Genomic DNA, 57,671 nt, shown 5'->3' with positions numbered 1-57,671 from the left:
AATAGCCACAGTGCTGACGTCACCGAATCAAATAAAATGCACAGAGCGTCTACCATCCGATGCAATGTGCATTTTTTATTTCTGACAAAAGTTCCTAGTTCCTAATCGCCAGAAGGCGTAAAATTTGACGATTAGGAACTAGATTCTACTAGTAGCAAGACAATTAGGCGGTAGCATGACACAAGCAAATACAAACAATGCTTACGGTAAAGACATCGCAATGACTGTGATTGGCGCAGGCTCATACGGCACCTCTTTGGCGATCTCACTCGCTCGTAACGGCGCGAACGTTGTCCTTTGGGGACACGAGCCAGAGCACATGGCTCGCCTAGAAGCAGACCGAGCTAACCATGCCTTCTTACTAGGTGTTGATTTCCCTGAAAGCTTGATCATTGAATCGGATTTAGAAAAAGCCGTTCAAGCAAGCCGAGATTTGTTGGTTGTGGTTCCAAGCCATGTCTTTGGCATCGTGCTAAACAGCTGTAAACCATTCTTGCGCGAAGACTCTCGCATCTGTTGGGCAACCAAAGGGCTTGAACCTGAAACGGGGCGCCTGCTGAAAGACGTCGCTTATGACATTATCGGTGAAAACTACTCACTAGCAGTATTGTCTGGCCCAACGTTTGCGAAAGAGCTCGCAATGGGTATGCCGACTGCAATCTCTGTTGCGTCTCCAGATTCTGAATTTGTTGCGGATCTACAAGAAAAAATCCACTGTAGCAAAACCTTCCGCGTATACGCCAATAGTGACTTTATTGGTATGCAATTGGGCGGCGCTGTGAAAAACGTTATTGCGATTGGTGCAGGTATGTCTGATGGTATCGGTTTTGGCGCCAACGCCCGTACTGCATTAATTACTCGTGGCTTGGCTGAAATGAGTCGCCTTGGTGCTGCGCTGGGTGCACAGCCAGAAACCTTTATGGGCATGGCGGGTTTAGGCGATCTTGTCCTGACATGTACCGATAACCAATCACGTAACCGACGCTTTGGCTTGGCATTAGGCCAAGGTAAAGACGTTGATACGGCTCAAGAAGAAATTGGTCAAGTGGTTGAGGGTTACCGCAATACAAAAGAAGTATGGCTACTTTCTCAACGTATGGGTGTTGAGATGCCGATAGTTGATCAAATTTATCAAGTATTGTATCAAGGAAAAGATGCGCGCTTAGCAGCGCAAGATTTACTTGCTCGTGACAAAAAAGCCGAAGGAAAGTAGCAATCTACCGCCCTTTGCAGCTCATCTGAGAAAAATTGAAGTTGTCGGGTCACGGAAGAACCACTCTGGATATTGAGAATGAAACACTGCGAAAAACAAAAAGTCTGGAACAAAATTGTCTCAGAAGCCCGTGAAATGTCAGAACAAGAGCCTATGCTGGCGAGCTTCTATCATGCCACCATTATCAAGCATGAAAGTTTGTGTGCCGCTCTGAGTTATATTCTGGCTAATAAATTGAACACCGCTTCCATGCCAGCGATGGCTGTACGTGAAGTGGTTGAAGAAGCCTTTGCAGCTGATCCAACCATCACTGACGGCGCGGCTTGTGATATTTGTGCCACGGTCAATCGCGACCCTGCTGTTTCAATGTACTCAATGCCATTGCTGTACCTAAAAGGCTATCACGCACTGCAAGGCTACCGAGTAGCAAACTGGCTATGGAAGCAAGGTCGTCACGCTCTTGCGACTTACCTACAAAATCAGATTTCGGTAGCATGTCAGGTCGATATCCACCCTGCAGCGCGCATTGGTAGTGGCATCATGCTCGACCATGCAACAGGCATCGTGATTGGTGAAACTGCCGTGGTCGAAAACGACGTGTCTATACTGCAAGATGTCACCCTTGGTGGTACTGGTAAAGAATGCGGTGATCGTCACCCGAAAATTCGCGAGGGTGTGATGATCGGAGCTGGTGCAAAGATTCTTGGCAATATCGAAGTCGGTGAAGGCGCGAAAATCGGATCTTGCTCTGTGGTATTGCAAGCCGTGCCTCCTCACACAACGGTGGCTGGCGTGCCTGCAAAAATCGTCGGACGTCCAAAAACGGACAAACCCTCTCTCGATATGGATCAAGGCTTTAACGGCAAGTCGCAAAGCTTTATCCATGGAGATGGTATTTAATCGTCAACAAACCTTTTTGACAACAACGTGGTAGGTAACTCTCAAGTGCGAAAAAAAAATCACCCTGTTCTACGCTCGGCTATTTTATTAACTTGTGCTTTATCTGCCACTTATCCCATTACCTCCTCTGCTGTGAGTCAGCAAGAGCTCAAAGGCGTATCCAGTGAGATAAGCCGTCAGCGCAAATCGCTCTCTTCCCAAGAAAAGCAGCTCAATGAGTTACAGAAATCACTAAAAGATCAAGAGCTTGGTATTTCTAAGCTTGAGCGTGAAATACGACAAACCAAGTCTAACCTCGCACAAGCAGACAAAAACATAGAAAACCTGGAAGAGAAAATTGCCTTGCAAGAAGCACAGCGTCAAGAGCAAGAAGAAGAACTCAAACAGCTGCTGCAAACGTATTACGTAACCGAGCGAGCGAAGGCCAATGGTCACTTGTTAAATCAAGGTGTGGAAGAAGACCGCATGAGCCAATACTTCCAGCATTTAGCTAAAGCACGTGCTGAAGTGATTGATGCGATCACCAAAATAACCCAAGAATTAGCGCACAACAAAAACCAGCTCGAGCTAGAAAAAGAGCAAATCGAGACTCTGCTCAAGCAGCAATCCGAAAAACGTACAGCGCTAGCGAGTACACAATCCAAGCGTAAGCAAACCCTGAATAAAATTCAGAGCAGTATCAAGAATGACAAACGCTACTTAGCCGAGCTGCAACGCAACGAAACCCGTTTAAAAGCAGAGATCGCCAAAGCAGCGAAGCGTAATGCGGTGCCAATGGACGGACTCGGCAAACAGCGCGGTAAGCTGCCTTGGCCACTCAAAGGCAGTGTGTTACACAACTTTGGTACGCGACAAACCGGGCAGGTAAACTGGAAGGGCATGGTGTTGTCTGCCAACTATGGTCAACAAGTGAAAGCCGTTTATCCTGGTACTGTCGTATTTGCTGAGTATCTGCGCGGATACGGTTTGGTGGTACTGCTCGACCACGGAAAAGGTGACATGACCCTCTATGGTTACAACCAAGCGTTAACTAAAAAAGAAGGCGATCGAGTCACCGCCGGCGAAGTGATTGCTCTCGCGGGTGATACGGGTGGTCAAGACAGGCCATCGCTGTACTTTGAAATTCGTCGTAATAGTGAAGCGCAGAATCCGAAATCTTGGTTAAAACGCTGATTATCTGACTCATCGACTTATAATAAAAAAGGAGCCACTCGGCTCCTTTTTTGCATTCATATTTTGGAAAATGCTATGCGTAGTAGGTTTCTACCGCATCAATAAAAGCATGCACATCATCTTTGCTTAACGCGTTGATTCCTGCCGCCGCCTCTCGCCCCCCACCTGTCGGGAACTGACCACACACGGCCACGGCACCTTGTTTATTGTTTAACGGGGCACGAAGTGAAACCGTATAAGTCCCATCTGCATTTTCAGTAAGTACCGCATGCGCAGAGTCAGGGTTTTGGTTTGCCAGCGAGTTGCCATAAACACCACTGATTCGGCGTGATGCCGCCGTGTTTGGTAACTCAAACAACTTCAGCTTACCACTCTCATGCATGGCAGGCACTGCGAGAGCCGCCTCCATGTCTTGTTGGTAAACCGATTGCAATTGGTAGTATGGCGAGGCCTTATCTTCAATAGCTTCAAATGGCGACGTGTACTTCAGCAAAGCTCGGTACAGCTCCGCAGGATGAAAGTGTAAATCTTCGACCTTCGATCCGTAGCCGTTGTAGTTAATTAAAGTACCCAGCTCTTTTAGCTGCTCTTTCTGTTGCTGCGACAAGCCCGCGTTATTCGCTAACTCATCGGCTTTAGCAATCATGTTATCGCCATAAGCCGCCGTAATCGCCCAGTCATAAAAACGCCCATCAAGCAACTTATCGACAATCAACGCCGTGCACATGTTGGCATCGAGATCGATGTGCGCATCCAAATTACCATGCTGAGGAATGTCACCCGCTTTGTGATGGTCGGCGTAAAAGACGTGAGCGCCTTGAGCCAAAGCTTGCTCTAGACCTGCCATGTTCTTTTCCATCGAAATGTCTAACACAGTCAGCTCATCACCCGCTTGCACGTCTACTTTTTCCACCAGCTTGATGTCGCGCTTTACACCAGTTATTAACTGGGCATCGACAGGATCAGCCAAACGTAATTGCAGAAGAGCAATGATGCCATCAGCATCACCATTAAAAATGTCGTAATTCATGGGGCGATAGTTCCTTTATCGAGAATCTTATCCCTGCAAGGGTTTTTAGCGTATGGGACTATTGTGCGTGGCATATTTGACAAGTCAACTCGAGCCACGACTCGAAAATGAGAGTGACTCTCGAAATATTAAGCAGTTTGACGTTTAACTGTGTAGATTGCTAACCGCATCTTCTAATAACAGTAGCTGCTCTAAGCCCTGTTCAGTTGCTAATGGCTTAACGACATTAAGCATCTGCAACATCCCTTGCTTCACCATTTGCTCGGTAATGTTGGTTTTTGAAGCCATCGCGGATTGATACGCCAACCAACTACACGCAATCAAGTGCAATGTACATACCAATGACTTCAACTGTTGTTGATCGACATTCAACAGCTTCATCGTTACGAACTCTTGCATAATAGCAATGAGGTTCGCTTGCAGCTTCTCTTGCACATCGATGTACTGTTCGTGTAGCTGTTCATCTCGTGACAAGATTTCTGGTAAGTTTGCGTAGAAAAAGCGGTATTTCCACATCAAGGTAAAAATAGAGTCTAGGTAGCTCTTCAGCATAGTCAGGCTCTCTTGCGAACCTTGAATAGGGGTAAATCTTTCTAAAAGTTCTGCTGAATAAAGCGCAAAGATCTCACGAACGATTTCTTGCTTATTGCGGAAGTGGTAATACAGATTACCAGGGCTAATTTCGATGTGATCGGCAATGTGATTGGTGGTGATGTTTCGCTCACCATGTTGGTTGAACAACTCCAGTGCCGCGTAGACGATTTTGTCGCGCGTTTTCATTGTTATCGTGTTCCCTCTTCATTAACGAATCGAGTATAGCGACTTCACCAACCTAGGTCGATAGAGGCTCCAAATACGGTAACATAACAGACCAGTTAAGATGCCAGTTGAGTTGGCGACAAGGTCTAACCAAGAAGTTTGTCGCCCTACATACCCTTGCAACCACTCAATAACGGCGCTGAATAGCAAAATACCAATCGCCACCGCCCAACGTTGACGCCAACGCCACACGCAAAAGCAACCTAAAAACGCAAAGCCGCTATACGCCATAGCGTGCTGCATTTTGTCGAGATACGCAATATTGCCCCAGTCTTGCAGTTCACCTGAACTCAGAGATAAAAAAGCGATCAATATGGCGTAGCTAAAGATGACGAAACGTGCAGCCGTCAGGTTCATTGGACGTCCTTATGCAATTGGAAATGGAAAGGCCGTCACTTGATCAATGTGGTCACAGCCTAGCGCCAGCATGATCAAACGATCGATACCCAACGCGACCCCTGCACAATCTGGCAACCCTGCTTCCAGTGCAGAGATCAGATGATAATCGATCGGCTGTGGTTTTAAACCCATTTCGATACGCTTTGCGTTATCTTGTTCAAAGCGCGCTAATTGCTCTTTCGGGTTATCCAGTTCATGAAATCCGTTCGCCAGCTCTATCCCCTTAAAATACACTTCAAAACGATCCGCGACGCGATGATCTTGAGGATTGATTTTCGCAAGCGCCGCCTGTGATGCAGGGAAGTCGTACACAAAAGCCGGCACGTCCTGACCAATTTTGTTTTCTACTCCCACGCTAAATAGTAGTTGCAGCAGCGTATCGCGATCTTCTTCTGGCTCAGCAATGTCACTCAAACCCAGCTTGCTTGCCGCCGCTTTCAGCTCAGTCATCGAGCCTTCCAGTGGACACACACCCAACACATCAATGAAGGCTTGCTGATACGTCATGCGCTGCGCTGCGCCACACTTCAATACCAGCTGCAACAGGTCATCCATTTCATCCATCAATTTATGATGGTCAAAGCCAACGCGATACCACTCCAACATCGTGAATTCAGGGTTGTGGTAGCGACCATTCTCTTCATTACGAAATGCTTTGTTGATTTGATAAATACAACCGCTGCCCGCAGCCAAAAGGCGCTTCATATGGAATTCTGGGCTGGTCATAAAAAACAGCTTACTGCCATCGGCATAGCCTGGGCCAACAAACTCGGTTTGGAAAGTATGCAAATGGATGTCAGTCACGGTTGCGTGACTCATGGCTGGCGTATCGACTTCCATCACCTGTCGGTCAGCGAAGAATTGTCGAATCGACGCGATTAACGTCGCACGTTGACGAAGTTGGTCAATGGAAGCAGTAGGTTGCCAGTTGGTTTGCATAACAAGTCTCTCAAACTTTAATTCAGCGAGGAAAGTCTCATTCTACATGCTTTTTACTCTTCAAGAAGAGAGGAATATCCCTTCTTCTTTTTACTAATGTGCTCGCAAATTTGAGGCAAGCATTACTCGTGCCGCAGAACAAAAAACACTCAGTTAAAATCCTATTATCCATGCGGTTAATGTCACGCAACACGGGTTTAACATCCCTAATGTTAATGCTTGAGGACCAAAACCTCGATGCCGTGATAGCAGTCACATAACCTATAAATTCTATGCCCTTAAGTGCATTACCGAAGCAAAAACCCAATTACATCAATTTTTCTGCCATGTGGCTCATCTACACTAACCCTACTACTTTTGGGGAGTTCTTTTTAAAGAGCGCCTCGTAATGACAATAACAAGCGGATTTCCGCAATCACACACTGGAGGATAACTGTGCAAATTATCACCACAGATATCGCAGTCATCGGCGCAGGCGGCGCTGGTCTTCGTACTGCTATTGCAGCGGCTGAAGCAAACCCAGACTTAGAAGTCGCTCTGATTTCTAAAGTTTATCCAATGCGCTCCCACACGGTCGCTGCAGAGGGTGGCTCAGCAGCAGTTATCAAGGATGAAGATAGCTTAGACAACCACTTCAACGACACTGTTGGCGGTGGTGACTGGCTATGTGAACAGGATGTTGTTGAATACTTTGTAGAGAACGCGACTCGCGAAATGATCCAAATGGAGCAATGGGGTTGCCCATGGAGTCGTAAAGAGAACGGTGAAGTCAACGTACGCCGCTTTGGTGGTATGAAGGTTGAACGTACTTGGTTCGCTGCAGACAAAACTGGCTTCCACATGCTTCATACGCTATTCCAGACATCAATGAAGTACAGCAACATCAAACGTTTTGATGAGTACTTTGTGGTGGATCTGCTTGTTGATGAAGGCGAAGTTCAAGGTCTGATTGCTATTCACATGTCTGAAGGCGAGCTTGTTACTATCAAAGCAAAATCTGTTGTTCTAGCAACAGGTGGCGCGGGCCGTGTTTACCACTGTAACACCAACGGCGGTATCGTAACGGGCGATGGTATGGCAATGGCTTACCGTCACGGCGTTCCTCTACGTGATATGGAATTCGTTCAATACCACCCAACAGGTCTTCCTGGTACAGGTATCCTGATGACGGAAGGTTGTCGTGGTGAAGGCGGTATCATCGTTAACAAGAATGGCTACCGTTACCTACAAGATTACGGCATGGGCCCTGAAACTCCAGTTGGCCAACCGAAGAACAAATACATGGAACTGGGTCCTCGTGACAAAGTTTCTCAAGCTTTCTGGCACGAACAACAGAAAGGCAACACCATCAAACACCCACTGGGTGACGTGGTGCACCTAGACCTTCGCCACCTTGGTGAAGAGTACCTACAAGAACGTCTACCGTTCATCTGTGAGCTAGCAAAAGCTTATGTAAACGTGGACCCTGCAAAAGAGCCAATTCCAATTCGTCCAACCGTTCACTACACCATGGGTGGTATTGAAACGGACGGCGGTTGTGAAACTCGCATTAAAGGCCTATTCGCGGTGGGTGAATGTGCGTCTGTTGGTCTTCACGGTGCAAACCGTCTAGGTTCTAACTCACTGGCTGAGTTCGTGGTATTTGGCCGCGTAGCGGGTGAAAATGCAGTGAAACGCGCAGCAGAATTCAAAGGCTGGAACGACGCGGCAATTGACGCGCAAGTCAAAGCCGTTGAAGAGCGCATCGCGAAACTGATGAACCAAGAAGGCGACGAAAACTGGGCAGAAATACGCACAGAAATGGGCCACACCATGGAAGCGGGCTGTGGTATATACCGCCAAGAAGATTTGATGCAAGCGACTATCGACAAAATCACTGAGTTGAAAGAACGCTACAAACGCATCAGCATCAAAGACAAAGGTAAAGTGTTCAACACAGACCTTCTATACGCAATCGAAGTGGGTTACGGCCTAGAAGTCGCAGAAGCGATGGTTCACTCTGCGATTCTACGTAAAGAGTCGCGCGGCGCGCACCAACGTCTAGACGATGGTTGTACAGAGCGTGATGACGTGAACTTCCTAAAACACTCACTTGCTTTCTACAAGCCAGAGTCAGCACCAAGTATCGATTACAGCAATGTGACCATCACTAAGTCACAACCAAAAGCTCGTCTATACGGTGAAGCAGCAGAAAAAGCAGCGGCTGAAGAGAAGAACGCAGAGGAGCAAGCATAATGTCAGCAAATCGCATTCAAAAAGTAGACATCCTGCGTTACGACCCAGAAAAAGATGCAGAACCATACAAGCAAACATTCGAAGTCCCATTCGATGAAACCATGTCTGTACTTGACGCACTTGGTTACATCAAAGACCACCTAGACAAAGATCTGTCTTACCGTTGGTCTTGTCGTATGGCGATCTGTGGTTCTTGCGGCATCATGGTGAACAACGTACCGAAACTTGCTTGTAAGAGCTTCCTACGTGACTACCCAGACGGCGTGACTATCGAGCCTCTAGCGAACTTCCCAATCGAGAAAGACTTGATTGTTGATATGACGCCATTCATCGAGCGCCTAGAAGCAATCAAACCATACATCATTGGTAACGATCGTAAACCAGAAGACGGTACGAACTTGCAAACGCCAGAACAGATGGCGAAATACAAGCAATTCGCTGGCTGTATCAACTGTGGTCTATGCTATGCAGCATGTCCTCAGTTTGGTCTTAACCCAGAGTTCATCGGTCCTGCTGCACTAACGCTAGCCCACCGCTACAACCTAGACAGCCGTGACAACGGTAAAGATGAGCGCATGAAGCTTATCAACGGTGAAAACGGTGCTTGGGGTTGTACGTTTGTTGGTTACTGTTCTGAAGTTTGTCCGAAGAACGTTGACCCAGCAGCGGCTGTAAACCAAGGCAAAGTGGAGTCTTCTATGGACTTCGTGATTGCTATGTTGAAACCTGATGGTTCACCAAAGAAAGTGGAGGCATAAGGATGAGCAATCGTAAACCTTACGTTCGTGAAGTAAAACGCACTTGGTGGAAGAACCATCCTTTCTACCGCTTCTACATGCTACGTGAAGCGACGGTGCTTCCGTTAATTCTATTCACTCTGTTCCTAACTTTCGGTTTAGGTTGCTTGGTGAAAGGTCCTGAAGCATGGCAAGGTTGGTTAGCGTTCATGGCGAACCCAATCGTCGTCGCAATCAACATCGTTGCACTACTCGGTAGCCTATTCCACGCTCAAACTTTCTTCAGCATGATGCCACAAGTAATGCCAATTCGTTTGAAAGGCAAACCAGTGGACAAGAAGATCATCGTATTGACTCAGTGGGCCGCGGTTGCGTTCATCTCACTGATCGTTCTCATCGTGGTGTAAGGAGCTGAGCAATGAAACCGAATTATAGTGTAAACACATCACCAAAACGTTCTGATGAGCCAATCTGGTGGGGTCTGTTTGGCGCAGGCGGTACTTGGTTCGCGATGATCACGCCAATCACTGTTCTTGTGCTAGGTATCTTGGTACCACTAGGCGTGATTGACGCAGAAGCGATGAGCTACGAGCGTGTCTCTGCATTCGCAACCAGCATCATCGGTGCGCTATTCATCATTGGCACGCTAGCATTGCCAATGTGGCACGCAATGCACCGTGTACACCACGGCATGCACGACCTTAAATTCCACACTGGTGTGATTGGTAAAATTGCATGCTATGCATTTGCAGGCCTCATCACTGCACTAGCAGTTATCTTTATCTTCATGATTTAAGAGACTGACCAAAAAAGAAAAAGCTGGCTAAATGCCAGCTTTTTTATTGCTTTGGGTTACCTATGATCTTTTTGCTTTTTAAGCTTTTGACCACCCATGATCTTATTGCTGTGCGACCTTCTTTGTCTGGTCCATAAGACCCAGAGCACCAAAGCCAGTAATCACATCTAGGTTTGTTTTCAAGCCCGTTTCGTCACTTCCACCAATGTAATTTTGTGGCATCTGAACTTGGAAGTTTTGCAAATTGTTGTACAGCGAGTTCGCTACGTCTCGATTCAATTCTGCCAAGTAAACTTCACGGTTTGCTCCTAACGCCGCATACTTACCTTTTAGGACTTCAGATTCTGCGCGACCTTTCGCTAATATCGCTTTCGCTTCAAACTCAGCAGAAAGTGCGTTCGCTTTTTGAATCGCTAAGTTAGCCTCTGCGATAGCTAGCTCTTTCTCCTTCTCGACTTCAGCAAGTCGTTTGGTCTTTTCCACTTCAACGATTTCACGCTCTGCAATCTGACGTGCAACTTCCACTTCTTTTTGCTGAGCAATAATTGCGAGTTCTTTACCACGCTGGGCGTCTTGCACCTCACGTGTTCGTTGAATCTCTTTGCGTAACTGCTCGGTCTCTGCCTGTGCTTTCGACGTTTCTTGTTCCTGAATCGCGCGAATACGATCCGCCACTAAACGCTTTTTATCTGCCAATAGCTGATCTAATTGCTTTTCTGGCTGTGGGTCACCAATGGTCACCTGCGTCACTTGAATACCGTATTGTTGTAACGGATTGTCTTGACGAATTGGTTGCCCGGTTTTGTCTACGACAGGCACGGTTTTCCATACCAGTTGATTGGTGCGCTGTAATTGGTTCGGATTGGCTTGATTCGCCCCAACAGGCGCAAGATCCAACTCTTCCACTTCAACCTGACGTCGCTCTGTTAGATAAATCCCCTCTCGTAACTGATCGCCAAGTTTCGATTTGAACTGGTTCAAGCCACCTTGGAAAAACTCTTCACCCGTGTATTGGGTTGCGGTAATCACCGTTACGTTACGTGCGTTCTTTACAAGCAGCGCATCGATCAAGTTACTGTTGTTGCGGAACTCTTTGTGCATCTTCTTCACCGCTTCAGGGTCATTACTGAGCTTAAAGCGGAATGTTACGGGGATCTGACCAATATAGGTGTCGGCAAATCGAACCTGAATCGCATCAAGGCGTTGATAAAAATCTTCGCCCTTGCTGTTACCGAATGACACGGTGATCACTTGGTCATACTTGGTGATTTTGGACAGAAATGGCATGCGAAAATGAATGCCAGGTTCAGTAAACACATCCAACTCACCAGTAATATTATTCTGATGCACGTAGCTGTAACCCGCATCGGTCATCAGCACCGAGCTATTAATCGTTAAGCCTATTGCCAACAGCGGTACGCCAAATACGGCTGCTTTTAATCCTTTATGTAGTAACTGACGTCTTTCTTCCACCTTTAAACCCCTTCCTAAACCTCTGCTTTCCATTTTGTTCTCCTTTTTGGATTGTTACTGAGTTAAATCGATAAAAATCAGATTGCTATGCAACTCAGCGACAAGTACTAATGTATCAAAATGTTACATTAAGGAATAATCGACAGATTCATGGAATAAATAAGATTTTTACGAATAATACAAAATCATCAAAAATTTGCGGAGAATATCGATGTTTTACGCTGAGGGATTAAAAGAGAAGAATCACAGGCAATAAAAAAGGCCGCCGAAGCGACCTTTCTAACAATCATATAAAGTGCTTACTTCACACGACCTACGTATTCAGCAGTACGAGTATCTACGCGAATCACTTCACCAATTGAGATGAACAGAGGAACACGAACAACAGCGCCAGTTGATAGCGTCGCTGGTTTACCGCCAGTACCTTGAGTATCACCTTTCAGGCCTGGGTCTGTGTCTACAACTTCTAGCTCAACGAAGTTTGGTGGAGTAACAGTAATTGGGTTACCGTTCCAAAGAGTGATCATACAAGTGTTGTTTTCTACCAACCACTTAGCGTTTTCACCTACCGCTTTTGCATCCGCTGCGATCTGTTCAAACGTTTCACTGTTCATAAAGTGGTAGAATTCGCCGTCTGAATATAGATAATCTAGGTCGATATCCATTACGTCTGCCACTTCACAAGTGTCACCAGACTTGAATGTTTTCTCTAGCACTTTACCAGAAAGAAGTTTACGAATTTTAACACGGTTGAACGCTTGGCCTTTACCTGGTTTAACGTATTCGTTTTCCAGAATTACACAAGGCTCGTTATCAAGCATTAACTTAAGACCGCCTTTAAATTCATTGGTGCTAACTGTAGCCATTTTTTCCTCTTACATTCTTAGAGCTAAATTCAATGCCGCACATAATAACCCGAAAAGTCGAATCTGTTGAGCAAAACTGGCTCAAACAGTTGGCGAATGGGATCTCTGATCCTGCAAAATTGCTCGAAATACTGGAAATTGATCCTTCACCGTGGCAAGACGGGTTTGCCGCGCGCAAGCTGTTTGCACAGCGTGTACCGCAAAGTTTTGTCGATAGGATGGAGAAAGGCAACCCTAAAGACCCTCTTTTACGTCAGGTTTTACCACTGAGCGACGAATTTGAGGTGCATCCGGGTTACTCCAATGATCCATTGGAAGAGCAGGACAATGAAGTCCCTGGCCTGCTACACAAGTATCGCAACCGCGCCCTGATGATTGTCAAAGGTGGCTGCGCGGTAAATTGCCGTTACTGCTTTCGTCGTCACTTCCCTTATCAAGAGAACAAAAGCGGGAAACAAGCCTGGACCAAGTGCTTAGAGTACATGGCACAACAACCAGAGTTGAACGAAGTCATCTTCTCAGGTGGTGATCCATTAATGGCAAAAGACGATGAGATTCATTGGCTTTTAGAGCACATTGCTCACATTCCTCACATCAAACGTCTGCGTATTCATAGCCGTTTACCTGTGGTGATTCCAGCTCGAGTCACTGATGAACTATGCCAACTTCTGCAAGCATCAAGGTTACAAATCATCCTCGTCACTCACATCAACCATGCCAACGAAATCAATGACGAATTTGCTGAACAGATGTTCAAGCTCAAAAGAGCGGGCGTTACGCTTCTAAACCAAGGCGTTCTGCTGAAAGGCGTGAATGATTCGGTGGAAGCTCAAGTGGCGTTAAGTGAGGCCTTATTTGACGCGGGTATCTTGCCTTATTACCTCCACGTTCTTGATAAGGTGCAAGGCGCAGCGCACTACTTTATTTCGGACGAAGAAGCGAAAGCTATTATGCGCGGACTCATCACGCGTGTATCGGGTTATCTGGTACCAAAACTCACACGAGAAGTTGGTGGCAGGCCAAGTAAAACGCCGTTGGATTTGCATTTAGAATAAGCTCTGACACTCAATTAAATTTGTCGTCTAGATTGATTATTTTTGTTCGCTTTGCACGGTAAGTCTATGCATACTCCGCACTTTTGGAGGTCAAGATGCATACAGCATTCGAACAAATTTTCGATCTTGGCCCATTCAGTTGGCCTGCCCTACTATGCTGCGCCATTAATGGGCTCATGATCGGTATAGAGCGCCAAACTCGTGGTAAACCGGTTGGCATTCGCACAGCAATATTAATTATTTCAGGCACCTACCTGTTTATGTCGATGGCAGTGTCGTTATCGCCAAATACTCTTGATCAAGCACGAGTGCTTGGTCAGATCATTACTGGCGTCGGCTTCTTAGGCGCTGGCGTTATGATGACACTTGATGGAAAAATCCATGGCGTAACATCCGCGGCTGTAATATGGGTGCTAGCAGGTTTAGGTTTGATGATAGGTTTGGGTTATTTAACGCAGTCGGTGGTTATTACTCTCCTGACATTAACCGTGTTGTTAGGTGTGGATAAAGCAGAAAACCACATCAAAGCATTACGCCGCGGTGTTCATCAAAGAATTCAACAACGCAAAACTTCATCACGATTAATTAAATAGTTAACGCTCCGAGAAACTCGCTTCATCTCATCAGTAATTAAAGAGCCCTCGACGAACATCGAGGGCTTTCTGTATATAAAGATTCTGACTTTCTCAGGGATTACTTAGCAAAGTTGATGAGTGGGAAACACTTGAAGAAACCGTTATCCGCACAGTTCAAAAGACCAATTTGCACACCATCGATTTGATCGGTCATGTTGAAGAAACCAAACTGGAAATTAGACTTCTTAGAGATACTCGCTAAGCCCACATCCGCCATGGTGTAGCCTTCAGAATAGTTCACCGCGCTCCAGTTCAAGCCTTTTACGTTGTTCGTAATGTTAACAGCACCCAAGTTAACACCCGTCGTCTGACCTTGGTTCCAGTTAACTAAGCCTAAAGACGCGCCTTTCATTTCTTGATTTACTTTTGCTGCACCAAAAAACAGACCGAAGTTCACACCTGTCGTACGATCCGTTTCTGACATACCAAGCAGTGAAAAGTCGACACCTTTAACCTCATTTACCTGCCCATGCAACACAGCTAAACGAACGCCACCTACTGAAGAATTAGAGGGTGCGTTTGTGTTATCGATAGTAGAGAACATCACAGGTGTACTGTCGGCAAAAGCAACAGGTGATGCGATAGCGGCTGCAACCGCCAATGACGTCATAAGCTTTTTCATTTTCATCTCCATGATGGGAAGCAACAATTTACAACATAGTGTAATGTTCAGATTTTGCTCTGTCCCCGTTCAAAAAGTGTTAGCAATAGGTCAGATTTAACCATCTGACTCAAAAGAAAAAATATTTCTCTTCGATTTTTTGCTTCTGAAATGGCGCTTTTTACGCTCAAAAATTTCATGATAAGCCACACCAGAACGTCATGTTTCTCAGGTGACACGCATAAAAAAGTCGAGGCATCTGCCTCGACTTTTAAGGGTTTGGTCGGTTATCTTTCCGCTATAAGGTTTCCCTAGAGCGATGAGATAAGCTGGTTTACATCATGCCGCCCATACCGCCCATGCCACCCATGCCGCCCATGTCAGGCATCGCTGGCGCGTCTTTTTGCGGTAGGTCAGTAACCATCGCTTCAGTTGTGATCATCAGACCTGCAACCGATGCTGCGAATTGTAGTGCAGAACGAGTAACTTTAGTTGGATCTAGGATACCCATTTCTAGCATGTCGCCGTATTCGCCTGTTGCCGCGTTGTAGCCGTAGCTACCTTCACCCGCTTTCACGTTGTTCGCAACAACTGAGTCTTCCTCACCTGCGTTCTTCGTGATTTGACGGATTGGCGCTTCCATTGCACGTAGTGCAACGCGGATACCAACGTTTTGTTCTTCGTTGTCACCCGTTAGGTGAGCAATCTTAGATGCCGCGCGGATAAGTGCAACACCACCACCAGCAACAACACCTTCTTCAACCGCTGCGCGAGTTGCGGCTAGCGCATCTTCTACACGGTCTTTCTTCTCTTTCATTTCAACTTCAGTCGCTGCACCGACTTTGATTACTGCAACACCGCCAGCCAGTTTAGCTACGCGCTCTTGTAGTTTCTCTTTGTCGTAGTCTGAAGTTGCGTCTTCGATTTGTTGACGAATCTGAGCAACACGGCCAGAGATCATCTCTTCTTCACCGATACCATCGATGATAGTCGTGTTTTCCTTCGTGATAGAAACACGCTTTGCTTGACCTAGATCTTCTAGTGCAACTTTTTCTAGCTCTAGACCGATCTCTTCAGAAATCACAGTACCGCCAGTTAGGATAGCGATGTCTTGTAGCATTGCTTTACGGCGGTCACCGAAGCCAGGTGCTTTCACAGCTGCAACTTTTACGATGCCACGCATGTTGTTCACAACCAATGTTGCTAGCGCTTCGCCTTCTACATCTTCTGCAATGATAAGCAGTGGACGAGATGCTTTCGCGACAGCTTCTAGCGTTGGAAGAAGCTCACGAATGTTTGAGATCTTCTTGTCTACCAGAAGAATGAATGGGTTTTCTAGATCAACACTGCCTGATTCTTGGTTGTTGATGAAGTAAGGAGACAGGTAACCGCGGTCGAACTGCATACCTTCTACTACGTCTAACTCGTCTTGTAGCGCCTGACCTTCTTCAACCGTGATAACGCCATCACGACCCACACGCTCCATTGCTTCTGCAATGATATTACCTACGCTTGCGTCTGAGTTTGCAGAGATAGTACCAACCTGCGCGATCGCTTTTGTGTCGTTACATTCAACAGAAAGCTCTTTTAGTTGCTCAACTGCCGCGGCAACAGCTTTGTCGATACCACGCTTAAGATCCATTGGGTTCATGCCCGCTGCGACTGCTTTTAGACCTTCGTTAACGATAGATTGTGCTAGTACCGTTGCTGTTGTTGTACCGTCACCCGCTGCGTCGTTTGCTTTAGACGCAACTTCTTTAACCATTTGTGCGCCCATGTTCTGGAATTTATCTTCCAGCTCGATTTCACGCGCTACTGATACACCATCTTTAGTGATAGTCGGTGCACCAAAAGATTTGTCTAGAACGACATTACGTCCTTTAGGACCCAGTGTTACTTTTACTGCGTCAGCCAGAACGTTTACACCTTCCAGCATTTTAACTCGTGCGTCATTACCAAATTTAACGTCTTTAGCAGCCATCTTTGATTTCCTTTCTAAAATTCTTTGTGTGTAATTTCGTAATTGAATCTGAGCAAAAAATTACTCAATGATTGCTATTATTCAACGATCGCCATGATGTCGTTTTCAGACATGACAAGCACTTCTTTACCGTCGATTTTTTCAGTTTTTGTACCGTAACCTTCAGCGAAGATAACGGTATCACCGACTTTAACGTCTAGTGGCAGTACGGTGCCGTTTTCTAGGATGCGGCCTTTACCCACAGCTAGAACAACACCGCGAGTCGATTTTTCTGCAGCAGAACCAGTCAGAACGATGCCACCAGCAGACTTAGATTCAACTTCTTTACGTTCAACGATAACTCGGTCATGTAATGGACGAATGTTCATCGGTCGTCTCTCCTGAAAATTTCCATGTTTATTTGATAATTGTCCTTAGGGACTGTAGCCCCAGACACGTGATCCCTATATAAGGGGTCGAAGCAGCGATCCCAAGGGGGTGGCACAAAATTTTTGTGACTTAGTTAAAATAACGAACAACTAGGCAACGGTTTGCGTTAGAAATGCTCACTCGCTCGGCATCTCGCTTTCTTGTATCCTTGCAGTTTGCTCACCAGATAGTTGTCACACATGCAGGAAAATAACAAGCTAGAACCCCAAGCGACCGATAAGCATGGTTTGTTGACCGCACCCATTCCTGAAACGCTGCGGAAAATGACCGTCCCCATGACTATGGGCATGATCGCAATTTTGATGTTTAACTTGGTGGACACGTTTTTTATCTCGCTGCTTGGCACTCAAGCGCTAGCGGCTATCAGCTATACCTTCCCTGTCACCTTTGCGGTTAACTGCATTACGATGGGGATTGGGATGGGACTATCGACCAATATTGGTCGCTTGCTTGGGCAAGGTCATGCACCACAAGCTGCTCGGTTCACCACCCACGGTTTGTTGTTAGCCGTGTTACTTGTGGCTATCACGTCTTCTATTGGCTTTACCACCATTGCGCCATTGTTTCGTTTTCTTGGTGCGTCTGATGATCTCATCCCTCTTATTGAGCAATATATGCAGGTCTGGTATCTCACCATTCCTCTGCTAGTGATCCCAATGGCGGGCAACAGTGCTATCCGAGCTACTGGCGACACAAAAACACCAGCAAAAGTCATGATGTTGGCTGGTTTGATTAATGGCATGCTCGATCCATTGTTGATTTTCGGTTATGGCCCTTTTCCGGAACTTGGCATTCAAGGCGCAGCCATAGCAAGTGCCTTTAGCTGGTTAGGTGCTTTGTGTGGCTCATTCTATGTGCTAATTAAACGGGAAAAATTGCTTGCTCAACCCCAATGGGCTTTGCTGAAACAAGACTGGCAACAGACACTAAAAATTGGTACCCCTGCTGCGCTATCAAACGCGATGAATCCGTTGTCCGGTGCCATTCTGATGATGCTGTTATCCAACCATGGTACAGCGGCGGTTGCTGCTTACGGCGCAGCGCAGCGTATTGAGTCTATATTGATTTTAGTATTGATGTCGCTGACCTCTGCCCTCACACCGTTTATGGCACAAAATTTAGGAGCCAAACAACCGCAACGAGCCTTTTCCGGTTTATTTATTAGCATGCGTTTTGCAGTGGTATTCCAAGGGTTTATCTTCTTGATGATGGTGCCACTGAGCATTCCTCTGGCTGCGCTGTTTTCTCAGGAAGATGCGGTGAAAAACCTGCTTTGGCATTATTTACTGGTGGTGCCATTTAGTTATGGCTTCCAAGGCATCGTGATGATGTTAGTCAGTGGTTTGAATGCGATGCACAAGCCATTGCGTGCATTCCAGTGGAGCTTTATGCGGCTGTTCATTTTTACCTTGCCATCGGCGTGGATCGGGAGCCAAATCTACAGCATTGAAGGCTTGTTTATCGGTATCGCGGTTGGAAATACGTTGGGTGGGCTACTGGGCTACTTGTTTGCGCTGCGCGAGCGAAAATTAACGCTCATAGAGCAGAGCAGCGTGTCTTAGCACTCGTCTATCGCTAGTTTCTTTTTTGTTGATTCTCAAATACAAAAAAAACCGCGGAAAGCCGCGGTTTTGTTTATCTATTTCAAGCTTGCTTAGAACAACTCTTCAGCAACTTTGTATAGATCGTTGCGTACTGGACGCTTCATGTTTTCGATTGCGTCGATGATATCGTGGTGAACAAGTTGCTCTTTCACGATACCTACACAACGACCACCATGACCTTCGATCAATAGGTGAACAGCGTAGTTACCCATACGAGATGCTAGTACGCGGTCAAATGCAGTTGGACGACCACCACGTTGGATGTGACCAAGTACTGTTGCACGAGTTTCACGACCTGTCGCGGCTTCGATGTCACGTGCTAGTTCATTAGCATCCATCATTAGCTCAGTAAGCGCGATGATCGCGTGTTTCTTACCTTTAGCGATACCATCTTGGATGTTGCTGATCAGCTTGTCTTTGTCTAGACCAGTTTCCGGAGTGATGATGTATTCACAACCGCCCGCAATTGCAGACATCAGAGTCAAATCACCACAGTGACGGCCCATGATTTCTACAATTGAAATGCGTTGGTGAGATGAAGAAGTATCACGTAGACGGTCGATTGCATCGATAACGGTGTTTAGTGCACTTAGGTAGCCCACAGTGTAATCCGTACCTGCGATATCGTTGTCGATTGTGCCCGGAAGACCGATACATGGGTAACCCATTTCAGTCAGTTTCTTCGCCCCCATGTACGAACCATCACCACCGATTACCACTAGTGCATCGATACCATGTTTTTTCAGGTTATCAATCGCTTTTTCACGAACTTCCACTTGTTTAAATTCAGGGAAACGTGCAGAACCTAGGAACGTACCACCTTTGTTGATCACATCTGAAACGCTAGAACGATCTAGCTTCTCGATGCGGCCTTCGTATAGGCCTAGGTAGCCGTCGTACACACCGAATACTTCCAATCCTTCGGATAGTGCTGTACGTACTACGCCGCGTATCGCAGCGTTCATACCAGGTGCGTCACCGCCACTTGTTAAAACACCGATCTTCTTAATCATGCTCACCCTCGATCTTTGGCAATCAATTATTTAATTTTCTTTTAGGCCCCTTGTTACCAAGCAACCTGCATAATCCAGAACTGTGCGTTATGTTACATTTCCTCTACAGGATTACCAATGAAAACGCACTTTTTTATGTAACTTTTCTACTTATGTAAGAGTATTACAGTTTCTCTATGAAACTTTGTTGATTCATATCAGGATCACGAATCTTAATAAGTATTGATGGAAAGATAGTCAATAAGTACCTGTTTGTCGTCGGGCACTGATGGATTTTTCAAGCCTACCAATCTTGCGCTTTCTGCTCTTTCTCAGGTCCGAAAACGACAGACAATGGATCTTGATGGATCAATACATCCGCATCAGGAAACAGAGCCAATAAATTATCTTCCACTTTATCAGCGATGTAATGCGCCTCAATTAATCGTAAGTTATCGTCTAGCTCTAAATGCAACTGTATAAAGCGCGTCGGTCCTGACATTCGTGTGCGTAACTGATGCACACCCAATACCCCTTTTACGCTCAAACAAGCTTGGCTAATTTGCTCAAGTTCTTCATCGGGCAACTTTCTATCAAGTAAGGTTTGAATCGCTTCGCTGACCATTTTGAAAGCGCTATAAAGAATGAAGACACCAATACCAATCGCAAACACAGCATCCGCTTGAGTCACTCCAAAATAACTGAGCCCCAGAGCCACCATGATCGCAGCATTCATATACAAGTCAGTCTGATAATGCAGAGAATCCGCCGCTATTGCTTGGCTCCCCGTCACGCGAACCACATGTTTTTGGAACATCACCAAGCCAAGTGTGACCACAATCGCAAACAGCGATACATACACACCTAACTCCGGTGCGTGTAAAGCATGCGGGCGGAAAAATCGGTCAATCCCGTTAAGAATCAAAAATACTGCCGAGCCCGAAATAAACATTGCTTGGGCTAGGGCCGCTAAGGACTCAGCTTTACCATGCCCAAAAGTATGTTCGCGGTCTGCAGGTTGTAAGGCGTAACGAACCACCACAAGATTCACAACTGAAGCCGCGATATCTAACATGGAGTCAATCAATGACGCCAATAAGCTCACTGAGCCGGTTACCCACCACGTGATGACTTTTACTATCAGAAGAAGCGTCGCCACAATGGTTGCAGTCCAAGCGGCGGTCGTAACTAAACGTGCGTATTGCTGTTTCATAATCAAAGAGTTAACTAAAACCATACGTTGAGTATATTGAATGACCATGAAATAACCAGATCAAAAAGAGGCAACCAATGGCTGCCTCTTTATATAACATCAATTCATGACTTAATTATTGCGCGACTTTTCCATGCGCTTGTGCATTCTGTCGCCACACTCTTGCATACGTTCATTTTGTAGCTCAACAAATTTCGCTTTCTGCTCAGGTGTTAATACGCTAAGCATTTGGTGCTTTCTTTCTAGCATTTGCACGCGACGTTCCGTTTGGCGCTCAACCATCTCTTTTGCTAATTCGCTAGCTTGAGCTTCATCAAAGTTATCCGCCAGCAAAAGCGATTGTACTTTTGCGTGATGCGCTTGACGCTCAGCCATACGTGCTTCTTTGCCATCAGCGAATTTTGCTTTCATTTCTGCTTTGTTTGCTTCACGCATTTCTTTTAGCTGATCTTTTTGTGCATCAGTCAGGTCTAGTTGACGCATGACACCTCGGTCCATACCCATGCCGCATTCGTCACGAGGGCCTTTATGATGGTTTTTACCACCGTAAGCGAATGCGCTTGCGGCGCCAAGAGTAAGAGGTAGAACAACAGCAGCTAACACAAGTTTTTTTGCAGACTTCATAATACGATTCCTTACACAGGTGAGTGGTTCTTCTGAGCTGTTCTCACAGCGCTTGAGTATAGAATACGACCCGCTAGGTAAAGCGACGTATAGGGAGCGTAAAGAATCGTAAAGAGTGATTTTTCTCCTCTTCGTTGCGCATCATTCCAATGTAATATTAGGCTATCGGTAACTTACTATAGGTGCCCCCATGGCAAACATTCTTTTAATCGATGACGATATCGAGCTAACCAGCTTATTAAAAGAAGTACTCAGTTTCGAAGGGTTTGACGTCAGCGAAGCAAATGACGGTGAAGCCGGCTTAGCCGCGATCAATGATAAGATTGATTTGATTTTGTTGGATGTCATGATGCCAAAACTCAATGGCATGGAAACGCTGAAACGCTTACGTGAAAATTGGGAAACTCCCGTCTTGATGCTGACCGCTAAAGGGGAAGAAATTGATCGCGTGATCGGCTTGGAACTGGGCGCGGATGATTATTTACCAAAACCTTTTAGTGACCGAGAGCTGTTGGCGCGTATCCGTGCGATTTTACGCCGCACTAGCAGCACACAAAAAAATACCAAAAACAGCGATTGCATTGAGTATCAAGAAATCCGCCTCTATCCCGGTAAGCAAGAAGCGTATTGTGAGCAACAGCTACTCGACCTCACAGCAACCGAGTTTGCGCTACTCACCCACTTCGTACAAAACCCAGGACAAGTGCTGACCAAAGAGACACTGAGCTTAGATGTGCTTGGTAAACGACTCGCTGCTTTTGATCGCGCTATCGATATGCATGTCTCGAACTTACGTAAAAAATTACCAGATCAAAGCAATGGCAAGCCGCGAATCAAAACCCTGCGTGGTCGTGGCTACATGCTGCTTGAGGAGGATTAATGCGCCTATCACGCATCAAACTGCCAAACATCAATAGCCTGTATGGACGCATCTTTGCCATTTTTTGGTTCACCATGTTATTAGTATTGATAGCCGTGCTATCACTGCCACATTTGGACCCACGCAAAGCTCGCGATATTCCAGAAGAACACTACAAACGTATGGTAGAAACGCGTGACTCAATCCAACAAAAATACAGCCAGCAAACAGATTTAGGCCGCATACTTTTTCGTATCGAGGGCAACCGCCACGGCAAGCACGACCCTCGCCCACGAGTGTTTTTTTCTGACTACAGCGGTAATGTTCTTACGACAGAAAAACGCAGCAATTTTCAATTGCGTGCAATGCAAAACTTTGTCACCAGTATCGAAGATTACAATAATCCAAAGCAGAAGCTGTATGGTCGATACATGATTGCGGGCCCAATTCCTATCACTTTGGCAGGTTCCGATATCTTGATGTACGTGGGCTTCAAGTGGAATGAGCCACCACCTCTACTCCTGCGTCTGTTTGATCACCCATTCCAGCTCTTGCTTGCGGTCATGCTGGTTAGTACACCATTGCTGTTATGGCTTGCTTGGGCTTTGAGTCAACCAGCACGTCGTCTTGAAGCCGCTGCTCAACGTGTGGCGAAAGGTGAATTTGTCACAGACCCAAATTTAGAAAAAGGCACGGCGGAGTTTCGTCAAGCAGGTAGCAGCTTCAACCAGATGGTCGAAGCGGTTAATCAGATGATTTCAGGACAACAACGTTTGCTATCCGATATCTCTCACGAGCTGCGCTCACCTTTAACTCGTCTGCGCATGGCAAGCGCATTAGCGACGCGTAAACAAGGCGAAAGCCCAGAACTGACTCGTATCGATACCGAAGCGCAGCGCTTGGAACAGATGATCAGCGAACTACTAGAGCTTTCTCGCATGCAGGCGAACAGTCATATGACTCGCGAAACACAGCCATTAGAAAGTTTATGGGAAGAGATCATTAAAGATGCGCAGTTTGAAGCAGAGCAAATGGGCAAACAGCTACACTATTCAGAATTACCTAAGCGCAATATTTCCGGTAACCCTAAACTGCTGATGAGTGCGGTGGAAAATATCGTTCGTAACGCCATTTACTACGGAAAAGATGAGGTACAAATCGACATCAAAGCCGATGACGATACGCTTCGTATCACGGTTGACGATAATGGAGAAGGTGTACCAGAAGAGGAACTGGCCGCGATTTTTCGCCCGTTCTATCGCGTTTCCACGGCACGCGATCGCCACTCTGGCGGCACAGGTCTCGGCCTAACCATTACCGAAAGTGCCATTCGCCAGCACAGTGGCACGATCGCAGCCAGCCGAAGTCCTTTAGGCGGATTGCGCATGAGTATCACCTTACCGATCAATTGTTAGTCTCAATTTGATGAACTAACAATAATTCGCACCATATTTCTAGAGTGAGTGATTCACAGCCCCACCCTCACTTTAGAAATTGGTGAGGCTTCTTAGAATACCCTTACAAAGATCAAAGTTGATAATAATTATCGTTAGCATTAAAGTAAATTTTCCAATTAAGGAGGATTTACTATGTCACATACATTTCCCGCTCTGCCTTACCCGTACGATTCACTAGAGCCGTACATCGACGCGAAAACCATGGAAGTGCATTACAGCAAACACCACAAGACGTACTTTGATAAGTTTGTAAATGCCGTTGAAGGGAGCGAGCTCGAAACTCAGTCATTAGACGAGATCTTTGACAATATCTCTAAGCTCAGTCCAGCAGTACGTAATAATGGTGGCGGCTATTACAACCACATCATTTATTGGAATTGCATGTCACCAAACGGTGGCGGAGAGCCTCAAGGCGCGCTTGCTCAAGCAATTAACGATAAATTTGGTAGCTTTGCGCAATTTAAAGAGGCATTTGCCCAAGCTGCCATCAATACCTTTGGGTCTGGCTTTGCATGGCTGATCGTAAAAGATGGTGAGATTCACATTACGTCCACCAGCAATCAAGATAACCCTCTGATGGACGTAGTGGATGTGCGCGGTGAACCAATCCTCGCATTAGACGTGTGGGAGCACGCGTATTACATCAGTTACCAAAACCGTCGCCCAGAATATATTGATGCGTGGTGGAACGTCGTCAACTGGCGAGCAGTTGAAGAAAACTATGCTCACGCTCTCTTATAAGAAGCATTAAGCCTTACGGTATTAACATCCGCGCTAATGCCTGCTTTCATACCCAGGTCAATCTTGCTGAATCTCGCATATTTCGGTGACTTGGGTATATACTGCCCCTCTCTTTGACCAACTCTATTTCAATACCATGTTTGATATCGCTTTATACGAACCAGAAATCGCGCCGAACACCGGCAACATCATTCGACTATGCGCCAACTGCGGTGCAAACCTTCACTTAATTGAACCTCTGGGTTTCGATCTTGAAGAGAAAAAAGTCCGCCGCGCTGGTTTGGATTACCATGATTTAGCTCGCGTAACGCGTCATAAAGATTATCAAGCATTCTTGGAATACTTAGAGAAAGAGAAGCAAGGCAACTACCGCCTGTTTGCGTGTACGACAAAGACCACAGGTCATCACGTTGATGCACAATACCAAGCGGGTGATGTTTTGATGTTTGGTCCAGAAACTCGTGGCTTGCCTGCTGAAATCATCGATAGCTTGCCAATGGAGCAGCGTATTCGCATTCCAATGATGCCAGATGCGCGCAGCCTAAACCTTTCGAATGCCGTTGCGATCATCGCTTTTGAAGCATGGCGTCAAATGGGCTTTGAAGGCGCATTGTAAGCGACACGAATTCCAAATACAGAAAAGGGCGCTTGGTGCGCCCTTTTGTTTTCTTTGCTGACTAACTCAATCAGTTGAGCTTGTTGCGATCATCATCGTCTTTACGCTCGTATTCCCCTTCGAAGGTATTGCCATTATCTGACTGGGAATCAAATGGGTCACGACGGAACGGGTCTTGCTCAAATGGCCCCTGGTTAGAGAAACCACCTTGGAAGCCACCGCCATGCATGGTTTTCACCACCATTTTGCTCATCAAGTATTTAGCTATCGCGGCGCGTGGCGCAGGAAGCAACACCAACATACCAAGGGCATCGGTCATAAAGCCCGGGGTTAACAGTAGCACGCCAGCCACCGCTAGCATTACGCCTTCAAAAATTTGCTGGGCTGGAATTTCACCTTGTTCAAGACGCCCCTGTACTGACATCAGTGTTTGTATACCTTGGCTACGAACCAACGACGCACCAACAAATGCAGTGATTAAGACTAGTGCAATGGTCGGCCATAAACCTAAAAAGCCGCCCACCTGAATAAATAAGCCGATTTCAATGATCGGAACAAAAATAAACGCTAATAATAAGATAGGAAACACACGCCCTCCTTTGTTTAATTCAGTGTAATGGTAAAAGCAGACTAAGCTCAAACGAATCGTTGTAAAAAAGCGTGTTCATACTGGTCTCCTTCTTTTTTAGACAAAGTAGCGGGAGCGCGTTTCATTCAATTGCATACCGATTTTTTCGTGCTTTTAAAGTGCTAATTTCGAACTCTAAAAACTCATGTTTGTCGAGGAAAATCGAGTACCCATAAAGGGTTATTAATAACCCGTTCATACTTTGCAAATTATTGACTCATGAAAAACGAAAAAGGTGATCTAGTTACTATTTTTATGCGCTAGGTGCAGTATCATGTGCCACATAAGTCAGGACGGATTTTCCAGCCAAAAATTCTGATGAATGGATTCTAGATTGCAGAAATGGCTAATAAATAACTTTATTATCAGAATTATCATCTAAGGATCCTGCTATGGCTACCCTATCTGATGCTCCAAAAACAGCAAACCCAGCCACTCGTATTGAAGAAGATCTATTAGGTCAACGTCATGTCCCTGCAGATGCGTACTACGGTATTCATACGCTACGTGCGATCGAGAACTTCAACATCTCCAATATGACCATCTCTGACGTACCAGAATTTGTACGCGGCATGGTAATGACCAAAAAAGCAGCAGCGTTAGCAAACAAAGAACTTGGCGCTATTCCAAAAGACGTTGCAAACTACATCATCGAAGCGTGTGATTTGATCCTAGAAACTGGCAAGTGTATGGATCAGTTCCCATCAGACGTATTCCAAGGCGGTGCAGGCACTTCAGTTAACATGAACACGAACGAAGTGATCGCAAACGTTGCGCTTGAGTTGATGGGTAAAGAGAAAGGCCAATACGAATTTGTTAATCCAAATGACCATGTAAACAAGAGCCAATCAACCAACTGTGCGTACCCAACAGGCTTCCGTATTGCGGTATACAACAGCGTACACAAGCTAATGGAAGCAATTGAGTACCTAAAAGGCGCATTCGAACTTAAAGCCGTTGAGTTTAAAGATGTACTGAAAATGGGCCGTACTCAGCTTCAAGACGCAGTACCAATGACAGTAGGTCAAGAGTTCCATGCGTGGGCGGTAACACTAAACGAAGAGATTCGTGCTCTAGATTACACATCTAAACTCCTCCTAGAAATCAACCTAGGCGCAACCGCAATCGGTACTGGTCTAAATACACCAACTGGCTACCAAGCGCTTGCAGTAAAACACCTAGCGGAAGTAACAGGCCTTGACGTTGTTGCAGCAGAAGACCTTATCGAAGCAACGTCTGACTGTGGTGCATACGTAATGACTCACGGCGCACTAAAACGCCTAGCAGTGAAACTATCGAAGATCTGTAACGACCTTCGTCTACTTTCTTCTGGTCCTCGTGCGGGTCTAAATGAATTGAACCTACCTGAAATGCAAGCAGGCTCTTCAATCATGCCAGCTAAAGTAAACCCAGTTATCCCAGAAGTAGTAAACCAAGTTTGCTTCAAAGTTCTCGGTAACGACAACACGGTTTCTTTCGCAGCAGAAGGCGGTCAGCTACAGCTAAACGTAATGGAACCAGTTATCGCACAAAGCGTGTTTGAGTCTATCTCTCTACTACACAATGCGTGTGTGAACCTACGTGATAAATGTATCGACGGCATCACTGTGAACAAAGAAGTTTGCGAAAACTACGTTTACAACTCTATCGGTATCGTCACTTACCTAAACCCATACATCGGCCACCACGAAGGTGACATCGTAGGTAAGATTTGTGCAGAAACTGGCAAGAGTGTTCGTGAAGTCGTGCTAGAGCGCGGTCTGCTTACAGCAGAGGAGCTTGATGAAATCTTGTCAGTAGAAAACTTCATGCATCCTACTTACAAAGCAAAACGTTACGAGTAATAACGAATCCGAAGGGGGCCACTCAGGCCCCTTTTTTAGGCTCTCATACGGTTAACCACATTTTTTATATGCTTTTATTGCCGCTAAACCACTAGGTTCTCATTCTCTGAGCATTTACTCCTGTTCCTGAGTGTTCAAAAAATCAGAATCAAATAAAAAACTAAAGAGGTATCAATATGGTCATGGTCGAACTCTTCGTGGTTCTGCTCTTCATCTATTTGGGGGCAAGAATCGGTGGTATCGGCATTGGTTTTGCCGGTGGTGCTGGGGTCATTGCGTTGTCTTTGATCTTGGGCGTACCAACAAGCCAAGCTTACATTCCCGTTGACGTAATTTTGATCATCATGTCTGTAATCACCGCTATCGCAGCAATGCAGGTAGCGGGTGGTTTAGACTGGATGGTGCAAGTTGCTGAAAACTTTTTGCGCAAGCATCCTGAGCGCATCACCTTTTATGCGCCTATCGTAACTTACCTAATGACATTAATGGCGGGTACTGGCCACACGGCATTCTCTACTTTGCCAGTGATTGCAGAAGTAGCGAAAGGCCAAGGCGTGCGCCCTTCTCGTCCACTGTCTATCGCGGTCGTAGCATCGCAAATCGCTATCACCGCATCACCAATCTCAGCGGCTGTTGTAGCGTTCGCGGCAATGCTGCACCCATTTGGCGTTGACTACCTAACACTACTAGCAATCTGTATCCCAACGACGTTCATCGCGTGCATGATCGGTGCGTTCGTGGCGAACTTCATGGGCTGTGAGCTAAAAGACGATGCTGAATACCAAGAGCGTCTAGAAAAAGGCTTAATCAAGCTAAATACAGAAGCAAAACGCGAAATCCTACCAACAGCGAAGAAAGCCACCTTCATCTTCCTAGGCGCAATCGCATTTGTCGTGTGTTACGCAGCAGCAATTTCTGGCTCTGTGGGTCTTATCGAGAACCCTGCTCTAGGCCGTAACGAAGCTATCATGACGGTAATGCTAGCAGCTGCGGCAGCTATCGTAATGAGCTGTAAAATCGATGCTGGCAAAATCCCAGCCGCAGCAACATTCCGCTCTGGTATGACAGCGTGTGTGTGTGTTCTTGGTGTGGCATGGCTAGGTTCTACGTTCGTTAACGCGCACGTTGACGGCATCAAAGAAGTGGCTGGTGCGCTACTAGCAGACTACCCATGGATGCTAGCACTCGTTCTATTCTTCGCTTCAATGCTGCTTTACTCACAAGGTGCAACCACTGTTGCGCTGATGCCAGCAGCACTAGCAATCGGTGTCGCACCACTTACCGCAGTTGCATCTTTCGCAGCAGTAAGTGCGCTATTCGTGCTGCCAACTTACCCAACGCTTCTAGCAGCGGTTGAGATGGACGACACGGGTTCAACTCGTATCGGTAAGTACGTATTCAACCACCCATTCTTTGTACCTGGTGTGGTAACCATCGCTTCTGCGGTAGCACTTGGCTTCGCATTCGGTGGTCTACTGATCTAGTAGAAACAGAGTCTTACTCGGGGAGCTTCGGCTCCCTTTTTTATTGCCTGTTGTCTTGATTTATGCTCAATAAATCTTCATTTTCATGAAACTTATTGACTCGCCTCCGGGTCTGATTGAGTTACACTAACGGCAATTATCTAAGATGAATTGACTCTTTTATGCGCGCATTACTTTCCGTTTTACTCTTAGGGCTCATTACCTTTTCCACTCCGTCTTTAGCTTTATTTGGCAAAGACCAGTTTAACAGTAGCCAGAACAACAGTTTTGGTAGCAGCAGCGACAGCTTTGTTCCGGTTGATCAGGCGTTTCCATTTAACTTCTACCAGCAAGATGACAAATTGATGCTCGATTGGCAGGTACGTGACGGGTACTACCTATATCAAGAGCGCTTGTCTGTAGCTGGTGAGAAAGTATCGCTAGGCGAACTGCAAATGGAAGACGGCACACCGCATAAAGATGAATTCTTTGGTGACGTGCATATCTATACTCAACCTCTCTTCGTTAATGTACCAATGCATGATTGGCAAGACGGTGCGCGCGTGGTGGTGCAATACCAAGGTTGTGCGAAAGCAGGCTTCTGTTACCCGCCAGAAACTCGCGTGATTCCTATCAGCGCGTTTACTTCGTCGAACTCAGATTCAACAGCGGCGACGACAATACCAAAAGCAGAACAAGCACCAACAGCAACGCCACCAGCGGCGCAATCATCTACGTCTGATGACACATCATCAGCGCCAGTAACACAGCAAGATAGCCTTGCAGCCAACCTTGCTGATAACTGGTGGACACCACTTCTGTTCTTGGCGCTTGGTGTGGGCTTGGCGTTTACACCTTGTGTGCTGCCGATGTACCCAATTCTGACCAGCATCGTGCTTGGCAGTGGCAAACTGAGTCAGCGCCGTGCGCTAGGCTTGTCGTTTGTCTATGTACAAGGCATGGCGCTGACTTACACCCTACTCGGCCTTGTGGTGGCATCTGCAGGTATGCAGTTCCAAGCAGCAATGCAACACCCTTATGTGCTGATTGGCTTGAGCGTACTGTTCATCGCACTCGCTTTGTCTATGTTTGGTCTGTACTCATTACAGCTACCAAGCAACGTTCAAACATGGTTGAATAACTTAAGTAATAAGCAACAGGGCGGCAGCAGTGCAGGCGTATTCGCCATGGGGGCGATTTCTGGACTGGTGTGCTCACCATGTACCACGGCACCTCTGTCTGGTGCGCTACTTTACGTGGCACAAAGCGGCGATTTGCTTACCGGTGGTATCGCGTTATACGCGCTGGCGATGGGCATGGGTATTCCGCTGATCCTTGTAGCGGTATTTGGCAACAAGTTGCTACCAAAAGCCGGCGGTTGGATGGACCGCGTGAAAACGCTGTTCGGCTTTATTCTGCTTGCCGCACCTATCTTCTTACTAGAACGCATCATGCCAGAAATGTGGTCAACGATTCTGTGGTCAGCACTGGGTATTGCTGCTTTTGGTTGGCTATACCACATCAAAAACAGTCTAGAGTTTGGTGGCTGGAAACAAAGTGCCGTGGGCATAATCGCCGTCTTAGGTTTGCTAGCCGCAGCACAACCTATCTTAAATTACTGGTTTGGCAACAGCACAACACAAACTCAGCAAGCCACTGTTAGCTTTACTCGCATTGCTAACGTGGCGGAGCTTGAAGAACAACTGGCACTTGCGAAAGCGGCAGGTAAACCCGTCATGCTCGATTTCTACGCCGATTGGTGTGTAGCATGTAAAGAGTTTGAAAAGTACACCTTCCATGACCCAAGCGTCGAAGCAAAACTGCAAGACTTCGTTCTTCTGCAAGCGGACGTGACCAAAAACCAAGTGCAAGACATCGAACTACTGAAGCACATGAATGTACTTGGTTTACCAACAATTGAGTTTTGGGATGCCAGTGGCGAACACGTTTCAAACGCTCGTTTGACGGGATTCATGCAAGCTGAGCCTTTCTTAGAGCATATCAAGCAGTTCTGATAACCAGATATTCAAACGCCAGTGATGTCCACTGGCGTTTTTTATTGCTCAGATTTGAATAAGAACATTGCGTTTATATGCAATTTTCCTAATAAAAGTCGATTTGGTTCAGACTTTTAGCGAATAAATATTGTCCACTCTCTCAAAGCTGGACAATAATAAATTTAACGAAATAGTCAAAAGTGTTTAACGTCATGGATTCGACCTACACCATCATTATTGCAGATGATCACCCACTCTTCCGGAATGCCTTGTTTCAATCTATCCACATGGCTATTAGTGGTGCAAATTTGCTGGAAGCGGACTCACTCGACGCACTTCTGGCTTTGTTGGAGCGAGAGGAAGAGCCAGATTTAGTGCTATTGGATCTCAAAATGCCAGGAGCAAATGGTATGTCTGGCTTGATTCATTTGCGAGCAGAGCATCCAGATTTACCTATCGTCGTCGTTTCAGCGAGTGAAGAGCCGGCGATCGTGACGCAGGTGAAAAGCCATGGTGCATTTGGTTTTATTCCCAAGTCCAGCGACATGCGCGAATTAGTGAACGCGCTCAATCAAGTGCTGAATGGCGACCCATACTTCCCTGAAGGGTTGATCACCAATAACGCGGCATGTAATGACTTAGCGGAAAAGATTGCTGCGCTAACACCGCAGCAATATAAAGTGTTGGGAATGTTGTCCGATGGCTTGCTGAACAAGCAAATCGCTTACGAATTGAATGTTTCGGAAGCTACCATAAAAGCGCACATGACAGCGATTTTCCGTAAGCTCGGTGTAAAGAACCGCACGCAAGCCGTGATTATGCTGACGGAAATGAGCGACTAGATTGACATCTTATCGTCAGACTTACTTTTTTCGTTTGGCAATCGGATACCGACTTTAGTGACCTGCTGATCAACAACATCAGCGACGATCCAATGCAAACCTTGCCACTCGAAATGGTCTCCCAATACTGGCGTGCTACCTAATTGCTCTTCGACAAGGTTTCTCAAACTTTTATCCAGCGGTTCATCCCCCAGATTCAAACCATACATCACGGCAATATCGGCAAGCTTCACTTCAATATCGAGGAAGAAGTCACCGAAGAATCGCGCTAGCGACGCTTTCTCTGGGGCTTCACTAAACAGTAAGCTCAGTGCATCTAAATCCTTTTCTTGTGCTAATACACACAAGGTATCATCTTCCTCAAGACGCGTACTGCCGGATGGGTGCAATAGCTCTTTACTGCGAAATACAGCGGCGATACGCGTTCCTTCCGGCATCGAAAGACTACGTAATGGCTCACCAATGCACCATTTATCTGCTTTAAGTCTATAGATAAACAGCTCCCACTCACTGGTCGGGTAAATCTCTACACCCGTACGCGAAATTGGCTCAGGCTTAGAAGGTAGCTCGACCTTTGCAAGAGACATCGCCTTAGTCAACGTGCCCCCTTGTACTATCAAAGACACCATTACTACAAAGAATGCCAAATTGAAGTACAGTTGAGCATCTGGCAACCCTGCCATCATCGGAAATACCGCGAGGATGATAGGTACAGCACCACGCAGTCCTACCCAAGAGACAAACCACTTTTCACGTGGCGTGAAACTCTTGAATGGCAGTAAACCAATCCAAACAGAGATTGGTCGGGCAAACAAAATCATCCCGAAAGCAAGCGCAAGACCTGGCAACGCAATAGAGAGTAAATTGGATGGCGTAACCAACAAACCAAGCACCAAGAACATACCAATTTGAGCTAGCCACGTCATACCATCTAAAACATGAAGAATAGAGTGGCGGCTGCGTGTTGGACGGTTACCTAATAAAAGACCAACAAGGTAAATCGACAAAATACCACTGCCACCCAAAGTGTTAGATAAAGCGAAAATAAGCAAGCCACCACTGACCGTTAAAATAGAATACAGCCCATCTGGTAATTGATTGCGATTGATAACTTTCCATAAGATCCAGCCACCAGCGAAGCCAAGTAACGCGCCAATACCAAACTGCTTAAGAAAACTGAACCCCAAAAAGCCCGCACTTAAATCTGCGCCAGGGTTCGCTAAAATAGCAATCAGAGTTACGGTCAGAAACACCGCCATTGGGTCATTGGTGCCGGATTCAATTTCCAGCGTTGAACCAACACGTTCGTTCAGGCTACGACCTTTGAGTAGAGAGAAGACCGCGGCAGCATCGGTGGAACCAACAATCGCACCAACCAATATGCCTTGCAATAAATCTAAGTCGAATAACCACGTTGCCATCAGCCCGGTCAAAATGGTGGTGATCGCAACGCCAAATGTCGCCAAAGAGACCGAGGGCCATAACGCAACCCTAAAGCTGGCGACCCGCGTTCTCATCCCACCATCAAGCAAAATGATGGCTAATGCGAGGTTACTAACCAAATAAGCGATCGAAAAGTTATCGAATAAGATGCCGCCTAAGCCGTCTTCCCCCGCCAGCATTCCAACGGCTAAAAATACCAAAAGAATTGGGATTCCCAACTTAGAAGACACTGGGCTTAAAAGAACGCTAAGTGCGATTAACAACGCACCTATTAGAAAAAAACTGTTAATGGTGTCTGCGTCCATTCTCACCCTCCCTTAATGAAAAACGATAATAATTGTGATGAGCAAGGCTACTTCGTTAATGAGGTAATGCCCTAATCTGCCTCCCCTTTACACCGTCTCAAAATGCGAGGTTGTACGAGAATGACTCAGTTATATTACTTTATTGTGCGTTAAAACGGTGATTTGATGCGAAAACTTTATGTAAATAAATTACTTGAGAGCTTTCTTATCTACGCCTTCTCTCTTTAAGAGCCACAAGATCACCACCAATATTTACACAGCATCTCCAAGTTCAATGAAGAAAAGATTAATGGCCCGTCTTAATCATGCTTGTTTATCCAATCAACCTTTAGACCTTTGGCTAACTTAACAGTTTATTAACATAACATTTTACCCCTTTGTTCGCTGCAAAAGCCCATAGCATGGGGATTCTTCATTTTTAACACCCCGACTAAAGTTGAAAAGAGTTATTGCCAACACCTTGCTAATGTACATATTGAAACATTTCATTAACAACAATACCAATCGTAAGGAGACGGCAATGGCATTTGAAAGTGAAGAAAGAGCCAAAGCCTATTGGGACAAAAACGTGAAGCTCATGATCGGCCTAATGGTCATCTGGTTCGTCGTGTCTTTCGGCTGCGGCATTTTATTTGTCGACGTACTAAATCAATTTCAACTAGGCGGCTACAAACTCGGTTTCTGGTTTGCTCAACAAGGCTCCATCTATGCCTTCCTAGGAATTATTTTCTATTACGCATGGAAGATGCGCCAAATTGACCGTGAATTCGGCGTGGACGAATAAGGAGTCACTCAGATGGATTTGAAAACTATTACCTACCTGGTCGTTGGCGCCACGTTCATCCTGTACATCGGGATTGCTATTTGGGCTCGCGCCGGATCAACCAAAGAGTTTTATGTTGCTGGTGGCGGTGTAAACCCGATTACAAACGGTATGGCAACCGCAGCCGATTGGATGTCCGCAGCGTCGTTTATCTCAATGGCAGGCTTAATTGCCTTCATGGGCTATGGCGGCTCAGTATTTCTAATGGGTTGGACTGGTGGCTACGTTCTGCTTGCGCTGTTGCTAGCGCCTTACCTACGCAAATTTGGTAAGTTTACGGTGCCAGAGTTTGTTGGTGAACGCTTTTACTCCAACACAGCACGTATCGTAGCGGTTGTTTGTCTTATCATCGCATCAGTGACTTATGTTATCGGTCAGATGAAAGGCGTGGGCGTTGCGTTTGGTCGCTTCTTAGAAGTGGATTACTCCACCGGCCTATTAATTGGTATGTGTATCGTTTTCATGTACGCGGTTCTTGGCGGCATGAAAGGCATCACTTACACGCAGATTGCTCAATATTGCGTACTCATTCTTGCTTACACTATCCCTGCAATCTTTATCTCTCTGCAACTCACTGGTAACCCAATCCCACAAATTGGTCTGGGGAGTACCATGGCTGGTACCGATGTCTATCTACTCGATCGGCTTGACCAAGTTGTGACCGAACTCGGATTCAGTGAATACACGACCCAAGTACGTGGCGACACACTTAATATGTTTGTCTACACCATGTCACTGATGATTGGTACTGCCGGTCTACCACACGTAATTATCCGTTTCTTTACCGTGCCGAAGGTTCGCGACGCACGTACATCAGCAGGCTGGGCTCTGATCTTCATCGCAATCCTTTACACTACTGCACCAGCGGTATCAGCGATGGCTCGCCTCAACCTAATGAATACGGTAAATCCAGCTCCGGGTCAGCACCTAGCGTATGACGAGCGTCCTGCGTGGTTCAAAAACTGGGAAACAACTGGACTACTCGGTTTTGACGATAAAAATGGCGATGGCAATATCCAATACACTTCAGATGCGTCCACCAACGAACTGCGCGTTGATAACGACATCATGGTATTGGCTAACCCAGAGATCGCTAAACTACCAAACTGGGTGATCGCACTTGTGGCAGCAGGTGGTCTTGCAGCTGCACTATCTACCGCAGCAGGTTTACTACTCGCCATTTCTTCAGCTATTTCCCATGACTTAATCAAAGGGGTTATCAATCCGAACATATCCGAGAAAAAAGAGCTACTTGCTAGTCGAATATCAATGGCAGTAGCGATAGCAGCCGCAGGCTATCTCGGTTTAAATCCGCCTGGATTTGCCGCAGGTACGGTAGCACTCGCCTTTGGTCTTGCCGCTTCATCCATCTTCCCTGCATTGATGATGGGCATCTTCAGCAAGAGCATCAACAAAGAAGGCGCAATCGCCGGTATGATTGCAGGTATCAGTATTACGCTGTTCTACGTATTCCAACACAAAGGCATCCTTTTCGTTGCTGATTGGAAATATCTAGAAAGCTGGGGAACAAACTGGTTCCTGGGTATTGAGCCAAACGCGTTTGGTGCTATTGGCGCACTATTTAACTTCATCGTCGCATTCGCTGTCTCCAAAGTAACAGCAGAAACGCCACAAGAAGTAAAAGACCTAGTCGAACACGTTCGCGTGCCAATAGGTGCTGGTAGTGCAGTGGATCACTAAAAACTAATCAAAACCACAAAAGCCCCGCTTGGAACCAGCCGTCCGGGGCTTTTTTATTCTCACTTTTCAGTTACCATATTCGCAGTATGTCGTTGCAAGGAAGCCAAGATGTTCAAAAACAAGCACTTTATTCTCGCTCTACTGATTGCGCCAGTTCTCTCTTTGATCGCTTACTTCGGTACCGATATGGCCCTCAGCGAGAAACCCCACGCGGCGCAAGAAGGGGAAACTTACAAACTCGCGAGTAAGTCTAATTGTCGTTACACCAGTGGTCTGTGTGATATGGAAAATGGCGATTTTAAAGTGAAATTTCGCTCTGAAAAACTCACTAAAAATAACTTAGAATTGTCACTCAACGCCGCTTACCCACTCGAAGGGGTTAAAGTTTCTATTGTGAGTGACAAAGAGAAAAACGCTCAACCGATTGATATGAAGCCCGCCGATCAAGCAGGCCAAAGCTGGTACATCACCTTACCAAAGCCTGCATCTGCAGAAAGCTGGTTAAGAGTCGTCATTCAATCAGGCGGCACACTGTATTATGGTGAAACACAAACCGCATTTGTGAAGTACGAAACCTTATTTACTGAATAACGGCGACAAGCTAATTCACCGGTATTCAAACGACAGTGACTTAGTTTCACTCAGCATAAATGAATTCCTACTCAGCCGACGCCTTTGCGTCGGCTTTTGTTTCCGTAAGTCTTTCTTCAACAACCTCTTACTCTAAAAAGGGTTGCCAACCCACAACTTAATTGATAATAATTATCATTACATTTAATGAGAGGTGGTTATGGACAACAAACGGGACATCTTTAACGCATTTTTTAAAGCCCAAGATAGATTCCTTCTCGCCGCACCACATGGCTTTGAGCCAGACGTGATTCATGACTATATTCATTGGGGAATGGTGTTGTCTTCTTGTTATGAACACGATGCCGATGAAGAAAATCTATTGTTGTGTGAGCTGTTTTTACGTCAGGTTTATTTCCATTTACTAGACGCAATTCAAGACTCAACTCGCAGTCGTATCTTCCGTCGTGTCTGTCTCGATTCTATCCATACGCCATTATTTTGCCTCAAACGCTATTACTACCAGTTTGAACAAGGCGACGTGAAATTTCTCGCACTACAACAACAATTACGCCTGATTCAAATCTCACTCGATTAACCAAAAGGATCCCTACCATGAGCACCGAATTCCGCATAGAAACTGACAGTATGGGCGAAGTAACGGTCCCTGCAGATGCTCTCTACCAAGCCCAGACTCAACGCGCCGTCGATAACTTCTCATTCAGTCAACATAAAATGCCATCTGGTTTTATCAAAGCGTTAGCACACATCAAGCAGACTGCGGCACTCACCAACGCACAGCTAGGGCTGCTTGAGGGAGATATTGCCAACGCGATTGCTGACGCAGCTCAAGCAATTATCGAAGGCAATCATATTGAGCAATTCCCAATTGACGTATTTCAAACCGGATCAGGTACTAGCTCAAATATGAATGCGAATGAGGTAATTGCAACACTGGCCTCCCAGCATCTAGGCGGCACTGTCAGCCCTAATGATCACGTCAATATGGGACAAAGCAGCAACGATGTGGTACCAACGGCCATTCAAGTTAGCGCAGCATTAGCCATTGAAAAACAGCTCTTCCCGGCCCTGTCACACCTAAGCCAAACACTAGAGTCTAAGCAACAAGCATTGAAAGATGTTGTAAAAACCGGTCGCACCCACTTAATGGACGCGATGCCAATTACCTTTGCTCAAGAACTTGGCGGTTGGCAGTTCCAAATCGAGCATGCAAAACAAGCGATTGAACAAACACTTCCTGCTGTAAAAGCCTTAGCCCAAGGTGGTACGGCGGTTGGAACGGGGATCAATGCCGATCCACGCTTTGCAGACTTATTCGCTAGCAACCTAACCCAGTCAACTCGTATTCAGTTCATGGCCAGTGATAACTTCTTTTTCAATTTAAGCAGTCAAGATGCGATCGTCGCTCTGTCGGGACAGCTCAAAACAGCAGCAGTTGCGATCATGAAGATCGCAAATGATCTTCGTTGGATGAATTCAGGTCCATTGGCTGGTTTAGGTGAGATTGAATTACAAGGCTTGCAACCGGGTTCTTCCATCATGCCTGGCAAAGTAAATCCTGTGATCCCAGAAGCCGCAGCTATGGCATCAGCGCAAGTCATTGGTAATGACACCACCATTACCGTCGCAGGCCAAGCGGGCAACTTCCAGCTTAACGTCATGCTGCCAGTTATTGCTCATAACGTATTGGAGAGCATCGAGTTACTCTCTAACAGCGCAACCGCTTTAGCTGACAAAGCCATTGCGACGTTTGAAGTTCGCCAAGATAACTTGGATGTAGCACTCGCCAAAAACCCTATTTTGGTCACGGCTCTCAACCCGGTCATTGGTTACCTAAAAGCGGCAGAAGTCGCGAAAAAAGCCTACAAACAGGGACGCGCGATTATTGATGTCGCGGAAGAAGAAACTGATTTGGATAGAGCCACACTAGAGCGATTGCTTAATCCAGCCAAACTGACTCAAGGCGGCGTCGCAGAATAAGCGGCAAACTCAGCCTATCAACTAAGATTACAAACATCGAGACCTCCATTCGGAGGTCTCTTTTTATAGCGATTTTTCAAACACTCCAATCCTAAGCGACTCGATTGAGCACCGAACGCAGCTTAAGCGGCTTAACTGGCTTAGCAATAAAGCTGAACCCATTTGCTTTGATGCCATCAAGCATATCATCGGTACGATCTGCACTGATGATGACGCCTTCAAAGCTGTGGCCTAATCTTAGGCGGCATTGCTGTAGCACTTCTAAACCAGTACGACCATCATCAAGTCGGTAATCGGAGAAAATTACATCCGGAATCCAACCATCCTCAAGCGCTTGTAGACTTTCAACTAAATCAATCGCAACTCGTGTATCGCAGCCCCATCGGGAAAGTAAGTTTTCCATGCCGACTAGAATGTCAGGCTCATTATCGACACATAGGATTCTCAGATGACCAAGTTCAGATTGCTTACTCATTGCCACGTGAACTGGATGAGGCTGAACATGATCAGCTTTATCTAGGGTGATGGAAAAAACACTGCCTTTTCCAACCCAAGAGCGCATCGAAATTTCATGCCCAAGTACCTGAGCAATTCCTTTCGAAATCGCCAAACCAAGTCCGAGGCCTTGGTCGGAACGAACTTGAGTTCCGCGATTAAACTCTTCAAAAATCTCTTGCTGCTTCTCTTCTTCAATCCCCACTCCATTATCCCATACATCAATACGCACTCGCCCTTTCACGCGGCGAACACCGAGTGCGACTTTGCCATTCGGGTTATAACGAAACGCATTGGTCAGGAAGTTTTGCACCACACGGCGCAGCAGTTTGGGATCCGACTTAACCATGAGTGAGGACGGAATCATGGTGAACTCTATACCTTGCTGTTTGGCTAACGCACTAAACTCAGCATTCAAATTCGATAACACATCATTTAACGCAAAGCCATGCACGTTGACTTCCAACTTGCCCGATTCCAAACGCGAGATATCCAGCAAATCTCCAATTAAGTCTTCGGCAGCCTCTAAAGCACTTTCAATGTGTGCTGACAGCTTTTTGGCTTCGCTGTCTTTGGCGACTTCCGATAGTGAAGATGCGAATAGACGCGCCGCGTTGAGCGGTTGCATCAAGTCATGGCTTACTGCCGCCAAGAACCGTGATTTGGACTTCGATTCCAAATCAGAGCGCTGCGTCGCTTCCACCAGCTGCTTGTTGAGTTGTTCTAATTCTCGAGTCCGCAGACGTACCCTTTCTTCCAATGTCTCGTTGGCGTCTTTCAGTGCTTGCTCTGCATCACGGAATACGGTGATGTCGGTAAAGCTCATCACAAAGCCACCACCTGGCATTGGGTTACCTTGCACCTCTATCACGCGACCATCGGGACGAACCCGAGAAGAGGTGTGCCGAGTCCCTTGCTCAAGGTGATAAACACGGCGACGAACGTGGTCATCAGGGTCACCAGGGCCACACAACCCCTGCTCTGCATTGTGCCGAATCACATCCGCAATCGGTCGACCTACTTGAATCAGGCCTGGCGGAAATTCAAAGAGTTCTAAATAGCGTTGGTTCCACGCTACCAAGCGTAGTTGCTTATCGACGACCGCAATACCTTGTCCAATATGCTCAATCGCGCCTTGGAGTAAACCCCGACTAAAATCGTACAGTTCAGAGGCTTCATCGACGATAGTCGCCACCTCTTCAAGCTGCATGTTTCTTCCTTGCAGAGCAGAAGTAAGTACTAACTTAGCAGAAGATGCTCCAAATACCCCTGCTAGCACACGCTCCGTATGCCGAATCAGAGAAGATGGCGCTTGTTGATTCGGCATCAACTCTTCTCGTTGCTGGCTCCAGTAGGCTTGAAACGCCGCTTTAACTCGCGTTCGTCCTACAAATCTAGACGCTAGCATTTCCAGTTCTGCAACCGTAACGCGGCTCTGGTACAGACTCATATTTTCGCTTTCAGGCAGCGGTGTACCAACGAATGATGCCGATTGTAAGCGCTCACTTAGGCTTGGTCGGGTAGCCATAGAAACCACAACAAAACACACTGCATTAGCGACCACACTGAGGATCATCCCCCAATCTGAAATCGCGATATCAAAACTAGCCAATACCTCTGGTGGCGTAATCAACCAGATCAGGAAGTTATTACTGGCGTCTCCGGCAAGCATGTCTGTTTGGCTCATTAACGTAATCAACCAGGTAGCAAAACCCACCGCGAGGCCAACATACACACCTTTCTTATTCCCTTGACGCCAATACATACCGCCAACCAGCGCAGGAGCGAATTGCGTGATAGCCGCGAACGAGAGAAAGCCGATAGCAGACAGTGAATGAATAGTGTCCAACGCTTGATAGAAACACCACGCGCCAATCAACAAAACTAATATCAAACCACGGCGGATCCGCAGTAATAATTCAGAAAAATGGTGATGGTTACGCTGCGTCAGTCGCATGCGACGCAATAGCAATGGCATAACCAAGTCATTCGAGACCATGATCGCTAAGGCAATCGTCGATACGATAACCATGCCACTTGCCGCTGAAGTACCGCCTAGAAACGCAAGTAAGGCGATTTCACTCGCCCCTACCGACATCGGCACACTGATGACATAAGTATCAGGCGAAGCGCCACTCAAGAGACCTTGCCCTACCCACGCAATAGGTAAAACAAAAATCCCCATTAAGATCAGATAAATGGGGAACAACCAACGAGCCACGTGCAAATCTTGAGCACGTTCATTTTCCACAACCATCGTATGGAATTGTCGCGGAAGGCAAACGATCGCCAGCATCGTGAGTACAGTATGAATCAATATAGTCGGGATATTTGGTGACTGATACGTCTGTGCGGCAACATCAATTAAGCTCAAATTCTCGGTGTTCATCGCCAACCAAACAATGAAAACACCAACCACTAAAAAAGCCAGCAGTTTGATAATGGATTCGAAGGCAATTGCCATCATCATCCCACGATGGTGTTCCGTGTTATCAATGTGGCGGGTACCGAATAGCATCGTAAAAATCGCCAATGCGACCACAACAAACCACGACACGCTATCGTTTTGATAACCAAAATCAGTAGCCAGCTCCGGAGCAATGATTTCAAGCCCCATAGTGATACCACGCAGCTGTAAAGCGATGTACGGCAAAATTCCCGCAACCGCTATGAGCGTAACAACCACGGCCAAACCTTGGGATTTACCGTAGCGTGCTCCGATAAAGTCAGCAATCGACGTGATGTGTTCCCGTTTAGCAATCAAAATAAGCCGAGCTAAAACGCGCCATCCGATGGTAAACACTAAAATGGGAGCAATATAGATAGGCAAGAAAGACCAAGGATTACTGCTGGCCTGCCCGACCGTGCCGTAGAAGGTCCACGATGTACAGTACACCGCAATGGAAAGGCTATAAATCCAAGGCCGCCAGCGCGCTAGCCACCTTTTCTGAATGTCGCCGTACCACGCGATGATAAATAAAGCTCCCAAATACGCTAAAGAAACGGGAACCACCAGCCATCCTTGCATCCGATATCCTTTCTTGCCTTTCTTGCTACTTTTAAAGCAAGAGAATAAAAAAACCTCTCCATGAGGGAGAGGTTTCATTTAACACTGCTTTGATAACGGAGACAAAGCTTAGTTTTTAACCTTTGTTACATAAGTCTAATTCTGTGTTTCAAGTGGCTTGTCTGATACATCAACCACCTGATGTGGGTCTTGCGAATCAAGCTTGATGAACAGAGCCAATAACCCCATCGCGGCCATGCCCCAGAACACAAGCGATCCCCAGTGCTCATAACCCCAGCCACTCAATACGGTCATTAACGCGATAAATGCGCCCAACGGAATCGCGTTATACAACGCTTGCAACGCTACGATCTTATTTTCTTCGGAGTTTTGGATATATTGGATCGCGGCAATGTGTGCGGTAGCGAAAGTCACACCATGCAATAGTTGAACAATCACCAAAGCAATAATTGATGTTGTCGACGCCGTAATACCCCAACGCATCATTACACCAACGGCAGCAGCAATAAACAGCGCGCGTATTGACCAACCTACGAATAAACGCTTACTCAGTGCAAACACTGCCACTTCTGCGGCCACCCCCAAGCTCCATAAGTAGCCAATGACATCTTCCGAGTGACCAGCGGCCTTCCAGTGAATCGCACTAAAGCCGTAGTAAGCCGCATGACTGCCCTGAATTAGTGACACCAACACTAAGAATTTTAGTATCGGCTTGTCGGTCAAAAGAGCGGTCAGCTTTGGACGTTCTGCGCTTTGCCCACCGTGCGTTACAGGCATTGGGTTAGTCGGTCGCATAGCAAACAGCAACGAGATAAACACGCCGAACATCGCAGTGTACAAGATCATATCGGAGCCAAATTCAGCCACCAGGTAGCCCACTGCCGTCGAGCCTGCGATAAAGGCGATCGAACCCCATAGCCGCGTGCGGCCATAATCGAGCATTTTCAGGCGAGCGTAGTAATTTGCCATCGCGTCCGACAACGGAATAATCGGTCCACAACAAAGATTGAACAACACTGTCGCTAGTGCCATTAACCAAAAGCTACCACCCGTAAAAAAGTGAAATCCAACAAAAAGGAGGGCAGCGAAACTCAACCAACGTAAAGCAGGCATAAGATGTTCGACTTTGTGTACTCGTGGGGTGATCACGATATTGGCAACACAACGTGTCGCAAGGCCTAACCCGACCAGCAAACCGATATCTGTCGAAGATACGCCCTGATCCTTAAACCAAAGTGACCAAAATGGCAGATACACGCCATACGCAAAGAAGAATCCGAGAAAGTACTGGGAAATCCAGCCATACGGAGAAGGTTTCAACATTACTAATATCCTAAAACGGGAACACCAACGTTCGAGCCGGGAATTATGGATCGCCATGCGTATTATAAAAAGGGAAGAATAAGAAACTTATCGTTTCCTCGATGGAATACTAACTTTGCGACATTTGGCATCTTCAAGCGAAAACATCGTAATTTAGACCAAAGTCGTCTGGCTTCCGGTAAGAAATTTGTCAGACTTAGAGAGTGTTCCTTCCATCATTATTGGGTGTTCTCATGCCTGACAAATTTAACATGCAATCTCCACCGTTCGATCGCTTAACTGAAGCACAACAAACGCGACTGCGATCGTCTCTGGACGTCGCCTACTATCGAGCTCGAGATGTTATTTTATCCTGCGGACAGAAGAACCCCCACTTACATATTCTGATCAAAGGCGCGGTAGAAGAGCGCTCCAACGATCAACAGGAAGTGTTCGCACATTATGCCAACGACGATATGTTCGATGTACGCTCGTTACTTGAAGACAAGGTACGTCATCACTACATCGCGCTTGAGGACACGCTCTCTTACCTACTGCCGAAAGAAGTTTTCCTTGCCCTTTACAACGAAAATGGCCAGTTTGCAGCCTATTTCGATAACAATTTATCGAAACGGCAAGAGCTCATCGAAGCGGCCCATCAACAGCAAAACTTAGCGGAGTTTATTCTCACTAAAGTTGACCGCAGCATTTATCACCCACCGATGATCCTTGAACCAAATACACCAATTCACGAGGTAACGCGTGCCTTAAAAGAAAATGGGATTGACGCTGCATTGGTTCAACTCCATGGCGATGATCCACGATTGGAAAAATGGCCATCAGCCCACCCGTACGCAATAGTGACTCGTACTAATATGCTGCATTCTGTGATGATAGATGGTTGCGCGCTCGACACACCAGTGGGTGAGATCGCGAGCTTTCCTGTTTATCACGTTGATGATGGTGACTTTCTATTCAACGCCATGATCACAATGACCAGAAATAGAATGAAACGCCTCATGGTATGTGAAGGCAACAGAGCCGTCGGCATGCTGGATATGACCCAAATTCTCAGCGCGTTCTCAACCCACTCTCACGTGTTAACGCTCAGTATTGCTCGAGCAAGCAGCGTGGAAGAGCTCGCTTTGGCCTCAAACCGCCAACGTCAATTGGTCGAGAGCTTATTGAAAAACGGCATCCGCACTCGCTTCATCATGGAGCTTATCTCAGCCGTAAACGAACAAATTATCGAGAAAGCGTTCGAGTTAGTGATACCACCAGCCTTGCACGACCATTGTTGCTTGATCGTACTCGGCTCTGAAGGCCGAGGAGAGCAAATTCTCAAAACCGATCAAGACAATGCCCTGATTATTCAAGATGGTTTGGAATGGCCTCATTGCGAACAAGTGATGCGATCCTTCACACACACCCTACAACAGCTCGGTTATCCACTTTGCCCTGGTAAAGTGATGGTTAACAACCCGAAATGGGTCAAAACACAGCAAGAATGGATAAGTACCCTAAACCACTGGATAGCTAAAGCCGAACCAGAACAAATCATGGACTTAGCTATTTTCAGTGACGCCCATGCTGTTGCTGGGAATTGCGAGCTGCTGGCTCCAATTGCGGCGCATCTTCGTGACACAATGAAAGATCGCATGTTGATATTGTCTGACTTTACTCGCCCTGCCTTGCAGTTTTCGGTGCCCCTAACTCTATTTGGCAACGTAAAAAGTGCTAAAGACGGATTGGACATTAAACGCGGCGGTATTTTCCCAATTGTACACGGCATTCGCGCCTTGTCTTTGGAGTATGCCATTGAAGAGAAGAACACGTTTGAACGCATTGAAGCTCTGAGAAATAAGCGCATCTTAGAATCCGAAACGGCAGATAATCTCAACGAAGCACTGAAATTGTTCTTTAAACTTCGCCTCAATCAGCAACTCAAAAAGCAAGAAGCGTTGAATAACATTGATATTAAACAACTGGATAGAACTGAGCGTGATTTGCTTCGCCACAGCTTACATGTGGTGAAGAAATTTAAGCAATTTTTAGGCTTCCATTATCAAATTCGTGATTAACCCTGATTTTCATAAATCACAGAGGCGTAAGCAATGAACTGGTTACAACGCAAATACTGGCATTACAAATTGAAAGGCTCGCCTTATCAGTCGCTGTTTTGCACGCCAGATAAAACAGAATACGTCTCTCTTGACTGCGAAACCACCAGCCTTGACCCAAATCGCGCCGAGCTGGTGACTATTGCAGCCACCAAGATCATCGACAACCGCATCATCACCAGTCAACCATTTGAAGTCCGCTTACGCGCGCCGCAATCGCTCGACTCTGGCTCGGTCAAGATCCATCGAATTCGCCACCAAGACTTAGTCGATGGCATCAGTGAAAAAGAGGCGCTGCTCGAGCTGCTCGACTTTATCGGCAACCGACCACTTGTGGGCTATCACATTCGTTACGATAAAAAGATCTTAGACCTTGCTTGTCTGAGGCAACTTGGCTTCCCACTTCCTAACCCACTCATCGAGGTCAGTCAGATTTATCACGATAAGTTGGAACGACATTTGCCGAATGCCTATTTCGACTTAAGTCTGGATGCCATTTGTAAACACCTCGAACTTCCTATCCAAGACAAACACGACGCCTTGCAAGACGCGATTTCTGCCGCTTTGGTCTTTGTCCGCTTAACGAAAGGCGATTTACCCAACCTAACCGCACCGTATACATAAAAATCAGTTGACCTAGCTCCCAGAAATACTTTTGTTTCAGCGATTTCCCGGCGCTTCTATCACTCTCATCCTAAAGTCTAATTGTGGAAATACGCGCGGTGACTGACAGTTATAAGCACAACGTCGTCATTACCACGACCAAGTTATTTAGAACCAAAAAACAGCCCTACAAAAATATATTCAAAATCTTATCTAGATTGGTGTAAGGCCGAGAAATAAGGCACAAGGAGAGAAGCCATGAGCGAAGCCCACGTTTATCCGGTAAAAGAAAATATTAAAACTCATACACACGCGGATAATGATACTTACTTAGCCATGTATCAGCAGTCGGTAACCGATCCAGAGGGCTTCTGGAACGAACACGGCAAAATCGTTGATTGGATCAAACCTTTCACCAAAGTAAAAAGCACTTCTTTCGACACTGGCCATGTTGATATTCGCTGGTTTGAAGATGGCACACTGAACGTCTCGGCTAACTGTATTGACCGTCATCTTGCAGAACACGGGGATGACGTCGCCATCATTTGGGAAGGCGATGATCCAGCCGACGACGAAACACTCACTTTCAACGAACTGCACAAAGAAGTGTGTAAATTCTCCAACGCATTGAAAGAGCAAGGCGTACGCAAGGGCGACGTGGTGTGTCTATACATGCCAATGGTGCCAGAAGCTGCAGTGGCTATGCTCGCTTGTACCCGTATTGGTGCGGTTCACACCGTAGTATTTGGCGGTTTCTCACCAGAAGCACTATCCGGCCGTATCATCGACTCTGACGCTAAAGTCGTGATCACCGCAGACGAAGGCGTACGTGGCGGACGCGCTGTTCCACTGAAAAAGAACGTGGATGAAGCACTAACCAACCCAGACGTAAAAACCATCAATAAAGTCGTCGTGCTTAAACGTACAGGTGGTGATGTTGAATGGCATGAACACCGTGATGTTTGGTGGCACGAAGCAACAGCCAACGTTTCTGACGTTTGCCCACCAGAAGAGATGAAAGCCGAAGACCCGCTGTTCATCCTCTACACATCTGGCTCGACAGGTAAACCTAAAGGCGTACTACATACTACAGGCGGTTACCTCGTCTACGCGGCAATGACCTTTAAATATGTCTTCGATTATCAACCAGGAGAAACCTTCTGGTGTACCGCGGATGTGGGCTGGATTACAGGCCATACTTACCTAATTTATGGTCCACTAGCGAACGGGGCCAAAACCATTCTGTTTGAAGGTGTTCCAAACTACCCAAGCACGGCTCGTATGAGTGAAGTGGTTGATAAGCACCAAGTGAACATTCTCTACACTGCGCCAACCGCTATTCGTGCACTAATGGCAAAAGGTAACGAAGCGGTAGCAGGGACATCTCGTTCAAGCTTACGTGTGATGGGTTCAGTAGGTGAGCCTATCAACCCTGAAGCGTGGGAGTGGTACTACAAAACGATTGGTAACGAGAGCTCGCCTATCGTTGATACTTGGTGGCAAACAGAGACCGGCGGTATCTTAATTGCACCACTACCAGGCGCAACAGATTTAAAACCAGGCTCAGCAACTCGACCATTCTTCGGAGTCCAACCTGCACTGGTTGATAACATGGGCAACATCATTGAAGAAACCGCAGCAGAAGGTAACTTGGTGATCCTTGATTCATGGCCAGGTCAGATGCGTACTGTTTATGGCGACCACGAGCGCTTTGAACAGACCTACTTCTCAACCTTTAAGGGAATGTACTTTACTAGTGATGGGGCTCGTCGTGACGAAGACGGTTACTACTGGATCACGGGCCGTGTTGATGACGTACTAAACGTGTCGGGTCACCGCATGGGTACCGCTGAAATAGAATCGGCTCTTGTCGCACATCATAAAATTGCTGAGGCCGCTATTGTGGGCATTCCGCATGATATCAAAGGCCAAGCTATCTACGCTTACATTACCTTGAACGATGGTGAATTCCCGTCAGCAGAGCTACACAAAGAAGTGAAAGATTGGGTGCGTAAAGAAATTGGTCCAATTGCAACACCAGATGTACTGCACTGGACGGATTCCTTACCGAAGACTCGTTCTGGTAAGATCATGCGTCGAATCCTGCGTAAAATTGCAACGGGTGATACTAGCAACCTCGGAGACACATCAACGCTTGCCGATCCGAGCGTTGTAGATAAACTTATCGCAGAGAAAGCAGAATTGGCATAAATTCAACCAACTGTTTTAAAAGCACTTTAAAAACCGCCATCACTCATGGCGGTTTTTTGCTTTAGTGCACAAATTGGCCACACAAAAAATATGGCAATTATGTTGTTTTTGTTAACTTGGTTACAGAAACGAGAGTGGCTATTAGGAGATTAGACCAGTAAATTGCTGCTAATTGCTATGAATTAGCTATAATCTTGGTCGATTTTTTAAAATTTGCTCGGTTTTAACAAAAAAATCGTGCTGAACTATCGTATATTTGGGAATATAAACGTTCCACTCACGATAAGGGAAGATAGCAACACAATGTCTGCAAAGTCACGGATTCTTGTTCTAAACGGACCAAATCTTAATCTATTGGGTCTGCGCGAACCGACACACTATGGTCACAGTACCTTAGCTCAAGTTGTGGATACTCTTACAGAGCAAGCCCATAACGCTGGGGTAGAACTGGAACACCTACAATCAAATCGTGAGTACGAACTGATTGAAGCCATTCACGCTGCCTATGGCAAGATTGACTTCATCATCATCAATCCAGCGGCTTTCACTCATACTAGTGTGGCGCTGCGAGATGCATTACTTGGCGTCGCCATCCCATTTATTGAGGTGCACTTATCAAATGTGCACGCACGTGAACCATTCCGTCATCACTCTTACCTGTCAGATAAAGCAGAGGGTGTGATTTGCGGTTTAGGCGCACAAGGTTATGAATTTGCTCTGTCTGCAGCGATCAATAAGCTACAGGCAAAGTAACCCTAACACTCTGCAACCCTACGAGGGTTGTCTTAATCACAAGATAAAAGAGAAAGAAAAGATGGATATTCGTAAAATCAAGAAGCTAATTGAGTTAGTTGAAGAGTCTGGCATTGCTGAGCTAGAGATCTCTGAAGGTGAAGAGTCAGTGCGCATCAGCCGTCATGGCACTGCAGCCCCTCAAGCACCAATTCACTACGCAGCAGCTCCAGCGGCGGCACCTGCTCCAGTAGCAGCGGCACCAGTAGCGGAAGCGCCAGCAGCAGAAGCTCCAGCAGCAACACCTGCAGGTCACCAAGTTCTTTCTCCAATGGTTGGTACTTTCTACCGCTCTCCAAGCCCAGACTCTAAAGCATTCGTAGAAGTGGGTCAGAAAGTAAATGCTGGCGATACTCTATGTATTGTTGAAGCAATGAAAATGATGAACCAAATCGAAGCGGACAAATCTGGCGTTGTTACAGCAATCCTAGCTGAAGACGGCCAACCAGTTGAATTCGACCAACCTCTTGTTGTAATCGAATAAGCGGGGCTTGCCTTATGCTAGACAAAGTAGTCATCGCGAACCGAGGTGAAATTGCACTTCGTATTCTTCGCGCTTGTAAAGAATTAGGTATTAAGACCGTCGCTGTTCACTCAACAGCGGACCGCGATCTTAAGCACGTACTACTCGCAGACGAAACCGTATGTATCGGCCCTGCTCGTGGTATCGACAGCTACCTAAACATTCCACGCATCATTTCTGCAGCAGAAGTGACTGGTGCTGTGGCTATCCACCCAGGTTACGGCTTCCTGTCTGAGAACGCAGACTTCGCAGAGCAAGTTGAGCGCAGTGGTTTCATCTTCGTTGGTCCAAAGGCAGACACTATCCGCCTAATGGGCGATAAAGTATCTGCTATCAATGCAATGAAGAAAGCAGGCGTTCCTTGTGTACCGGGTTCTGACGGCCCTCTAGACAATGACGAAGAGAAAAACAAAGCATTTGCTAAGCGCATTGGTTACCCAGTAATCATCAAAGCATCTGGCGGCGGCGGCGGTCGTGGTATGCGTGTTGTTCGCGCAGAGAAAGACCTTATCCAAGCTATTGCAATGACACGTGCTGAAGCAAAAGCGGCGTTCAACAATGACATGGTTTACATGGAGAAATTCCTAGAAAACCCTCGTCACGTTGAAGTTCAGGTTATTGCTGACGGTCAAGGCGGCGCAATCCACCTTGGTGAGCGTGACTGTTCAATGCAACGTCGTCACCAAAAAGTAGTGGAAGAAGCTCCAGCACCTGGTATCACAGAAGAAATGCGTAAGTACATCGGTGAACGCTGTACTCGTGCATGTATCGAGATCGGTTACCGCGGCGCAGGTACGTTTGAATTCCTATACGAGAACGGTGAGTTCTACTTCATCGAAATGAACACTCGTATTCAAGTAGAGCACCCAGTAACAGAGATGGTTACTGGCATCGACCTAATCAAAGAACAGCTTCGTGTTGCAGCGGGTCAGCCTCTGTCATTCACTCAAGATGATATTAAGATCCGTGGCCATGCGATTGAGTGTCGTATCAACGCAGAAGACCCTGAGCGCTTCCTACCATCTCCGGGTAAGATCGAGCGTTTCCACGCTCCTGGCGGTATGGGTGTACGTTGGGAATCTCATATCTACACAGGCTACACAGTTCCACCTCATTACGATTCAATGATTGGTAAACTGATCACTTACGGTGAGAACCGTGATGTAGCGATTGCACGTATGAAAAACGCACTGGGTGAGATGATCATCGAAGGCATCAAAACTAACGTGCCACTGCAATTCTCCATTATGAATGACGAAAACTTCCAACACGGTGGTGCAAACATCCACTACCTAGAGAAGAAGCTTGGCTTACAATAAGCCTAAGCAAACGTCTTAAAAAATGCCCACTCCCGTGGGCATTTTTGTTTTATATGTACGCGAAGGGCTCAACATATAAATCGGCTTATTTGGGTATATACTCAAACAAATCGTAGAGTTCTGGTAAACTCTGCGCCACTTCATTCACTTTAAGAGCAAAAACCAATGCCTTGGATTCAAATCAAACTCAACGCGACCAATGAAAACGCTGAGCAAATCGGCGATATGCTAATGGAAGAGACTGGCGCGCTGTCTGTTACATTCTTAGACGCGCAGGATACACCTGTATTCGAACCTCTACCTGGCGAAACTCGCTTATGGGGCGATACTGATATTCTGGCACTGTATGATGCAGAAGCAGACACTAACTTCATCATCGACCAAGTTAAAGCGAGCAACATGCTGGCTGACAATTTTGCTTACAAAGTAGAACAGCTTGAAGATAAAGACTGGGAACGCGAATGGATGGAAAACTTCCACCCAATGAAATTTGGTGAACGCTTATGGATTTGTCCAAGCTGGCGCGACATTCCAGATCCTGACGCTGTTAATGTTATGTTGGATCCAGGCCTTGCATTCGGTACGGGTACTCACCCTACAACAGCACTTTGTCTTGAGTGGCTAGAAAGCATGGACTTAAGCGGTAAGACCGTTATCGACTTCGGTTGTGGCTCAGGTATTCTTGCGATCGCAGCGATCAAACTGGGCGCTGAAAAAGTGATAGGGATCGACATTGATCCTCAAGCCCTGCTTGCTTCAAAAGACAATGCTGAGCGTAATGGCGTTGCAGACAAACTAGAAGTTTACTTACCGCAAAATCAACCTGAAGGTCTCGTCGCTGACATCGTTGTGGCCAACATCCTTGCGGGACCTTTACGTGAACTTGCACCTATCATCAAAGGACTAGTTAAGCCAAATGGCGACCTCGCTATGTCCGGCGTATTAGACACTCAAGCTGAAGATGTTGCGAACTATTACCGTGACGAGCTTCACATTGACCCGATTGTTGAGCAAAGTGAATGGTGTCGCATCTCTGGTCGTAAGCAAGGCTAGACAAGGTTTTCAGAGCTAATTGTTTGAAATTCATACAATTTACAAAAACAATTTGTAAATGCTCAAATATTAGTCTTTTCACGCAGTGAAAAAATGCGTAAAATGCGCGCCCTTGCTGGTACAGAACTGTGATGACGTTTTGAAAATCGGAAACTATCAACTTAAGAACAATCTAATCGTAGCCCCTATGGCTGGTGTAACGGATAGACCGTTTCGCGAGTTGTGTCTTCGCTATGGTGCGGGAATGGCCGTCAGTGAAATGATGTCTGCTAACCCAAAACTATGGGGAACGTCAAAGTCGAAACAGCGCATGGTACACGAGGGCGAATCGGGCATTCGCTCTGTACAGATTGCGGGTTCCGATCCACAGCTTATGGCGGACGCAGCTCAATTCAGTGTTGAGAACGGTGCACAAATCATCGACATCAACATGGGCTGCCCGGCAAAAAAAGTGAATAAGAAGCTAGCGGGCTCTGCTCTGCTTCAATACCCAAACATTATCGAAGAGATTTTGAAAGCGGTCGTGAATGCAGTGGACGTTCCTGTAACGTTAAAGACTCGAACTGGCTGGGATACAGACAACAAGAACTGTGTCCAGATCGCTAAATTAGCCGAAAACTGCGGCATACAAGCTCTTGCTCTGCATGGCAGAACGAAAGCATGTATGTACAAAGGTGAGGCCGAATATGACAGCATTAAAGCGGTAAAAGAGGCGATTTCAATTCCGGTTATCGCGAACGGTGATATCGATAGCCCGGAGAAAGCCAAATTTGTACTGGAGTACACCGGTGCGGACGCTTTAATGATTGGACGCCCTGCCCAGGGTCGTCCTTGGATTTTCCAGGAAATCCATCACTATTTGGAAAACGGCACCACAATGGAGGAACTTCCAACTGAGGAAGTGAAAACCATTATGCTTGGTCATGTAAATGCTCTGCATGAGTTTTATGGGGAGTTCTTAGGTCCACGTATCGCGCGCAAGCACGTTGGGTGGTACCTGAAAGAGCATGAACAGGCAAGTGAGTTTCGCCGTACCTTCAACGCTATCGACGCAGCTCCGCTGCAAATTGAGGCGTTAGAAGGTTATTTTGATAACGTTGCATCATAATTAAGAGAAGAGCTAGACCGAATATGTTCGAACAAAATCTGACTTCAGAAGCATTAACAGTAACTACAGTAACGTCACAAGACCAGATTACTCAGAAGCCTTTACGTGACTCTGTTAAAGCGTCTCTTAAAAACTACCTTGCTCAACTAAACGGCCAGGAAGTAACAGAACTATACGAATTAGTTCTAGCTGAAGTTGAACAGCCACTACTAGATACTATCATGCAGTACACTCGCGGTAACCAAACTCGCGCAGCAACTATGATGGGTATCAACCGCGGTACTCTTCGCAAGAAACTTAAGAAATACGGCATGAACTAAGACCGTTTTTCAAAAAGTATTTGGAACAAGCCGTTACCTTTTTAGGTAACGGCTTTTCTTTATCTACTAAAACACTACGAATAACGCTCACTTTGTTCAGTATTACCAACTGGCTTTAAGATAACTACTGCTGAGCCAAACAATAGCAAAGCCACGAAAGCGACCCATTCATTGCCTACAGAATACGCGAAGCCCGCCAAGGCAGACCAAATCGCGACACCAAAGTGCATCATACTCATTCCAAAAGACATTAACACACCTCGATATTCATCAGATAAGCTTGCGATATGTGCTTGTAATGCCGGAGAACCAACCCCTCCAGCAAGAGACCAGAGCACTAGAGCTGGAAGATAAGCGGTAACCGTACTCATCTCACTTGAGAACACCCATGCACTGCAAGGTATGCACACCATTAAAGCCACTCGCATAACAGCTCGAGAGCTACCAAGCCAACGGCAAGCTCTCCCCACGCACATATTTCCAACCACACTCACGATCCCTAGAGCAGCATAAATAGCGCCCACCCAACCGAGCGCCAACTCGCTGGTATCTCGAATATGAAGGCCTATCAGGTTAAATACACCAATACCTCCCCCTAGGCCTAAACACATCGCTAGAATCGCCCTCAACGCGCCTGGAAGATGAATGACGTCTGTGATAGGTGGCAGAGTATCTGACTTCTTGGACTCATTATGCTTGTTGTTCATGGACACTACGCTCATGGCACCGACAAAAAGAGCCGCCACGCCCAAAATAATAAAAGCGGTACGCCATGATAAAAGCTGGGTCAACAATGCTCCGATCGCCGGACTAGTTATCATACCTAGCGTTAATCCCGCCTGAACCATCACAATTTGACGCATCGCTCTATTACCCTTCGCGTCTCCCGCTAACGCGAATGCAATTGGTAACATGCCTGCACTTGCAATACCAGTGATCACACGAGTTGCAATAGCAAGTTCAAAATCATGAACTATGCCCGTCGTAATAGACGCAACCCCAAATACAAAGCAAGCAGGCACCATGATACGAATACGCCCAACTCGGTCTGATAAACGGCCCAAGTAAGGAGCGCAAATTGCTATGGCTAAACTATATGCCGTAATAAATAAGGTCACCTGACTCGGTTGAACACTTAAATCATTTCCGATAGGTTCAAGAATAGATCCAAGCATCAACTCATCAGCACCAACAAGAAAAGCAACGAGAAATAGGATCATGGACTGCATCATAGCTCCACCTCCTGTTCTGTTTTCGATTCAGCACAAGTGAGCAACGAAATATCTAAAACTCTATCAGGCCAAGATTGCAAAAATGCCTTCTCATGAGATACTACAATCACGCTACCGGAAAAGCGCAGGAGAGCCTCTTTAAGCGCATTTTTACTGCTGCTATCCAAATGTGTTGTTGGTTCGTCCAACAGCAAAACATTGCATTTCTGAACCGATAAACAACACAGTTTCACCCGAGTTTGCTCACCACCGCTCAATGTATCTAAGTGGCGCTGCGTCTTATCCCCCGTAATCCCAAAGCGAGCTAATAGCTTGCGTGACTCTTTGCTTGAGATTGTTGGCGCACAAGAGCACAGCTCCTGTTCAGGCGTGTTCTGAGGATGGCGCCAAGACAAATCTTGAGAAAAATAACCAATTATTGCACCTTTTGCCAATACCACCTCACCAGAGAGTGGCTCGATCTCCCCCATCAGGGTTTTAAGTAAGGTCGACTTACCCACGCCGTTAAAGCCAGCAACAACCAACTTTTCCCCGCGCGCTAACGTGATATCAAACACTGGAAGCAGAGGCTGCTGATAACCGATCATCAACGCTTTTGCGTCAATCACATTCGGTTGCCCAATGGGCTGGTAAGCAAAGTCAAACATCGATACTTTCTCTACATTATTCAGTTGAATACGTTCGATTTTATCCAGTTTTTTCTTACGCCCTTTAGCAAGACTCGCGTTAACTCCAGCGCCATTTTTGGCAATAAATTGCTCTAACTTTCGAATTTCATTTTGCTGAGCCTTATATTGCTTTTCTATCAAAGCACCATCGTGATGCTTTTGCTGCATTGCTTTGACATAAGTGCCGCTGTATTTTCGAACCGTTTGATAATCAATATCACAAATACTGGTCGCTACTTGATTAAGGAAATCAACATCATGAGAAACCAGTAAAACGGTGCCAATGTAATCATTGAGAAACGTGACTAGCCATTCAATGTGCGGAGCATCAAGATAGTTTGTCGGCTCATCAAGAATTAACACATCGGGGTTGCGAAGTAACAACCTGCCTAAAAGGACTTTGTGTCTTTGACCGCCACTTAGCGAGACAAGCGGTGTATCTAAGCCAAATTGATAAATGCCAAGACCTACAGCAACTTGTTCAATTTTGGTATTAATTGCATAGAAGTTTTCATCTTCTAAATATGCCTGTAGCCGAGCGACTTGGCTTAAAAGAGATGTAGAGTGAGACTCGGTCATCGCATGATACAAAGTCCAAAGCTTTTGCTCTGCAGCGTATAAACTCTCAAAAGAGCCCTTTAAACACTCATGAACTGTCAGCACATTATCGATCTTAAAATGTTGTTCTAAATACCCTACCTCAAGGCTTGGTAACCATTCAATGCGGCCCTTATCTGCAGATAATTCACCGAAAAGCAGTTTCAATAAGGTGCTTTTTCCAACACCATTCGCTCCGGTGATACCTACTTTCTCTCCCACGTTAATACGAAAGGTCACGTTGTTGTATAATGTCTTATCGGCTATCTGATAAGACAAATTTTTAACTTGTAAAATACTCATGTTTTCAACCAAATAAAAAAGGGCCGGTGATCAATACCGGCCCTTATTTCAATACTGGGAAATGCTTTGTAGCTGCTTAACAGATACAAAAAGGCCGATGATGAAATATCACCGGCCATCTCTTCTCTTTTATCAGGTGTACAAGCACCTGCGTATAACTTCAGCGAAGCTACCCACACATAAAACACCTGATGAAGATTAATTTAAGACTCCGAGCAACACTTCATCGCGTTTTTTGCACGGAGTTCAGCCTTCTTACAAAGCTTTTAAACAAGAGATATAACATGATTTACTGTCGAAAAAATATTCGATGTGAAGCGTACACCTTTAGAATAAAAAGTACCAGATAATTATTAAAAACTATCGTGACTTAGACGAAGATCCACTGAAAGAAGACCTTTCCTCAGTCAATGTGCTAGGTGAACGACTTACTCAGCAAACACAGCTATGAAAGCACCTATACCGCTCACGTTATACGTACGTAGTGGTGGCTTTGAAGGTTGGAGAGGGTTAGAGGGAAGAAGTAGCGAATATACTTTAAGACACTGGCTTAAATAGATCGACAAAACAAAATCCATGTTTGGAAAGTTTTAAATGCGCTGAGTTTATATTAATAAGCGCCTATGGCTAAATCAAAACATCTAAAGCAGAGAAATCTCCCCCGAAAATAACATAACCTATTGAATAAATTTTCCAGGTAATAATAAAGGAAGCTTTGGTAAGTTAAGCACAGGGGCTCAAAACTAGCGCTCGAGACTGCAGAAACCACACAAAACTGCGTTCCACTTCACTCATAACAGGGCTTAGAAAGCATCGCCAGAGGGAAGCCGGCCTCTCGATGCAAGGTTTCAATATGAAAGTGGGTTTAAGGTAAGTCGGGGAACCAAAACGAAAAAAGCCTCAGTCTTTCGACTGAGGCTTAATATAAGTGGCGGAGTGGACGGGACTCGAACCCGCGACCCCCGGCGTGACAGGCCGGTATTCTAACCAACT

Annotated in this window: 50 protein-coding genes; 32 read left to right on the top strand and 18 right to left on the bottom strand. The window is 46.2% G+C overall.

Annotation, left to right across the window (positions count from 1 at the left end; translation table 11 throughout):
* Positions 1-175 precede the first annotated feature (175 nt).
* The 3 genes from gpsA (at position 176) to R7035_RS21810 (ending at position 3,286) form a co-directional block, all read left to right on the top strand.
* The gene (gene gpsA, locus R7035_RS21820) at positions 176-1,213 is read left to right on the top strand and encodes an NAD(P)H-dependent glycerol-3-phosphate dehydrogenase (RefSeq protein WP_318146269.1); all 1,038 of its coding nucleotides are present in this window, start codon (positions 176-178) and stop codon (positions 1,211-1,213) included.
* Positions 1,214-1,291: 78 nt separating this feature from the next.
* A complete protein-coding gene (cysE, locus tag R7035_RS21815) occupies positions 1,292-2,113 on the top strand; it encodes a serine O-acetyltransferase (protein ID WP_005381475.1) in 822 nt (273 codons plus the stop codon).
* Between the two features lie 27 nt (positions 2,114-2,140).
* A complete protein-coding gene (locus R7035_RS21810; protein ID WP_165935397.1) occupies positions 2,141-3,286 on the top strand; it encodes a murein hydrolase activator EnvC family protein in 1,146 nt (381 codons plus the stop codon).
* Between the two features lie 73 nt (positions 3,287-3,359).
* Here the strand turns inward: R7035_RS21810 and R7035_RS21805 are convergent, their stop codons facing one another.
* From R7035_RS21805 to epmA, 4 genes are all read right to left on the bottom strand, one after another.
* A complete protein-coding gene (locus R7035_RS21805) occupies positions 3,360-4,316 on the bottom strand; it encodes a DHH family phosphoesterase (RefSeq protein WP_262652073.1) in 957 nt (318 codons plus the stop codon).
* 144 nt (positions 4,317-4,460) lie between these two features.
* Positions 4,461-5,096 (bottom strand): TetR/AcrR family transcriptional regulator, encoded by a 636-nt coding sequence (locus R7035_RS21800; protein WP_005381480.1) that lies wholly within the window; start codon positions 5,094-5,096, stop codon positions 4,461-4,463.
* A 21-nt stretch (positions 5,097-5,117) separates the two neighbouring features.
* A complete protein-coding gene (locus R7035_RS21795) occupies positions 5,118-5,492 on the bottom strand; it encodes a VanZ family protein (RefSeq protein ID WP_005381482.1) in 375 nt (124 codons plus the stop codon).
* Positions 5,493-5,501: 9 nt separating this feature from the next.
* The gene (epmA, locus tag R7035_RS21790; RefSeq protein WP_005381485.1) at positions 5,502-6,473 is read right to left on the bottom strand and encodes an elongation factor P--(R)-beta-lysine ligase; all 972 of its coding nucleotides are present in this window, start codon (positions 6,471-6,473) and stop codon (positions 5,502-5,504) included.
* A gap of 435 nt (positions 6,474-6,908) precedes the next feature.
* Between epmA and frdA the strand changes: the two genes are divergently transcribed.
* From frdA to frdD, 4 genes are read left to right on the top strand one after another with little or no spacing between them, the layout of a single operon-like run.
* Positions 6,909-8,708, top strand: coding sequence for a fumarate reductase (quinol) flavoprotein subunit (gene frdA, locus R7035_RS21785; protein ID WP_005381487.1), 1,800 nt, complete (start codon positions 6,909-6,911; stop codon positions 8,706-8,708).
* Positions 8,708-9,466: a succinate dehydrogenase/fumarate reductase iron-sulfur subunit gene (locus R7035_RS21780; protein ID WP_005381489.1), complete on the top strand. Its 759-nt coding sequence runs from the start codon at positions 8,708-8,710 to the stop codon at positions 9,464-9,466. The genes frdA and R7035_RS21780 overlap by 1 nt, the downstream gene beginning before the upstream one ends.
* Before the next feature lie 2 nt (positions 9,467-9,468).
* A complete protein-coding gene (frdC, locus tag R7035_RS21775; RefSeq protein ID WP_005381491.1) occupies positions 9,469-9,852 on the top strand; it encodes a fumarate reductase subunit FrdC in 384 nt (127 codons plus the stop codon).
* A gap of 11 nt (positions 9,853-9,863) precedes the next feature.
* Positions 9,864-10,241 (top strand): fumarate reductase subunit FrdD, encoded by a 378-nt coding sequence (frdD, locus tag R7035_RS21770; protein WP_005381493.1) that lies wholly within the window; start codon positions 9,864-9,866, stop codon positions 10,239-10,241.
* Positions 10,242-10,343: 102 nt separating this feature from the next.
* Here frdD and R7035_RS21765 read toward each other — a convergent pair whose 3' ends face one another.
* The gene (locus R7035_RS21765; RefSeq protein WP_005386397.1) at positions 10,344-11,747 is read right to left on the bottom strand and encodes an SPFH domain-containing protein; all 1,404 of its coding nucleotides are present in this window, start codon (positions 11,745-11,747) and stop codon (positions 10,344-10,346) included.
* Between the two features lie 266 nt (positions 11,748-12,013).
* Positions 12,014-12,580 carry an elongation factor P gene (gene efp, locus R7035_RS21760; protein ID WP_005381500.1) on the bottom strand — a complete coding sequence of 189 codons (567 nt, stop codon included), beginning with the start codon at positions 12,578-12,580 and terminating at the stop codon, positions 12,014-12,016.
* 32 nt (positions 12,581-12,612) lie between these two features.
* Here efp and epmB point away from each other — a divergent pair, with 32 nt between their 5' ends.
* Positions 12,613-13,635, top strand: a complete 1,023-nt coding sequence (gene epmB, locus R7035_RS21755; protein ID WP_053307395.1) for an EF-P beta-lysylation protein EpmB — start codon at positions 12,613-12,615, stop codon at positions 13,633-13,635.
* Between the two features lie 95 nt (positions 13,636-13,730).
* Positions 13,731-14,228, top strand: a complete 498-nt coding sequence (locus R7035_RS21750) for an MgtC/SapB family protein (RefSeq protein WP_005381504.1) — start codon at positions 13,731-13,733, stop codon at positions 14,226-14,228.
* A 100-nt stretch (positions 14,229-14,328) separates the two neighbouring features.
* Here the strand turns inward: R7035_RS21750 and R7035_RS21745 are convergent, their stop codons facing one another.
* The 3 genes from R7035_RS21745 to R7035_RS21735 all read right to left on the bottom strand — a co-directional run bounded on the left by R7035_RS21745 (position 14,329) and on the right by R7035_RS21735 (position 17,220).
* Complete coding sequence (locus tag R7035_RS21745) at positions 14,329-14,892, bottom strand: VC2662 family protein (RefSeq protein WP_005381507.1); 564 nt, start codon at positions 14,890-14,892, stop codon at positions 14,329-14,331.
* A gap of 313 nt (positions 14,893-15,205) precedes the next feature.
* Complete coding sequence (groL, locus tag R7035_RS21740; protein ID WP_005381509.1) at positions 15,206-16,852, bottom strand: chaperonin GroEL; 1,647 nt, start codon at positions 16,850-16,852, stop codon at positions 15,206-15,208.
* A 77-nt stretch (positions 16,853-16,929) separates the two neighbouring features.
* Entirely contained in the window at positions 16,930-17,220 is a 291-nt protein-coding gene (locus tag R7035_RS21735; protein WP_005381516.1) for a co-chaperone GroES, read from the bottom strand.
* Between the two features lie 240 nt (positions 17,221-17,460).
* Between R7035_RS21735 and R7035_RS21730 the strand changes: the two genes are divergently transcribed.
* Positions 17,461-18,843, top strand: a complete 1,383-nt coding sequence (locus tag R7035_RS21730) for an MATE family efflux transporter (protein WP_064354383.1) — start codon at positions 17,461-17,463, stop codon at positions 18,841-18,843.
* Between the two features lie 92 nt (positions 18,844-18,935).
* Here the strand turns inward: R7035_RS21730 and pfkA are convergent, their stop codons facing one another.
* From pfkA to R7035_RS21715, 3 genes are all read right to left on the bottom strand, one after another.
* Positions 18,936-19,898, bottom strand: coding sequence for a 6-phosphofructokinase (gene pfkA / locus R7035_RS21725; RefSeq protein WP_064354384.1), 963 nt, complete (start codon positions 19,896-19,898; stop codon positions 18,936-18,938).
* Positions 19,899-20,181: 283 nt separating this feature from the next.
* Entirely contained in the window at positions 20,182-21,090 is a 909-nt protein-coding gene (gene fieF, locus R7035_RS21720; RefSeq protein WP_064354391.1) for a CDF family cation-efflux transporter FieF, read from the bottom strand.
* Positions 21,091-21,201: 111 nt separating this feature from the next.
* The gene (locus tag R7035_RS21715; protein WP_005386388.1) at positions 21,202-21,714 is read right to left on the bottom strand and encodes a CpxP family protein; all 513 of its coding nucleotides are present in this window, start codon (positions 21,712-21,714) and stop codon (positions 21,202-21,204) included.
* A gap of 190 nt (positions 21,715-21,904) precedes the next feature.
* Here R7035_RS21715 and R7035_RS21710 point away from each other — a divergent pair, with 190 nt between their 5' ends.
* The 4 genes from R7035_RS21710 to trmL all read left to right on the top strand — a co-directional run bounded on the left by R7035_RS21710 (position 21,905) and on the right by trmL (position 25,387).
* Complete coding sequence (locus R7035_RS21710; RefSeq protein WP_005382384.1) at positions 21,905-22,594, top strand: response regulator; 690 nt, start codon at positions 21,905-21,907, stop codon at positions 22,592-22,594.
* On the top strand, positions 22,594-23,988 hold the full coding sequence (gene cpxA / locus R7035_RS21705; protein WP_005382383.1) for an envelope stress sensor histidine kinase CpxA: 1,395 nt from the start codon (positions 22,594-22,596) through the stop codon (positions 23,986-23,988). Before R7035_RS21710 ends, cpxA begins: the two co-directional genes overlap by 1 nt.
* A gap of 174 nt (positions 23,989-24,162) precedes the next feature.
* On the top strand, positions 24,163-24,771 hold the full coding sequence (locus R7035_RS21700) for a superoxide dismutase (protein WP_005382382.1): 609 nt from the start codon (positions 24,163-24,165) through the stop codon (positions 24,769-24,771).
* Positions 24,772-24,907: 136 nt separating this feature from the next.
* Positions 24,908-25,387 (top strand): tRNA (uridine(34)/cytosine(34)/5-carboxymethylaminomethyluridine(34)-2'-O)-methyltransferase TrmL, encoded by a 480-nt coding sequence (gene trmL / locus R7035_RS21695; protein WP_064354386.1) that lies wholly within the window; start codon positions 24,908-24,910, stop codon positions 25,385-25,387.
* 70 nt (positions 25,388-25,457) lie between these two features.
* Here the strand turns inward: trmL and R7035_RS21690 are convergent, their stop codons facing one another.
* On the bottom strand, positions 25,458-25,976 hold the full coding sequence (locus R7035_RS21690) for an FxsA family protein (protein ID WP_033907286.1): 519 nt from the start codon (positions 25,974-25,976) through the stop codon (positions 25,458-25,460).
* A gap of 431 nt (positions 25,977-26,407) precedes the next feature.
* Here R7035_RS21690 and aspA point away from each other — a divergent pair, with 431 nt between their 5' ends.
* The 4 genes from aspA (at position 26,408) to R7035_RS21670 (ending at position 32,161) form a co-directional block, all read left to right on the top strand.
* The gene (gene aspA / locus R7035_RS21685; RefSeq protein WP_005382379.1) at positions 26,408-27,859 is read left to right on the top strand and encodes an aspartate ammonia-lyase; all 1,452 of its coding nucleotides are present in this window, start codon (positions 26,408-26,410) and stop codon (positions 27,857-27,859) included.
* 176 nt (positions 27,860-28,035) lie between these two features.
* Complete coding sequence (locus R7035_RS21680; protein ID WP_005382378.1) at positions 28,036-29,343, top strand: anaerobic C4-dicarboxylate transporter; 1,308 nt, start codon at positions 28,036-28,038, stop codon at positions 29,341-29,343.
* 161 nt (positions 29,344-29,504) lie between these two features.
* Positions 29,505-31,337, top strand: a complete 1,833-nt coding sequence (locus R7035_RS21675) for a protein-disulfide reductase DsbD (RefSeq protein WP_054577279.1) — start codon at positions 29,505-29,507, stop codon at positions 31,335-31,337.
* Between the two features lie 194 nt (positions 31,338-31,531).
* Positions 31,532-32,161, top strand: a complete 630-nt coding sequence (locus R7035_RS21670; protein WP_005382375.1) for a response regulator — start codon at positions 31,532-31,534, stop codon at positions 32,159-32,161.
* On the opposite strand, the gene R7035_RS21665 is transcribed toward R7035_RS21670, so the two are convergent.
* On the bottom strand, positions 32,158-33,909 hold the full coding sequence (locus tag R7035_RS21665; protein WP_262652071.1) for a potassium/proton antiporter: 1,752 nt from the start codon (positions 33,907-33,909) through the stop codon (positions 32,158-32,160). The two genes, R7035_RS21670 and R7035_RS21665, sit on opposite strands and share 4 nt — an antisense overlap.
* A 520-nt stretch (positions 33,910-34,429) precedes the next feature.
* On the opposite strand from R7035_RS21665, the gene R7035_RS21660 reads away from it, so the two are divergent.
* The 5 genes from R7035_RS21660 (at position 34,430) to R7035_RS21640 (ending at position 39,004) form a co-directional block, all read left to right on the top strand.
* Positions 34,430-34,693: a DUF4212 domain-containing protein gene (locus R7035_RS21660; RefSeq protein ID WP_005382373.1), complete on the top strand. Its 264-nt coding sequence runs from the start codon at positions 34,430-34,432 to the stop codon at positions 34,691-34,693.
* 12 nt (positions 34,694-34,705) lie between these two features.
* The gene (locus tag R7035_RS21655; RefSeq protein ID WP_318146268.1) at positions 34,706-36,433 is read left to right on the top strand and encodes a sodium:solute symporter family protein; all 1,728 of its coding nucleotides are present in this window, start codon (positions 34,706-34,708) and stop codon (positions 36,431-36,433) included.
* Between the two features lie 108 nt (positions 36,434-36,541).
* Complete coding sequence (locus R7035_RS21650; protein WP_005382371.1) at positions 36,542-37,024, top strand: hypothetical protein; 483 nt, start codon at positions 36,542-36,544, stop codon at positions 37,022-37,024.
* Between the two features lie 199 nt (positions 37,025-37,223).
* A complete protein-coding gene (locus R7035_RS21645) occupies positions 37,224-37,601 on the top strand; it encodes a hypothetical protein (protein WP_005382370.1) in 378 nt (125 codons plus the stop codon).
* Positions 37,602-37,618: 17 nt separating this feature from the next.
* A complete protein-coding gene (locus R7035_RS21640) occupies positions 37,619-39,004 on the top strand; it encodes a class II fumarate hydratase (RefSeq protein ID WP_054577282.1) in 1,386 nt (461 codons plus the stop codon).
* 91 nt (positions 39,005-39,095) lie between these two features.
* Here R7035_RS21640 and R7035_RS21635 read toward each other — a convergent pair whose 3' ends face one another.
* Both R7035_RS21635 and R7035_RS21630 read right to left on the bottom strand, forming a co-directional pair.
* Positions 39,096-42,527, bottom strand: coding sequence for a PAS-domain containing protein (locus R7035_RS21635; protein ID WP_054577283.1), 3,432 nt, complete (start codon positions 42,525-42,527; stop codon positions 39,096-39,098).
* A gap of 135 nt (positions 42,528-42,662) precedes the next feature.
* Positions 42,663-43,850 carry a 3-phenylpropionate MFS transporter gene (locus R7035_RS21630; RefSeq protein ID WP_256901393.1) on the bottom strand — a complete coding sequence of 396 codons (1,188 nt, stop codon included), beginning with the start codon at positions 43,848-43,850 and terminating at the stop codon, positions 42,663-42,665.
* A gap of 233 nt (positions 43,851-44,083) precedes the next feature.
* Between R7035_RS21630 and R7035_RS21625 the strand changes: the two genes are divergently transcribed.
* The 9 genes from R7035_RS21625 to fis all read left to right on the top strand — a co-directional run bounded on the left by R7035_RS21625 (position 44,084) and on the right by fis (position 53,878).
* On the top strand, positions 44,084-45,910 hold the full coding sequence (locus tag R7035_RS21625) for a DUF294 nucleotidyltransferase-like domain-containing protein (RefSeq protein ID WP_054577284.1): 1,827 nt from the start codon (positions 44,084-44,086) through the stop codon (positions 45,908-45,910).
* Positions 45,911-45,943: 33 nt separating this feature from the next.
* A complete protein-coding gene (locus R7035_RS21620) occupies positions 45,944-46,573 on the top strand; it encodes a 3'-5' exonuclease (protein ID WP_005382363.1) in 630 nt (209 codons plus the stop codon).
* Between the two features lie 237 nt (positions 46,574-46,810).
* Entirely contained in the window at positions 46,811-48,763 is a 1,953-nt protein-coding gene (acs, locus tag R7035_RS21615; protein WP_132937294.1) for an acetate--CoA ligase, read from the top strand.
* A 303-nt stretch (positions 48,764-49,066) separates the two neighbouring features.
* Positions 49,067-49,516 (top strand): type II 3-dehydroquinate dehydratase, encoded by a 450-nt coding sequence (gene aroQ / locus R7035_RS21610; protein WP_005382360.1) that lies wholly within the window; start codon positions 49,067-49,069, stop codon positions 49,514-49,516.
* A 61-nt stretch (positions 49,517-49,577) separates the two neighbouring features.
* The gene (gene accB / locus R7035_RS21605) at positions 49,578-50,039 is read left to right on the top strand and encodes an acetyl-CoA carboxylase biotin carboxyl carrier protein (protein ID WP_005386355.1); all 462 of its coding nucleotides are present in this window, start codon (positions 49,578-49,580) and stop codon (positions 50,037-50,039) included.
* 14 nt (positions 50,040-50,053) lie between these two features.
* Positions 50,054-51,397, top strand: coding sequence for an acetyl-CoA carboxylase biotin carboxylase subunit (gene accC, locus R7035_RS21600; protein ID WP_005382509.1), 1,344 nt, complete (start codon positions 50,054-50,056; stop codon positions 51,395-51,397).
* A gap of 165 nt (positions 51,398-51,562) precedes the next feature.
* Positions 51,563-52,450, top strand: coding sequence for a 50S ribosomal protein L11 methyltransferase (gene prmA / locus R7035_RS21595; RefSeq protein WP_065274944.1), 888 nt, complete (start codon positions 51,563-51,565; stop codon positions 52,448-52,450).
* Positions 52,451-52,589: 139 nt separating this feature from the next.
* Entirely contained in the window at positions 52,590-53,558 is a 969-nt protein-coding gene (gene dusB / locus R7035_RS21590) for a tRNA dihydrouridine synthase DusB (protein WP_005382505.1), read from the top strand.
* Positions 53,559-53,581: 23 nt separating this feature from the next.
* Positions 53,582-53,878 (top strand): DNA-binding transcriptional regulator Fis, encoded by a 297-nt coding sequence (fis, locus tag R7035_RS21585; RefSeq protein WP_000462885.1) that lies wholly within the window; start codon positions 53,582-53,584, stop codon positions 53,876-53,878.
* Between the two features lie 74 nt (positions 53,879-53,952).
* Here the strand turns inward: fis and R7035_RS21580 are convergent, their stop codons facing one another.
* Together R7035_RS21580 and R7035_RS21575 are read right to left on the bottom strand one after the other, a co-directional pair.
* A complete protein-coding gene (locus R7035_RS21580; RefSeq protein WP_132937295.1) occupies positions 53,953-55,110 on the bottom strand; it encodes an MFS transporter in 1,158 nt (385 codons plus the stop codon).
* Complete coding sequence (locus R7035_RS21575; RefSeq protein ID WP_132937296.1) at positions 55,107-56,678, bottom strand: ABC-F family ATP-binding cassette domain-containing protein; 1,572 nt, start codon at positions 56,676-56,678, stop codon at positions 55,107-55,109. Before R7035_RS21575 ends, R7035_RS21580 begins: the two co-directional genes overlap by 4 nt.
* Positions 56,679-57,671 lie beyond the last annotated feature (993 nt).

The organism is Vibrio sp. 1731 (assembly GCF_033339955.1).
Classification (GTDB): domain Bacteria; phylum Pseudomonadota; class Gammaproteobacteria; order Enterobacterales; family Vibrionaceae; genus Vibrio; species Vibrio alginolyticus.
This window is presented reverse-complemented; position numbering and strand designations above follow the sequence as displayed.

Bases quoted from the DNA above. Each gene is read 5' to 3' on its own strand.
- gpsA (WP_318146269.1), top strand. From the start codon at position 176: ATGACACAAGCAAATACAAACAATGCTTACGGTAAAGACATCGCAATG.
- cysE (WP_005381475.1), top strand. From the start codon at position 1,292: ATGAAACACTGCGAAAAACAAAAAGTCTGGAACAAAATTGTCTCAGAA.
- R7035_RS21805 (WP_262652073.1), bottom strand. From the start codon at position 4,316: ATGAATTACGACATTTTTAATGGTGATGCTGATGGCATCATTGCTCTT.
- R7035_RS21800 (WP_005381480.1), bottom strand. From the start codon at position 5,096: ATGAAAACGCGCGACAAAATCGTCTACGCGGCACTGGAGTTGTTCAAC.
- R7035_RS21795 (WP_005381482.1), bottom strand. From the start codon at position 5,492: ATGAACCTGACGGCTGCACGTTTCGTCATCTTTAGCTACGCCATATTG.
- epmA (WP_005381485.1), bottom strand. From the start codon at position 6,473: ATGCAAACCAACTGGCAACCTACTGCTTCCATTGACCAACTTCGTCAA.
- R7035_RS21780 (WP_005381489.1), top strand. From the start codon at position 8,708: ATGTCAGCAAATCGCATTCAAAAAGTAGACATCCTGCGTTACGACCCA.
- frdC (WP_005381491.1), top strand. From the start codon at position 9,469: ATGAGCAATCGTAAACCTTACGTTCGTGAAGTAAAACGCACTTGGTGG.
- frdD (WP_005381493.1), top strand. From the start codon at position 9,864: ATGAAACCGAATTATAGTGTAAACACATCACCAAAACGTTCTGATGAG.
- R7035_RS21765 (WP_005386397.1), bottom strand. From the start codon at position 11,747: ATGGAAAGCAGAGGTTTAGGAAGGGGTTTAAAGGTGGAAGAAAGACGT.
- efp (WP_005381500.1), bottom strand. From the start codon at position 12,580: ATGGCTACAGTTAGCACCAATGAATTTAAAGGCGGTCTTAAGTTAATG.
- epmB (WP_053307395.1), top strand. From the start codon at position 12,613: ATGCCGCACATAATAACCCGAAAAGTCGAATCTGTTGAGCAAAACTGG.
- R7035_RS21750 (WP_005381504.1), top strand. From the start codon at position 13,731: ATGCATACAGCATTCGAACAAATTTTCGATCTTGGCCCATTCAGTTGG.
- R7035_RS21745 (WP_005381507.1), bottom strand. From the start codon at position 14,892: ATGAAAAAGCTTATGACGTCATTGGCGGTTGCAGCCGCTATCGCATCA.
- groL (WP_005381509.1), bottom strand. From the start codon at position 16,852: ATGGCTGCTAAAGACGTTAAATTTGGTAATGACGCACGAGTTAAAATG.
- R7035_RS21735 (WP_005381516.1), bottom strand. From the start codon at position 17,220: ATGAACATTCGTCCATTACATGACCGAGTTATCGTTGAACGTAAAGAA.
- R7035_RS21730 (WP_064354383.1), top strand. From the start codon at position 17,461: ATGCAGGAAAATAACAAGCTAGAACCCCAAGCGACCGATAAGCATGGT.
- pfkA (WP_064354384.1), bottom strand. From the start codon at position 19,898: ATGATTAAGAAGATCGGTGTTTTAACAAGTGGCGGTGACGCACCTGGT.
- fieF (WP_064354391.1), bottom strand. From the start codon at position 21,090: ATGAAACAGCAATACGCACGTTTAGTTACGACCGCCGCTTGGACTGCA.
- R7035_RS21715 (WP_005386388.1), bottom strand. From the start codon at position 21,714: ATGAAGTCTGCAAAAAAACTTGTGTTAGCTGCTGTTGTTCTACCTCTT.
- R7035_RS21710 (WP_005382384.1), top strand. From the start codon at position 21,905: ATGGCAAACATTCTTTTAATCGATGACGATATCGAGCTAACCAGCTTA.
- cpxA (WP_005382383.1), top strand. From the start codon at position 22,594: ATGCGCCTATCACGCATCAAACTGCCAAACATCAATAGCCTGTATGGA.
- R7035_RS21700 (WP_005382382.1), top strand. From the start codon at position 24,163: ATGTCACATACATTTCCCGCTCTGCCTTACCCGTACGATTCACTAGAG.
- trmL (WP_064354386.1), top strand. From the start codon at position 24,908: ATGTTTGATATCGCTTTATACGAACCAGAAATCGCGCCGAACACCGGC.
- aspA (WP_005382379.1), top strand. From the start codon at position 26,408: ATGGCTACCCTATCTGATGCTCCAAAAACAGCAAACCCAGCCACTCGT.
- R7035_RS21680 (WP_005382378.1), top strand. From the start codon at position 28,036: ATGGTCATGGTCGAACTCTTCGTGGTTCTGCTCTTCATCTATTTGGGG.
- R7035_RS21675 (WP_054577279.1), top strand. From the start codon at position 29,505: ATGCGCGCATTACTTTCCGTTTTACTCTTAGGGCTCATTACCTTTTCC.
- R7035_RS21670 (WP_005382375.1), top strand. From the start codon at position 31,532: ATGGATTCGACCTACACCATCATTATTGCAGATGATCACCCACTCTTC.
- R7035_RS21665 (WP_262652071.1), bottom strand. From the start codon at position 33,909: ATGGACGCAGACACCATTAACAGTTTTTTTCTAATAGGTGCGTTGTTA.
- R7035_RS21660 (WP_005382373.1), top strand. From the start codon at position 34,430: ATGGCATTTGAAAGTGAAGAAAGAGCCAAAGCCTATTGGGACAAAAAC.
- R7035_RS21655 (WP_318146268.1), top strand. From the start codon at position 34,706: ATGGATTTGAAAACTATTACCTACCTGGTCGTTGGCGCCACGTTCATC.
- R7035_RS21650 (WP_005382371.1), top strand. From the start codon at position 36,542: ATGTTCAAAAACAAGCACTTTATTCTCGCTCTACTGATTGCGCCAGTT.
- R7035_RS21645 (WP_005382370.1), top strand. From the start codon at position 37,224: ATGGACAACAAACGGGACATCTTTAACGCATTTTTTAAAGCCCAAGAT.
- R7035_RS21640 (WP_054577282.1), top strand. From the start codon at position 37,619: ATGAGCACCGAATTCCGCATAGAAACTGACAGTATGGGCGAAGTAACG.
- R7035_RS21635 (WP_054577283.1), bottom strand. From the start codon at position 42,527: ATGCAAGGATGGCTGGTGGTTCCCGTTTCTTTAGCGTATTTGGGAGCT.
- R7035_RS21630 (WP_256901393.1), bottom strand. From the start codon at position 43,850: ATGTTGAAACCTTCTCCGTATGGCTGGATTTCCCAGTACTTTCTCGGA.
- R7035_RS21625 (WP_054577284.1), top strand. From the start codon at position 44,084: ATGCCTGACAAATTTAACATGCAATCTCCACCGTTCGATCGCTTAACT.
- R7035_RS21620 (WP_005382363.1), top strand. From the start codon at position 45,944: ATGAACTGGTTACAACGCAAATACTGGCATTACAAATTGAAAGGCTCG.
- acs (WP_132937294.1), top strand. From the start codon at position 46,811: ATGAGCGAAGCCCACGTTTATCCGGTAAAAGAAAATATTAAAACTCAT.
- aroQ (WP_005382360.1), top strand. From the start codon at position 49,067: ATGTCTGCAAAGTCACGGATTCTTGTTCTAAACGGACCAAATCTTAAT.
- accB (WP_005386355.1), top strand. From the start codon at position 49,578: ATGGATATTCGTAAAATCAAGAAGCTAATTGAGTTAGTTGAAGAGTCT.
- accC (WP_005382509.1), top strand. From the start codon at position 50,054: ATGCTAGACAAAGTAGTCATCGCGAACCGAGGTGAAATTGCACTTCGT.
- prmA (WP_065274944.1), top strand. From the start codon at position 51,563: ATGCCTTGGATTCAAATCAAACTCAACGCGACCAATGAAAACGCTGAG.
- fis (WP_000462885.1), top strand. From the start codon at position 53,582: ATGTTCGAACAAAATCTGACTTCAGAAGCATTAACAGTAACTACAGTA.
- R7035_RS21580 (WP_132937295.1), bottom strand. From the start codon at position 55,110: ATGATGCAGTCCATGATCCTATTTCTCGTTGCTTTTCTTGTTGGTGCT.
- R7035_RS21575 (WP_132937296.1), bottom strand. From the start codon at position 56,678: ATGAGTATTTTACAAGTTAAAAATTTGTCTTATCAGATAGCCGATAAG.